The sequence below is a fragment of the Candidatus Chloroploca mongolica genome (assembly GCF_004762035.2).
GTDB lineage: Bacteria > Chloroflexota > Chloroflexia > Chloroflexales > Chloroflexaceae > Chloroploca > Chloroploca mongolica.
Genome location: NZ_SIJK02000034.1, coordinates 1 through 57,671, shown reverse-complemented (window position 1 = coordinate 57,671; position 57,671 = coordinate 1). Strand labels below are relative to the sequence as shown.

Here is a 57,671-nt window from a genome sequence, read left to right as displayed (position 1 = left end):
TACCCGCGCTGACGCAGGGCGACGAACGCAACTCATCTTCACAGGTAAATTTCCAGACTAGCTCGGTCTGGGCCGCCGCCTTGATCACGGCTGGCATCGTGGGCACCACAACCCGTTCACCCGCCACAACCCCCGGGATCGCCATCAGCGCCTGCTTCATCTCTTCCGCGCTCTGCCAACGTGCCTCCATCTCATACTCAAGCGCCTTCACGACAATCCGTTCCATCTCGGGGGAGAGCTTTGGATTGAACTGGCGCATGGGCCGATCCTGGAACGTAAATGGCGTCTCAAGGCGCGGATCCGAAGCCGTCAACAGGTGGTGGAGCGTTGCCCCAAGCGCATACAGATCGCCAACTGGCTCGGCAAGACCACGATACTGCTCGGGTGGCGAATAGCCTTCGGTGCCAATCATCGTCCCTTTGCGATCGCTGCGATTCAAATTACGGGCAATCCCAAAGTCGATCAGCACAATGCGCTCATTGCTATCCACCATCACATTCGATGGCTTCATATCCCGAAAGACGATTGTTTCGGGCTGATGATGGTGAATATAGTGCAGCACATCGCAGATCTGGATCGCCCAGCGTGCGACGCGAAGCTCATCAAGCGGGGCACGAGCTTCATCGAGCACGGCTTCAAGGTCTTTGCCATCAACCAGTTCCAGCACCAGATAGACACGATTATGCTCTTCAAAAAAGTCGTAGACTTTGGGAATCGCCGGATGCTGAAGCGTTGCCAGTAGGCCAGCCTCACGCTGAAAATTCTTTAAATTGAGCAAGCGCGTATGCGAGTCGGAGGCTGACTGCGACATCTCTTTGATCGCACAGTAGCGCGCCACATCTTTGAAACGCAGATCGCGACCACGATAGACCACACTCATGCCGCCAACGCCCAGCGGTGCAATGATCTGATAGCGCTCTTGCAGCGTGCTGCCAGGTGACAGCATATGCATCGGTGCTTCAGCTGCATCCCGGCTAGACTGATCGACTGGTGTAGGTTGCGGCTGGCCAAGATTGATGCGCGTATCGCCACCCTGCGCCAGATCCGTCGGCAAGCTATCGATAGCTTCCGCTGGTTGCGTTGTTTGCTCGTGCGATGACGAAGAGGCGAGTCCTCGGGTGCCGACTTTTTTTATCAGTCCCATTCTGTTCCTCGCTGACTGGCAAAAAGCATGTTCGAGCCATCCCTGGTGTGTACTTGTGTCTATTATAGTGACAGGAGGGCAAAGAGGCAATGCATATTGGGTAGTGACTGCATATTTTGGGGGGCTGAACCATGCAAATGGGGGCACCCAAGCGCTCAGCATGCCACGGTTGCGAGCCTGGGAGCGCGGGCGGGCCGCCCGCGCTCCCAGGCCACGCACAGCCATCCGTCGCATATGTGGCGTCTCGATACACTCTGAACACCCTTTGCGCCTTTGCGCCTTTGCGTCAAATCATCGGGAAGCTTCGTTGACAGACTCCTTAGATCGGGTGAAGCCCGGGGAAATCCAGGCCCTCGGTTTCGACAAACCCCGCCATCAGGTTCATGCACTGAACGGCACTGCCTGCCGCCCCTTTCATCAGGTTATCGAGGGCGCAGATGCTGACGATGCGCCCGGTTGTCTCATCAAGGGTAAAGCCGATATCGGCAAAATTGCTCCCCGCCAGGATCTTTGGTTCGGGATAACGATAGATGCCCTGGCGTTCTTTCACGATCCGCACAAACGGCTGCGTCGCCGCAAAGGCCCGGTACGCTTGCCAGAGATCTTTTTCGGTGACGGGACGGTTCGCAAAGACATGCGCCGTGGCGAGCGCACCGCGCACCAGTTCAACCGAGGTAACCGAGAGATGGACATTGGTCAGACCCGTGACCATTTCGACCTCGGCGGTGTGGCGATGGCCCACCGGGGCAAACGAGCGCACCGCTCCGGCGCGCTCAGGATGGTGACTACTCTCACTCGATGTGGCCCCTCCCTCAGACGAGCCAACTTTGATCTCGACGATCACGGGGCGCTGCTCATCAACCAACCCGGCCTGCACCAGTGGTAGCAGGGCCAGGTTGGTCGCGGTCGCATTGCAGCCGACCCCGCTGGCATAGTTCACGCCCCGCAGCGCCTCACGGCTCACTTCGGGCAGGCCATAGACAAAGCGGTCGAGCCAGGCCGGGGCCGGATGTTCTTCGCGATACCAGCGGGCATAGACCGCCGGGTCGCGCAGGCGAAAATCCGCCGAGCAGTCGATCAGCCTGGGGGCCAGCCCCGCGTACCGCTCGATCGCCTGCGCTGCCTCGCCATGAGGCAGCGCAAGAAAGAGGAGATCGCACGGTTCAAGTCGATCAGGATGCACAAACTGCACTTTGCTGCGTCCACGCAAGTTGGGATGCACTTGATGAAGGTAACGGCCCGCGTTACGCCCGCTCGTCGCCTGGATCACCGCCACTTCGGGGTGCCATAAGAGCAAGCGAAGCAGTTCGCCACCGACATAGCCGCTTGCCCCTACGACACTCACGCGCAAGGTCATACGCTTGCTCCTCGCCCGACAGCCACCACATAGTCAATGATGCGCGCCGGGATATCAACCCCGGTCGTCTCAATTGAATTGCGGAATTCCATCGTATAGTTGACTTCATTGACGAGCAGGCGCCCATCACCGGTCTCCAACAGATCGATCGCCACGACCCCACCGCCAACGGCATGCGCCGCACGAACACTCAAGTCGGCAATTTCGGGCGTGACCGGGCAATTGGTCGCAATGCCGCCGCGGGCGGTATTGGTAATCCAGTGCTCGCTGGCCCGATAAATCGCCCCGATGCACTCATCACCCACGACAAACGAGCGAATATCGCGCCCCGGTTTGTCAATATATTCCTGAATATAAAAGATCGAGTGCTGATAATTGCCCAGTACATCCCGATGTTCCAGAACGGCCTCGGCAGCATCACGATCATTAATCTTGCTGACCATGCGCCCCCACGAGCCAACGACTGGCTTGAGCACCACCGGATAGCCCATCGCTTCGATGGCCGCGATAGCGCTCTCGGGGGTAAAGGCGAGACGACAACCCGGCGTCGGCACTTCGGCATGCACCAGCGCCTGGGTGGTCAGCATTTTGTCACCACAGACCGTGGCAACATGAAAGGTATTGACGGTCGGCACACCGGCGTCGTTCAACAACTTGAGCATATAGACAGCCCGGCTATGCTGAATACAGCGCTCGAGCACAACATCATACGGATACTCGCGTTGATGCAGGTCAAAGATCTGCTCGCGATCGTCAATGCGGGTATACGCCAGCCCGCGCCGCTCCAATTCGCCAAAGAGCAACTTCTCTTCGGCCCGAATCCGTGAACATAACACCCCGATACGCATACGAGATTCTCCTTGCAAATGTGCCATACTGGCGGTTATTCGCCCCAGTCTTCTTCGACCTCGGGGGCCAGGGCCAGCGTCGGCGGATCGAGGCTGATCACCTCAAGCTCGGCGCCACACTCGGGACAAACCACAATCTCACTCGTCATCGTATCTGCGGGTAGTTCCACCGTTGCACCACACTCAGGACAGATTGCTTCCATGATCTCCTCATTCATCGCTAGAAAAACTGAGGCCAGACATCCGGCCCCTCAAGAACAATACGACCTACAATAAGCTCATCACCGCTTGCGTCACCAGCTCAGTCCGCGCTGTTCCGCCCAGATCAGGGGTATGCGGGCCATCGTGCTGCACCTGCCGGATGGCGTTGCGCAGCCGCGTTGCTTGCTCACGATAGCCTTGCCGGGTCAACAACAGGGCCACGCAGGTGATGGCCGCCAGAGGATTCGCGATGCCCTGACCAGCAATGTCAGGTGCCGCCCCGTGAACCGGCTCGAAGAGCGCCTGGCGATCACCAAGATTGGACGAGGCGGCCAGACCAAGCCCGCCGCCGTGGATGCAGGCCACATCCGAGAGGATGTCGCCAAAAAGATTGGTTGTAACCACCACATCAAAGCGTTCCGGGCTCTGCGCAAGGCGCATCGCCGCGACATCAACCAGTTGCTCTTCGATGACCAGGTCGGGAAAGGCTCGCGTTACCTCCAGCGCGGTTTCCCGAAAGAGCCCATCACTCACCCGCAAGACATTGGCTTTATGGACGATCGTCACCCGTCCTGGACGACCCCGCTCGCTGGCACGCTGCCGCGCCAGTTCACACGCGATCTGTACAATGCGCTGGCTGGCCCGACGGGTCACCACCCGCTCGGCAATCGCCGTAGCCCCCTCATCCTCCAGCCGCTCACGGCCAGCATAGAGGCCCTCGGTATTTTCGCGCACCACCACCAGATCGACGGGCGTGCGGCCTGGCAAGCCAACCACTGGGCGAATATTAGCATAGAGATCGAGCTCACGGCGCAACTGGACAATCGGGCTCCGATAGCCCGGCACGCTATGACTCGGTGAGGCCACCGCACCAAAAAGGATCGCATCAACCGCACGCGCCGCCGCGAGCGTTGCCGCCGGTAACGCCGCCCCCTGCTGCTCGAAAGTGCTCCAGCCTGCGTCAGCCTCGTGCAACACCACCTCAGGCACCAGGGCTTGCAGCACGCACACGGCAGCCCCAAGCACCTCGGGCCCAATGCCATCACCAGGGATCACACAAATCTGCATAGGATGCTTCCCCTCTCTCACCTGGCCTCACCAGGAAAGCGCCCATACTGACGATAGAACGGCACAATGCCCCCGGCAGCCCAGACGTCGCGCAAAAAGGCCGGTGGCGGGGGCAACTGAATGTGCTGACCCTCATCCGTGACGATCAAACCCTCTTCCAGCCGCAACTCGACCTCTTGCCCATCACGCAGGGTTGACGTCAGATCGGCGGTAAAACAGGGAATGCCAAGGTTGAGCGCATTGCGAAAAAAGATGCGCGCAAAGAGCGGGGCCACAATCGCGCCCACACCAACCAGGCGCAACGCGAGTGGCGCATACTCACGCGAACTGCCACACCCAAAATTATTGCCGGCCACGATCAGATCCCCCGGCTGCACCCCCGGCGCAAAATCGGGCCGGTGCTCAACAAACGGATAGTTGCGCAGATCGGCTTCGTTCTTGAGCATATAGGGCGCATAACGTCCCGGCACAATCTGATCGGTATTGATATCCTGACCAAAGATCCAGACACGAGCCATCACGATCTCCTTTTCTTCTCTGCCTTAGCTGCTGAAATGGCCTTAGGCCCAATACGTTTCAAATAAGCTCACGCGAAGACGCGAAGAGTTAAGCTCACCTACGCAAAAACCTTTGCGCCTTTGCGCCAAAAGAGCCGCCTTATTTGCAAGGTATTGGTCTTAGACCTGCGACGGAAGACTCGCCTCGACCTCCTGAGGATGGGTAAGATAGCCGGTCAAGGCCGTTGCGGCGGCCACTTCGGGCGAGGCCAGGTAAATATTGGCCTGCGGGCTCCCCATCCGTCCGCGGAAATTGCGGTTCCCGGTAAAGAGACACACCTCGCCGGGGGCGAGCACGCCCATGTGCCGACCAATGCATGCGCCGCAGCCAGGGGTGCCAATCGTTGCGCCGGCCTCAAGCAGCGTCATCAGGGTGCCATCGGCGGTAGCGCGCTGCAGCGCCTGCGCACTTGCGGGAACCACGAGCATGCGCATACCAGGGGCCAGCCGACGACCGCGCAGAATTCGTGCGGCGGCAGCCATATCTTCGTAATGCCCATTTGTACACGTGCCAAGGTAGACCACATCAATCGCAACGCGGCCAAGTTCGCTCAAATCGGCGACATTATCAACCGTATGCGGGGCGCTGATCTGCGGCTCGAGGCGATCCAGGTCAACCGTCAACACCTGGCTGTAGCGGGCACCCTCTTGTACCTGCAAAAAGTCAGGCTGCAAGGCGGGACGACGCACCTCGGCGCGGGCCGGGGGCATGATCGCGCCTGGATCAGCAAAGACCGGAGGCACAATGCCCGCCTTGGCCCCGACCTCAATCGAGAGCGTCGCAAGCGTCATTCGCTCCATAATGGACAAAAACTCCACCCCGTGCCACTCGACGGCCGCATAGGTTGCGCCATCGGCCCGCAACAGACGAGTGGCATACAACGCCAGGTCTTTGGCGCCCACACCGGGGCGAAAGCGACCCTCGGCGCGCACAAGGACCGTCTCGGGCACGCGGAACCAGGTGCGCCCAGTCGCCGCCGCAAGCGCAATATCGGTGGTGCCCATGCCCGTGCCAAAAGCGGCGACACAGCCATAGGCGGTACTGTGACTATCACTGCCGACAATCACCATCCCGGGGCGCGCCAGACCCTCTTCGACCAGCACCGGATGCGAAATGCCACGTCCCACATCAAAGAGATGGCGGATACCCTGACTCTTCACCCAGCGACGCACGTCGGCCTGCTTCTCGGCAGTCTGCACACTCGCCGCAGGGGCAACATGGTCAATCACCACCGCCACTCGTTCGGGATCCCACACCCGTTCTGCCCCCAACTCCTCGTGCAACACCCGAATAATGCTCGGCGAGAGGCTATCGTGCATCATCACGAGATCTACATCGACCGTCACCACCTCGCCTGCCATCACCGTGCGTCCCGCTGCCCGGCTCAAGATCTGCTCACTCAACGTCTGCATCAGGCTACTCCGCATATTCATAGAGAATTTCATCAACGGTAGTACTATTCAATTCGTGGTCATCGCCGATAGTCTTGATCCGAGTGGCAGCCTGACGAGCCGCCGACTCGCTGAGATAGATGCCCAACTCACGGGCGCGTTCGGCCACCGCGTGCCAACCAACCAGGCGATGGGCGACCGCAACCGTGCGCGCACGTCCAAAGCGCGCCGGGTCAAGCACCTCGTAGCTCCGCGGATCATTGATCACCGCCTTGGTATGCAGGCCGGCCTTGTGGTGGAACGCGAAGGGGCTCGAAATCGGGGCGTCAAAGGGCACCGTCACCCCAACCATCTCGGCAACCATGCGATCAAGTTCAGGCAACATTGCCACATCGTAATGGGCAACCATCTGCGGATCGAGCGAGGCCATACGGGCAACCATGCCGGCAAGCGACGCAATACCATTGCGTTCACCAATGCCAAGCACCGTCACATCGAGGTGCGTCGCACCGCCTTCGAACGCACAGAAGGCATTGGCAACGGCGCAGCCAGCATCATTGTGACCGTGAAACTCGATATCACAATTCACCGCAGCGCGCACCTCAGCGACCGTCGCATAGACCTGGCGCGGGGTAGCAATGCCGACCGTATCCGCGAGGCCAACCCGGTGTACCCCGAGTTCGGCGACCGCCTGATAGACCCGCAGCAGACTGGGGAGATCGGTGCGGAAGGTATCCTCGGCAGAGAAGCGAATTTCAACAGGAAACTGACGGAGGTACGCAATCACCACACGTGCCTCCTCGACAATCTGGTCGAGGCTCCGGCCATGGCTGGCCTGGCGCAGTGGTTCAGAGGTAGCATAGAGCAGGTGGACAGCCTGGGCGCCATGTTCAATGGCAAGGCGGGCATCATCAAGGTGGCAGCGAACGTGAGTTGCAATGCGAGCGCGCAAACCACGGCGGGCAATCACTTCGAGGTCGCGGGCACTCTGCGGCGAAGCAGCGGGCGAAGTCAGCTCGATATACTCAACCCCAAAGGCATCAAGAGCCTCGGCAATCGCGAGGCGCTGACTGCTACTAAAGTGGGCAGTCGCAAACTGCTCACCCTCGCGCAGCGTCGTATCAACCAGCAACGGCCGATCATGCGACTGCATAGAATGTGCTTCCTTGTCTCACTTGACAGGCTCCAAACAACTCCGGGCGGCGATAGCGTGGCGTATAGGCAACGACAGACGGCTTGAACTGTTTCACAGACTTCTCCTTCAAGAACACACAAAAAACCCGGCGCACCATCGGTCTGGTGCGCCGGGCCTACACTTCCACTCGCGTGCAGGCGGTGCTAACCAGACCGGAAGGCTGGCTTCTTCACCCGCTTGAGCTGCTTTGTGAAGTTGAGGGACATTGGCACAAACATACTTTCTTGAGCGCGACAATCAACCGAGTCAACACACCGCGAGAGCATAGCACAGATATGGAGGATTGTCAACGTACCCAAAACAGCTTCCGGGAAGCTCTGCGCAAAGATGTCATGGCGCACCGACGTGCCGAAACACCACGCTTCCCGGAAGCTTTGCTTGTGGTATAGTATGCTCACTGCGCACTCCTAGGCCAACGACTCGACTACCACTACGGGCATCCTAGCCCCAGCAACACCCTCAAGGAGCCACGTCTATGACCATCTTACGCTCGGCCATGGCCCTGGTGATCACGCTCACGCTCACCCTCGCGCTCGTGGCATGCGGCCAGCCGTCCAGTCCGTCCGCCCCAGCCACGCCAGTGGCATCTGCCGAGCCGACGACTGCCCCCGCCGCGCCAACCGACACCCCAGAGGCAGTGGGCGTGCTGCCGGCAGCCCTGCTGTTCATCAGCGACGAGAATGACATCGCTCGGCTCGAAGTGGACGGGACGACCAGCGTGACGGTGGCCGACGAGCAGGCGCTGATCATCGACTTTGTCGTCGCTCCCACCAGCGATGTGCTGGCCTACCTCACCATCGCCGACGGAATCGACACGACCCTCATCCGCACGAGCGCCGACGGCAGCGGCCGCACAGAACTCGCACGCGGCGTGATCCGCGGGGTGAGCATTGCGGCCGACGGTAGCGTGCAGGCCGGGATGTTGTTCGATACCACGGACGCCACTGGCGGTGCTCTTCGGCCCGGCGTGTGGAGCTTTCCCGCCGCTGGCAGCGACCCGATGCTGCTGGTCGCCGCCAGCGACCCGCTGAGCGACACCACACCGGGCACCCATTACCAGCCGCTGGCCTGGTCACCGGATGCGAGCCAGTTGCTGCTGCGCAGTACGATGAACATGGGAGCCGACGGCCCCAGCGGTGACATTGGCGCGACCGGCCTGGCGCTGTACGATACGGGCAGCGGGCAGACCCGCGACCTGCTGCCCCTGGGCGTAGAGCCGCTCTGCGTCGTGCCAGTCTGGGGACGGGACGGCACCAGCGTCCTGTGCGCCAATGGTGCTGCAATCGGTCCGCCTACCCCGCCGCTCTGGCGGTTGGAGCTAGCACGTGGTGAGCAGCAGCCACTCATCCCGACCGGCGAATCGGTCGATCAGGCCCTGAGCCCACGCGAACTGGCCGACGGTATCTACGTCCTCGTCGCCGAAAGTACTGCTGAGATCGTGCCACAGTTCATGCCGCAGCGGTTGGCCCCGGACAGCACAGTGAGCGCCCTACTGCCACGACCAATCGAGAGTAGCTACGATGGGGCGCTGTGGGCGCCCGACGGCAGCGGGATGATCATTGGGCAGCCAGCGGCCGGGGCCAACCGAACGATCATCTGGCAGCCGCTCGGCATCAATGGGGCGGGCGAGTCAGTTGAGCTCCTAAGCGGCAGTATCGGGAAGTTTGCGTGGGCCAACCCGTAGCTGAGGCGACCTCAGATCCCTGCGCAAGGCCTTGCGCCCGAAGGCAGCCACCCCAGCACCGGCAAGGGCAACCCAACCAAAGAGCAGCAGAGCAGACCCGCTGCTCGCCTCGGGCAGTTGCCCAACAAGCACCAGGTTCAGCGTAACCCCCATCGTTGGGGCACCACGGGTAATCACCGGCACGATCTGATTGGTGGTATAGCGTACCTGACCACCGACCGTAATATTTGACTGAACCGTATACTGTGCATTGGGGTCAATACGTGCCGGATCATAGCCAATCGTGTAGCGGAAAGGCGGCTGGGCATTATTGCTCGTAAAGCGCTGTTCCGCAATAACCTGGGGCATGACGCCAGGGCGCACTTCGGCAATCTGCACCGTCACGACCGCATTGGGCGGCAACGCGCTGCGATCACGATAGGTAAGCGTGCCCGACACGACACCCTGCCCCTGCGCCTGCGCAAGGCCAGGCAGCAGCAGCAAGGTGAGGGCAAAGAAAATTCCAAGTAGAGCAACTCTAAGCTTCATACGACTCTCCCAACTATGAACGCAGCGTTCCCATCAGGCGCGCCAGTTCATCCTCGACCACCTGCTCATCAAGTTTCTTGAAGAGCGGGGCTGGCTCACGAAGTTGCTGCCCCACCGGCAACAGCGACGGCTCCCAGCGCCCAATCCAGGACTCATAGTCACCGGTGAGCACCCGATGGGACGTGCCATGCTCTTCGGTGTACTCGCGGAACTCAAGCGGCCCCGCGATAAAGCCATCATAGCCCAGGTACTCGTGGAGGCGCTGACTGCTAAAGGGCAGAAAAGGCGTAAAGAGCAACTTGAGTTGATCAACACAATGCAGCGCAACATACCAGATCGTGGCGGCTCGCGCCCGATCTTGCTTGATCACTTTCCACGGTTCCTGTTCACTCAAATAGGTGTTAACAAGGGCCGCCAAGCGCATCGCCTCACTAATCGCGCTCTTAAAACGAGCCTGCTCAATCGCCTCACCACAGGTAACAAACCCACCTTCAATGGTCGTGATCAGCGCGTGATCGCCTTCCGTCAACGTCTCGGGGTCAGGGACAACCCCAAAATTCTTATAAACATTGGTCAACGTCCGGTTGACCAGATTGCCCCAGGTTGCGACGAGTTCATCGTTATTCCGGCGCACAAACTCGGACCAGGTAAAATCAGTATCTTGATTTTCGGGGCCAGCGATGGCCAGAAAATAGCGCAGCGCATCGGAATCATAGCGGCTCAAGACATCATTGACATAGATCACGACACCGCGACTACTGCTAAACTTCTTGCCCTCCATCGTCAGAAACTCACTACTGACAATATTGTGGGGCAACTGCAACGGCACCTCGGCAAAGGCCCCGGCCGCACTACCGGCATAAAACCCATCGCTAAAATAGCCCATCAATTGCGAAGGCCAGATCACCGAGTGAAAGACGATATTATCTTTGCCCATGAAATAGTAGTGACGGGCGCGGCGATTCTGCCACCAATCACGCCATGCATCAGGCGTACCACGGTTCTTCGCCCATTCGATACTAGCCGAGAGATAGCCAATCACCGCATCAAACCAGACATAGATCTTTTTGTCGTCGCGGCCAGCATACTCGGGCAACGGGATCGGCACCCCCCAATCGAGATCACGCGTAATTGGCCGGGGCTTCAGCTCTTTGATAAAATTGAGCGAAAAACTCCGTACATTGGGACGCCAGTGGGTCTGGCGGGTGATCCATTTTTGCAAACGATCGGCAAAGACCGGCAGATCGAGGAAAAACTGCTCGGTCTCTTTAAAAACAGGGGGTTGACCATCGATCTTCGAGCGAGGGTTGATCAAATCAATGGGATCAAGCTGATGACCACAGTTATCGCACTGATCGCCACGAGCATCGTGATAGCCACAGATCGGGCAGGTTCCCTCGATGTAGCGATCGGGCAAGGTACGGCCGGTAGAGGCCGAAAAGGCCCCGAGCGTCTCTTGACGGAGAATATAGCCCTTTTCATAGAGGGTCTTGAAGATATCCTGGGTAACCCGATAATGGTTGAGCGTCGTCGTCCGCGTAAAAGTGTCGTAACTCAAACCCAGATGATAGAGGTCATCGCCGATGATCTGGCTATAGCGATCGGCGATGACCTGGGGCGTCACACCTTCTTTATCAGCAGCAAGCGTAATCGGGGTACCGTGTTCATCGGTACCAGAGACCATCAATACATAATTGCCCTTGAGCCGATGATAGCGGGCAAAAATATCGGACGGAACCCCAAACCCTGCAACGTGCCCAATATGGCGGGGGCCGTTGGCATAGGGCCAGGCAACAGCAACCAGAATATGCTCACCCATTCACTACCTCCAAACAACACATTGTGCACTTTTTTGAGCGAGAACTGCGCACAAATGCTCGTTCAATTATACCATGCTTGCAGAAGAGCGCCCGTTGTCATATCATGGTACACAAAAGCCTGAGGTAGGCAGTTTGACGAAGGGACATTAGAACACTCATGCAAAATCTGCTCAGTGGATTGCAGACACCAGTGGTCATTGGCGTGATCGTGGTGGTTGTGCTTGTACTTGTTGCGGTGCTGATACTGATGCGACGCAGGCGTATAGCCGCAGCACCTGATGAGCAAGTAGCCCCTCCCGAGCTCGGGCCGCCGGTTGATTATACGGCTGTGCCGCTTGATGAAGAACCAAAGGGTTGGCGTGATCGGTTTGCGCGTCTCTCACCAGCCGGTAAAATACTCTTGCTACTCGTGCCTCTTCTCGTCATCCTTGGTCTGCTGGCGCTGATTTTGCTGCTCTTACCTGGCGGCTCCCAGACCGCACTGCCGCCCACGCCGGTGCCGGTCACCCTAGTGGTGCGGAGTGCCTCGGTAGTACGCGCCGAGCCGCTGACGGTCGTGGTTGTTGGCGAAACGACGGGGATTGATGATGGCATCCTCATTCAGGCTGAGATGCGTGAAGATGGTGAAGCTTTTGGCTGGTTCAATCCTGAGCAAGCGAGCGGTGCCATCCGGCGCAATCGGGTCGAATTGACGATCCAACGCGCCCCCGAGGCCCCGCAACCGGTCGAGGGACGCAGCTATACCGTCGTTCTGCTCACCGCTGAAGGCCTCGTCAGCGAACCAGGCGAGTTGCTGACCCCTGAGATTAGCGGGATTGCCGACAGTTTCTTTGGGCGCACGGTGGCGACCCCACCGACACCAGTGCCCACCGCGACACCGGCACCAACGGCCACCCCCGAAACTGAGGCAACGCCAGAACCTGAACCTGAACCCGAGGCAACGCCAGAGCCTGAACTACCAACAGGGCTTCCGGTAGGGGTTACGAATGGTGGCAATGTGCGGCGCTTGCCCGCGCTTGCCGATAATGTCATTGGGGGCGTCAACGGAGGTGAGCAGGTGCAACTGCTCGAACGAACGCCCAATGGTGCGTGGTATCGCGTGCGTACCGAACGCGATGAGGTTGGCTGGGTTTCGGCAACCCTGCTCAATGTGCCATCTGGCACCGACGTGCCGGTCGCCAATGTTGTCTCGGTCTTTGTTGATGGTGCGGTCTATGCCGAGGCCATTACGTCGAGCGCCGTGGTGGATCAGGTCACCCGCAACGAAGTGGTAGCACTGACACGGAAAACAGCCGCAGGCGACTGGTACGAGGTGACAACCCTACGTGACGTCTCAGGCTGGGTGGCGGCAAATCTGCTGGGCATTCCCGATGAGGTAGCAGCGGCGGTGCCAGTTGTTGAATAGGATGTATGACCTGAACAGACCACTGCAAGAGGTGCCGCTGCTCTTCCTCGATCTCGAAACGACAGGCCTCAGCCTTGGGGCCGGTCATCGGGTCTGCGAAGTGGCCCTATTGCGCGAAGAGAACGGCCAGGAACAAGAGCGCTTCGCATGCCTGATCGATCCTGGCCGCCCGCTCGATCCTGGATCCGCAGCGGTGAATGGGCTCAATGATGCCGAATTAGCCGAGGCAGCCTCGTTCGCGAGCGTGGCCCCGCAGATCGAAGCTTTTGCCCAAGGGGCGATCCTCGTGGCGCATAACCTCGCCTTTGATCGCGCCTTCCTGAGCTTCGAGATGGCCCAGATCGGGCGGCCAGTCCTCAATGGGCCAGGGATCGACACGCTGCCTCTGGCCCGTCGCCTCTTGCGGCGCCCTTCGTATGGGCTCAAGGCGCTGACAATCGCCTTGCAGCTACCAATGCCGACCCATCGGGCAATGGACGATGTCATTGCCCTGCGTGCGCTCTTTCACCACCTCCGTGGCTTGATGGAGGCCGAGGGTATCACCACCTTGAGTGATACGTTCAGGCTCGAACGCGGCTTGCGGCCCGAAACCCCCGAGCCTGAAGTGCCACCAGTGATCGCGCAAGCCCTCGCCGAACAGCGCCCCCTGCGCATTGTCTATCGCTCGATGAGCACCCCCGAGCCGACGGCACGCACGGTGCGTCCGATCTACCTGAGCCAGGAGCCGAATGGGCTCTATTTGCGCGCCTTCTGTGAATTGCGGCAAAATGTGCGCACGTTTGCTATCACCAAAATTGAAGCGGCTGAACTGCTTGATTGACAGCGCCCAAGGGGTAAGGTATACTTTCACCCGAGTGACCCTGTAGCTTAATTGGATAGAGCGTCAGCCTCCGGAGCTGAAGGTTGTTGGTTCGAGCCCAATCAGGGTCGCCAGTTTTACATCGTTTTCCCCCAACACAACGCAGACCAGACGCACAGATGCACAAAGCGAGGTCATTGATGGCAACGGAAACACCATCGCTCGCTCCATCACCTCCCAGCAATGCCTATACCATCATTGAGCCACCTCATCGTCACACCTGGACAAGCGGTGACCTCCTGGGGGTCTCTCATGACGACCGCTATCAGTACGAACTGATACGAGGGGAGCTGCGACGCATGAGCCCGGCAAGTCATCGTCATGGACGGCTGGAAGTACGGCTCATTGTAGCAATTGGCAAATATCTGGAAGCTCATCCTCTCGGCGAAGTCTTTTCGGGTGACACAGGTTTTGTGCTTGAGGATGCACCATTAACGATTCGCGCCCCCGATGTGGCCTTTGTCGCAGCGGAACGGATTCCCGCAGATGCACCGGCCTTTCTCCCCCTTGCACCGGATCTCGTGATTGAGATCATCTCGCCTTCAGAGACCGCCAGGAGCATTGCCGAAAAAGTGAGTGATTATCTGCGTACTGGCACCCGTCTGCTTTGGCTTGTCTACCCCGAGCAACAGGAAGTCCAAGCGTATGCGCCAGACCAACCCTTCCATATTTATCGCTCAACTGATGCGCTCGATGGGCGTGGCATCTTGCCAGGCTTTCACTATCTGCTACGCGATCTGTTTGCGTGATGAATCCTAACTGGACACAAAAACACGCCAGCGATGCTTGCGTGTTTTTGCGTCCACCTAAAGCTATGGTTTAGCCGAAACGGCCCGAGATATACTGCTCGGTACGTTCGTCTTTGGGGCTCTGGAAGATCTGCTCGGTGGGACCATATTCGACAATCTGGCCGGCCCGGTCTTCTTTATCCATCAGGAAAAAGACCGTATTATCTGAAGCGCGCGCGGCCTGCTGCATGTTATGCGTGACAATGACAATCGAGTAGCGCTGGCGCAACTCGAACATCAACTCCTCGATCTTCAGGGTCGAGATCGGGTCAAGCGCCGAGCAGGGCTCATCCATCAGGATCACCTCGGGCTCGACGGCGAGCGCGCGCGCAATGCAAAGGCGCTGCTGCTGCCCACCCGAAATCGCCAGGCCACTCTTCTTCAGATCATCCTTGACTTCATCCCAAAGGACAGCCCCACGCAGCGCCCGCTCGACCAGTTCGTCCATTTCGGCTTTCGAACCCTTCCAGCCATTGACGCGCGGACCATAGGCGATATTATCGTAGATCGACTTGGGGAACGGATTAGCCTTCTGGAAGACCATGCCAATGCTGCGGCGCACCTGGACAGCGTCAATGTCGGGGTCATAGAGATTCTGCCCACGATAGAGCACCTCACCCTCGGTGCGTGCCCCAGCGATTAGATCGTTCATCCGGTTGAGCGAGCGCAACACGGTGCTCTTGCCGCATCCTGACGGGCCAATGAGCGCCGTAATCTTGTTGCGCTCCATGCCAAAGCTGCAATTTTTCACCGCACGAAAGGCGCTGTAATAGATATCGACATTACGAACCTCAAGCGCGTATTTGGTATCGGCAGTGTACTGTGGGTCAATTGCCTTCATCGCCATAGTTAGGACACCCTCCTAGAGCGCAGATAATTTCTGAGCAGAATTGCCGTGGCATTCAGCGAAAGCAGCAAAATCAACAACGTAATAATCGCTGCCGCCGCAATCGCCCGAAACTCATCCTGAGGTCGCGAGGTCCAGTTATAGATCTGGATTGGCAACACGGTAAACTTCGAAAAGATACTAGTCGGATCGGTAACAATGAAGGTTGAGGCTCCCACGACAATCAGAGGGGCCGTTTCACCAATCGCCCGTGAAATTGCGAGGATCGTGCCGGTCAGAATACCGGGGAGCGCATTGGGCAACACAATCTTCCAGATCGTCTGCCACTTGGTCGCCCCGAGGCCGAGGCTCGCCTGGCGCAGCGTGCTTGGCACGGCCTTGATCGCCTCTTGCGAACTGATGATCACGACCGGAAGCACCAGCAGCGACATCGTCAGGGCTGCCGAAATGATCGTGCGCCCGTTGGCCGTTGTCCCTTCATTGGCCCCAAAAAAACTACCGCTCGTAAAGGCCTCGAGCGCACGGACAAAGATCGCTAACCCGAGCATGCCATAGATAATCGATGGCACCCCAGAAAGATTATAGATATTGGTACTGATAATACTGGTACTACGCTCGATGACGCGGTTGAAGAAGCGACCAACAGGTTTGCGCTCATCAAAGATCTTATCGCTTTGATACTCCTCAAGGTAGATCGCCGCACCGAGACCAAGGGGAAACGAGATCAGAATAGTCAGCACCAGCAACCAGAGTGTCCCGAGCAGGGCTGTGCGCACCCCGGCAAAGATCGGGTTGCTCGACATCGGATTCACGATGAAATCCCAACGCAACCAACTCTTGAACTCCAACTCGGCGCGGGGGAAATCCTGGGCCAGTTGTGCTTCAATCTCAGCCCGGTTGAAGAGGTAGTCATACAGACTAAACGTCGCTACAACCTCGGGCTTGATAATTTCGAACAGGATAACCTCGATCAGGTTTTCGGCATCGCGTTCAGCAAGCGGCTGTTCGCGATTGAGATTGCGTAAGACACGGGAACGCAGATTTTCCTCAAGAATAGCGACCAGTTCAGGTTGCGCCAACTCTTCCAATTCCCGTCCACCGGTCAATGCCTCAACCTCAACAGCCTCTTGCACCGCAATGCCGCCAAAGGCATCATTGACAATATTCCAGGCCAGCAGCAGCAGAACGAGCAGGCCCACAAAGACACTAAAGAGCAGGCTAGCCTGCCAGAGTTTGCCACGTTGCTGACGCGAGGCAACATTTTGCTTGACCTCTTCACCTTGCGGCAGGCGTCCAGTTGACGCAGACAGCGGAGTCAATGGTTCAGCACTCATTATTCGTAAACCTCCCGGAAGCGCCGCACGATCATACGGCTGACAATGTTCAAGGTCAGCGTCATAAAGAAGAGCACCAGGCCAATGGCAAAGATGCTATTGTAGTCAATCGTCTGATAGCTCAGGTCGCCACCTGAAATACGAGCAATATGGCCGGTCATTGTCTCAGCCGGGAGAAAGGGATTGAAGGTAAACTGGGGGCTTGCGCCAGCCGCAAGGGCGACGACCATCGTCTCGCCAATCGCCCGCGACATTGCCACAATGCTCGCCGCGACAATGCCTGAGAAAGCGGCGGGCACAACCACCCGAATGGCCGTCTCCCACTTGGTTGCCCCAAGACCAAGACTCGCCTGACGCAAGCCACTCGGCACGGCACTGAGCGCATCTTCACTCAGCGTCGCGATAATCGGCGTAATGAGAATGCCAACAACTAGACCGGCCGACATGACATTGTAAATCTGGACAACATCACGCCCAAAGATTTCGCGGAGCCAGGGGGTAACAAAAGTGAGCGCAAAGAAGCCATAGACCACGGTAGGAATACCAGCCAGCAACTCGATGACCGGCTTGAGGAAGGCCCGCACACGCTCAGAGGCATATTCGGCCATATAGATCGCCATCGCCAGGCCCAGCGGAATCGCGACCATCAACGCAATAATCGTCACCATCATGGTCGAATTGACGAGGGGTAAAATGCCAAATTCACCAATGACCGGCTGCCAGACCGTGTTGGTAAAAAATTCAACCAGACTCACTTCGTCGCTGGCAAAGAAGCGCAGCGACTCCTGCCCAAGTACGTACACAATGCCGATAGTTGTAAAAATAGATATAAATCCACATGCGTAGAGTATTGTTTGAATAATTGTTTCGCCAATACGCGGACGTTTACGCAGGTCGACCTGTTTGACCGCATCCCCGGCAAGTGCCGCTCGCGGATCTGAGTTGACGCGGAGCTGATCCGCCATGCAATCCTCCTTGGTAAGCCGATTACCGCTGCTGCGAAGCTGTCTGAAAAGCCTTCGTACGAGCTGTATTATAAACCGGGTTGCCTATCTTTTGTTTTATATCAATTCAAACTGATGTATTCTTAAGCCCTGAAATTACATGGAGGGGCGAGTAGCCCCTCCATACCCGTTACGTTTGGTATCCTCGACGAAGGTCACATCTGGACAAACTACTAGTTCGCCTCAAGCCAGTTCGTCTTGGCAGCGTTGATTGCACGGACACTGGCGGGGAAGTAGCCGACATCAACGACCTCATCACCAACGAAGGTAAGGTAGTAGTTGATAAAGGCGGCCACCTGAGGCTTCTCGGCCATGATGTTGGCCGCCGAGAAGATGAAGAGCGGACGGGCCAGCGGATAGCTGCCATCCTCGGTGCTCTCGGCAGTCGGCTCGACCCCATCGATATCGAGAATATTCAGCCGACTCGCATTCTCTTCGTAGTAGGCGTAGCCAAAGAAGCCAATCGCATACGGGCTACCCAGGATGCCCTGCACCAGCACGTTGTCATCCTCGCTCAACTGCGTATTGCTGGCACTCAACATCACGGCCGGGTCTTCCTCAAAGACTTCTTCCACAAAGTAGTCAAAGGTGCCACTATCGGTACCCGGAATGAAGCGCTGGATGGGCTCGTTCGGCCAACTCGGGTTCACGTCTGACCAGTTGGTTGCGGTACCAAAGATCGCGGCCAGTTCCTCGACCGTGGCATTGGTGATGAAATCGTTCTCGGTCGAGACGACCACGGCCAGTGCATCGGTGCCAACGCGGAACTCGAGGGCCGGGCGGCCACTCGTCTCACAGGCAGCCAGTTCAGTGTCACGGATCGGCCGCGAGGCATTGGCAATATCGCTTTCAGCTGCGGTGCAGAAGCGCTCGTAGCCCGCCCCCGAGCCAATGCTGTCAATCGTGATCTGGCCGGTGAAGCCATCTTCGATGAACAACTCGGCCATCCGCTCGGTCAGCGGGAAGACCGTCGACGAACCGGCGATGATAATGTCGCCACTGTAATCGGCCGGATTCACTTCGGGCAGCGCGATTGGCTCAACCTCGCCACCAGTTGCCTGAAGCCAGCGGTTCTTGGCGGCATTAATGGCGTTCACGCTCGCGGGGAAGTAGCCGACATCAATAACCTCATCACCAACGAAGGTGAGGTAGTAGTTGATAAAGGCGGCCACCTGAGGCTTCTCGGCCATGATGTTGGCCGCCGAGAAGATGAAGAGCGGACGGGCCAGCGGATAGCTGCCATCCTCGGTGCTCTCGGCAGTCGGCTCGACCCCATCGATATCGAGAATATTCAGCCGACTCGCATTCTCTTCGTAGTAGGCGTAGCCAAAGAAGCCAATCGCATACGGGCTACCCAGGATGCCCTGCACCAGCACGTTGTCATCCTCGCTCAACTGCGTATTGCTGGCACTCAACATCACGGCCGGGTCTTCCTCAAAGACTTCTTCCACAAAGTAGTCAAAGGTGCCACTATCGGTACCCGGAATGAAGCGCTGGATGGGCTCGTTCGGCCAACTCGGGTTCACGTCTGACCAGTTGGTTGCGGTACCAAAGATCGCGGCCAGTTCCTCGACCGTGGCATTGGTGATGAAATCGTTCTCGGTCGAGACGACCACGGCCAGTGCATCGGTGCCAACGCGGAACTCGAGGGCCGGGCGGCCACTCGTCTCACAGGCAGCCAGTTCAGTGTCACGGATCGGCCGCGAGGCATTGGCAATATCGCTTTCAGCTGCGGTGCAGAAGCGCTCGTAGCCCGCCCCCGAGCCAATGCTGTCAATCGTGATCTGGCCGGTGAAGCCATCTTCGATGAACAACTCGGCCATCCGCTCGGTCAGCGGGAAGACCGTCGACGAACCGGCGATGATAATGTCGCCACTGTAATCGGCCGGATTCACTTCGGGCAACTCAATAACATCGCCCGCTGGTGGGGTCGTCGGCTCGGGGGCAACCGTTGGCTCAGCTGTTGGCTCAGCCGTTGGCGCGGGAACGGCCGTTGGTTCGGGCACCGCTGTCGCGGCGGGGGCATCTGTCGCCTGCGCAACTGGGGCGTCGGTAGGGGTTGCCGCAGGGGCACCACCACAGGCAACCAGAATCGGCAGTAGCAGGGCCAACATCATAAAAAGCGGCATAAGGCGTCTGAAATTCGGGGCCATACTTGTCAATCCTCCTGATTGAACGAGACACACAGGTGGGTCACAAGTTACAAGTCACACCAAAAACCAGGATGAGCGAGATTCATCCTAGTCAACACGTCTTGGTGGGTTCATATAGCTTGATCCTGCAAACTGTGACACCGCAGCCATTCTACGCTGCCTCTGTTAAGGCGCCAGAGAGATTTTATTAAGAGGGTGTTAAGAATCTGGTAAGTGAAGCGCGAGATTCAGTGGATGTCCTTTAACTCTTCATAAACAACAATTGTTGCAGGAACGGTTATAATGCAACCGCGTGCGCGATCGCCACGCATCGATTCCGGCTTTTGAGGAAAGCGTATGCACTCTTCTTCTGCGCGTTCGGCGAGGATGGAGCCAATCGCGATTATCGGTTTGGCTTCGTTCTTCCCCCAGGCGCATGATGTGACCACCTATTGGGATAATATCCTGCGCGAACGTGATAGCATCACGGATGTGCCTCCCTCGCGTTGGAAGTTGGAGGATTATTACGATCCTGACCCGACAGTTCCCGACAAGACCTATTCGCGCCGGGGCGGTTTTTTACCTGACCTTGATTTTAACCCCCTCGAATTTGGCCTGCCACCCAATATTCTCGAAGTGACGGATGTCTCGCAGTTGCTGGCCCTGGTTGCCGCGCGTCAGGCGTTTGACGATGCTGGCTATGGTGAGGGGCGCGGCTACGATTTCGGGCGTACCGGGGTGGTGCTCGGCATTGGCGGTGGGCAAAAATTAATGACGCCACTGATCGCGCGCCTGCAATACCCTGTCTGGGAACGGGCCTTGCGCAGTTGCGGGCTGGGCGATGAGATCATCAACGCGGCGGTTGAGAAGATCAAACTGGCCTATATTCGGTGGGAAGAGAATTCGTTCCCAGGGATGCTCGGCAATGTGATTGCCGGGCGGATCGCTAATCGTTTTGACCTGGGTGGCATCAATTGTGTCACCGATGCGGCCTGTGCGTCGTCACTCAGTGCGTTGCAGATGGCGATCAGTGAACTGAGTGCACATCGTTGCGATATGATGCTGACCGGTGGGGTGGATACCGATAATTCACCTTTTATGTACCTCTGTTTTAGCAAAACCCCGGCTTTTTCACGCAGCAACATGGTACGGCCATTTGATGCTGCGTCCGACGGGATGATGGTTGGCGAGGGCATCGGGATGCTGGTGCTCAAACGGCTCTCAGATGCCGAGCGCGACGGCGACCGCATCTATGCGCTGATCCGTGGCATCGGGTCGTCAAGCGATGGTCGGTACCGGAGCATTTATGCACCCAGGGCTGAAGGTCAGGTACGGGCGTTGCGCCGTGCGTACGAACTGGCCGAGGTTGATCCTGCGACCGTCGGATTGATCGAAGCCCACGGGACTGGCACGGTCGCCGGCGATCTCTGCGAGGTGACGGCCTTGCGTGAAGTCTTTGGGAGCGCCAACGCTGGCCAGGAGCAGATCGCACTCGGCAGCGTCAAGTCGCAGATCGGCCATACGAAAGCGGCCGCTGGGGCGGCGGGGATGATCAAGGCCACGCTCGCGTTGCACCACAAGGTTCTGCCCCCAACAATCAATGTGATCCAACCCAATCCAAAGTTCGGCCTTGATGGCTCGCCGCTTTATGTCAATACACGCCCGCGCCCGTGGCTGCGCAGGCCCGATGGCGCGCCGCGCCGCGCCGGGGTGAGTGCCTTTGGCTTTGGGGGCACCAATTTTCATGTGGTGCTGGAAGAGTACGAAGCCGAGCAGCAGCAACCCTATCGTATCCACCAGACCGCCCGCGAGATCCTGATCAGTGCGGCCACCCCGGTGGAACTGCTGGCCACCTGCACGAACCTCGCCGAAGCCCTCGCTGGATCAGAAGCCACCCAGGTTTTTGCCGAACTCGCCGAGACAAGTCAGACGATCGTTTTGCCCCCGGCGTATGCCCGCCTCGGCTTTGTTGCCGAACATCCTGGCGAAGCGTGCGAGCAACTCCAGCGGATCATGCCACTCCTGCGCGAGCAACCCGACGCCGAGCGCCTGCAGCATCCACGCGGGGTCTGGTATCAACGCGTTGGGATGGCGACCGAGGGGCGGGTTGTGGCGCTCTTTCCGGGGCAAGGTTCGCAGTACCGCGAGATGGGGCGCGAGGTCATGCTCAACTTTCCGCTGTTGCGCACGCTCCTTGGCGAAGCGAATGCAGCGGGAGGCGCGGTACGCCCGTCGCTAGCCGAGGTTCTTTTTCCTTCCCCGGTCTTTACCCCCCAGGAAGAGGCGCGTCAAGATGCCCAGTTGCAGCAGACGGCCTACGCCCAACCAGCCATTGGTGCGGTGAGTGCCGGCTTGTTTCGGCTGCTACGCGAGGCTGGCTTGCGGCCCGCGTTTGCGGCGGGGCATAGCTTTGGCGAACTGACCGCCCTCTGGGCAGCGGGGGCGCTTGACGATGCGGCGTTCTTCAGGCTGATGCATGCCCGTGGACGCGCCATGGCGCCGCCTGATGATCCATCGTTTGATGCCGGCACGATGCTGGCCGTTGCCGCCGATATCGCAGTCGTGCAAGGCTTGATAGCACAGGTGCCCGGGGTGATGATCGCCAATCTCAACGCACGCGACCAGGTTGTGCTCGCTGGCCCTCATGCGGCGATCGCCCAGGTGCATCAACTTGCCCAGGCCGCAGGACACACCGCCACGCTCTTGCCCGTCGCAGCAGCGTTTCACACGCCCCTGGTGAGCCATGCGCATGGGCCATTTAGCCAGGCCATTCGCAAAACCGCGTTCAACCCACCCCAGATCCCGGTCTACGCGAATGCGACAGCGCAACCCTACCCCCATCAACCCGAGGCAATGCAGGCGATGCTCGCCGACCAGTTGCTGCAACCGGTCTACTTCTTACAGCAGATCGAACAGATCTACGCGGCTGGAGGCACCATCTTTGTAGAATGTGGCCCGCGCAACATCCTTACCAATCTGGTCAAGACGATCCTGCATGATCGGCCCCATGTCGCAATTGCGCTGAACCCACAGCGGAAACAGGACAGCGACCGTCAACTCCGCGAGGCCGCCGTGCAACTGCGCGTCCTCGGGGTGCCAATGCGCGGGATTGACGGGTACCAACGGCCACCAGCGCCAACGCCTGTGGGCAAACGCAAAGGGCTACGGGTGCGCCTGAGTGGCGCGAGCTATGTCAGTGAGGCGACGCGCACCGCGTTTGAGAACGCCGTTGCCCACGTGACGCCTGTCGCAGCGGAAAAGGCAACCGCAACGAAGCCCCTGCTCCAGACAGAACAACCGGTATCAGCTTATCCTAACGGTATAGGAATGCAAACAGATATACAGATGAACCCTCAGTCGCTTTCACAGAACGGTTCGCACGAACAAAACACGCTTGCCCCTGGCGATCTTGTGGCACGTTTGTTGAACCATCAACGCGATCTGCTTCAGGTTCACCAGCAATTTCTCAACTATCAATTGGATTACACCCGGCTCTTGCTCCAGGCACCTGAGCAGAAGACCCCACAGACCCAGGAAGATCTCGCGGCGATCCACGCCATGCAACGTGAAACCTTGCGCATCCACGAGCAATTCCTCGCCCAACAGTCGGCCTATGCGAACGGATTGCTCGGGCTGATTGAGCACGTAAGCGGCAATGCGCCGCCCCCCGCACCGCCCCCCACCCCGGCCCTCCCCCACCAGGGGGGAGGGAGTGGGGTGCCCCCCACCCCGGCCCTCCCCCACGCGGGGACGCCGCCCCCCACCCCGGCCCTCCCCCACGCGGGGGGAGGGAGTGTGGTGCTCCCCGCCCCGGCCCTCGGAGGGAGTGCCCTGCCTGCGCCGGCCTTTGCGCCGCCGGTGCCGCCACCGGCTGCGGTTGCCCCTGCGCCGGCCTTTGCGCCGCCAGTGCCACCACCGACGGCTGTTGCTCCTGCGCCGGCCTTTGCGCCGCCAGTGCCACCACCGACGGCTGTTGCTCCTGCGCCGGCCTTTGCGCCGCCAGTGCCGCCACCGACGGCTGTTGCTCCTGCGCCGGCCTTTACGCCGCCGGTGTCGCCACCAACGGCTGTTGCAGCACCCGAGGCCAAGAAGGCGGCAAGCCCGGCACCGACGCTTAGTCCGGAACTCATTGAGGGGTTGCTGACTGTCGTGAGTGAGAAGACCGGGTATCCTTACGAGACGCTCGAACTCGCGATGGATATGGAGTCCGACCTCGGCATTGATTCGATCAAGCGGGTTGATATTCTTGGCACGATGCAGAGCCGGTTTGCGCTGCCGCGTCTGGCACCTGAGGAACTTGCTGAGTTGCGCACCCTTGGGCAGGTTGTCGAGCACCTGCATCAGACGGCGCGTGGGAGTGTCCCCCCCACCCCGGCCCTCCCCCACGCGGGGGGAGGGAGTGTGGTCCCCCCCACCCCGGCCCTCCCCCACCAGGGGGGAGGGAGTGTGGTGCCCCCCACCCCGGCCCTCCCCCACGCGGGGGGAGGGAGTGCGCTGCCTGCACCGGCCTTTGCGCCGCCGGTGCCACCCCCGGCTGCTGTTGCCCCTGCGCCGGCCTTTGCACCGCCGGTGTCGCCACCAACGGCTGTTGCCCCTGCGCCGGCCTTTGCGCCGCCGGTGTCGCCACCAACGGCTGTTGCACCACCCGAGGCGAAGAAGGGAGCTAGCAACCCGGTACCGACGCTCAGTCCGGAACTCATTGAGGGGTTGCTGACTGTCGTGAGTGAGAAGACCGGGTATCCCTACGAGACGCTCGAACTCGCGATGGATATGGAGTCCGACCTCGGGATCGACTCGATTAAGCGGGTTGATATTCTTGGCACGATGCAGAACCGGTTTGCGCTGCCGCGCCTGGCGCCTGAGGAGCTTGCCGAGTTGCGCACCCTTGGGCAGGTGGTTGAGCACCTGCATCAGACGGTGCGTGGGAGTGTCCCCCCCACCCCGGCCCTCCCCCACGCGGGAGGGAGTGCGCTGCCTGCGCCTGCCTTTGCGCCGCCGGTGCCGCCCCCGGCTGCTGTTGCCCCTGCGCCGGCCTTTGCGCCGCCGGTGTCGCCACCGACGGCTGTTGCCCAGCCCCCCGCCCCGGCCCTCCCTCCACTGGGGGGAGGGAGTGGGACAAGCGGCACCGTTGCGCCGCTTAGTCCGGAACTGATTGAGGGGCTGCTGACTGTCGTGAGTGAGAAGACCGGGTATCCCTACGAGACGCTCGAACTCGCGATGGATATGGAGTCCGACCTCGGGATCGACTCGATTAAGCGGGTTGATATTCTTGGCACGATGCAGAGCCGGTTTGCGCTGCCGCGCCTCGCACCTGAGGAGCTTGCTGAGTTGCGCACCCTTGGGCAGGTGGTTGAGCACCTGCATCAGACGGTGAATGGGAGTACGCCCCCCACCCCGGCCCTCCCCCACGCGGGGGGAGGGAGTGCGCTGCCCGCCCCGGCCCTCAGCGCGGTGCCTGCGCCTGTGCCGACGGTACCCTCTGCGCCGCCACGGTTGGTACAGCTGCCGATGCCTGATATGCTCGAGCTAGCCCCGGTGGATGGCTGGAGTTGTGTGATTACGGATGATGGCAGCAGTGTGCCGGGGATGCTGGCGCAAGCCCTGGCCGAGCGTGGATGGCAACCGGTGGTGCTACGGCTCCCGACGGCAGTTGCAGGTACGCATGCGCCACTGCCGCGTGGCATTGCGCGGGTCGTGCTGCCCGATATGAGTGAAGCGCACCTGAACCAGACCCTGCATGCGCTGGCCGAGAGTTATGGACCGATCTGCGGTCTGATCCACCTGCATCCGCAGGCCGAGCAACCACTGGCCACTGGGCAACTCTTCAGTGCAATTGAGCATCAGCTTGTGCGCCACGTCTTCCTGGCCGCCGGGCAACTCAAAGCCTCGTTGGTCGCAGCAAGTCAGGCAAGCCGGGCCTTCTTTGTGACACTGACGAGACTTGATGGTGAACTGGGCACCAGTATGCGCCAGCCGATCAGTCCGGTCGGTGGTGGTCTCTTTGGGCTGGTCAAGAGCCTGCGGCAAGAGTGGCCGACGGTCTTTTGTCGAGCATTGGACGTGCATCCGGCCTACGAAGCCGAACAGATCGTTGGCCTCGTGCTCGGCGAGATGCATGATCCCGATCAGCGTCTTGTTGAGGTTGGGTATGGGTATCAGGGCCGGGTCACCCTTGGGGCCGATCTTCCCATAGGTGATGTGTGATGATTGACACAGTAACAAGTGTGCCAATTGACTCAACAACAACCTTTCTGGTCAGCGGTGGGGCGCGGGGCATTACGGCGGCATGTGTCATCGGGATGGCACACCGCTTTCGGTGCCAGTTTGTGTTGCTTGGGCGTACGACGCTCACGCCGGTGCCCGCCTGGGTTGAGCCGGGGATGGACGACGCGACGCTCAAGCAACGCATTGCGCATCTGCTGACCAAGCAGGGTGAACGCGCGTTGCCAGCGACGATCCAGCGGATCTGGCGGGAGATCAGGGCGTGCGAAGAGATCGAAGCGACGTTGCAGGCTATCCGTGCGACAGGTGGCACGGCAGTCTATGTGAGCGCCGATGTCACTGATCACGAGGGCCTACGAGCGGCACTGCGTCAGGCGGGCGTCGATCCTGCGAGCATCACCGGGCTCATCCACGGGGCCGGCGCACTCGCCGATAAACGCATCGAGCAAAAGACCGGGGCCGACTTTGACGCCGTCTATGGCCCCAAAATCATGGGGTTGCAGAGTCTGCTCACCGTTCTTCCGCCAGCCCAACTGCGCTACCTTGTGCTCTTCTCTTCGGGGGCTGGCTTCTTTGGCAACCTTGGCCAGACCGATTATGCGCTCGCCAACGAGATCCTCAATAAGGCGGCCTACCAGTTGCAACGCGATCATCCAGCGTGCCGGGTGCTGTCGCTCAACTGGGGGCCGTGGGACGGGGGCATGGTAACACCGGCGATCAAAGCGCTCTTTGCGCAACGGCAGATCGCGGTGATTCCCGTTGATGGCGGCGTCGCGGTACTTGTTGAGCAACTGGCCCGACCCGAGGCGACGGTGCAACTGCTGGTGGGCAGCCCGATGTTGCCGGCACCGGCTCCGCTTGATCAAACGCTGCGGACCTATCGCCTGCACAGGCAGTTGACCGAAACAGCGAATCCCTTCCTGCGCGACCATATGATCGGCCTGCACGCTGTGCTGCCAGCCACTGCTGCAGCAAGTTGGATGAGCGATGGCTGTGCGCAACTCTACCCCGGCTACCATCTGCGCCGGTGCGACGCCTTCCAGGTCTTGAAAGGCATTATCTTTGATGAGCACCTCGCCCCCGCGTATCAACTTGAGTTGCGTGAAACATTCAAGGATGAAACCGAGGGTGTGTTGCGGCTAGATGCCGTGATCGCGAGCAAGACAAGCGCAGGCAAACCACGGTTTCACTATCGTGCGACCATCGAACTTGGGCGAAAACAGCTTGCCCCCCCGGAACCGGGAGTGGTTGGGCCTGGGGAAGATACGTGCATTGACGGCGCACGGCTCTATCGCGATGGCACGCTCTTTCACGGGCCATTGCTGCAGAGCATCCAATGCGTCGTGCCGCAAAACGATGACCGGCTCGTGCTGCGGTGCCAGTTGCCTGCGGTGAGTCTGGCGGCGCAGGGCCAGTTTCGCGCCGAAACCTTCAACGCCTACGTCGCGGACGCGCTCTTGCAGGCCGGGTTGGTCTGGATTCGCCAGCGCCACAATGCGGCCAGCCTGCCGCTCGGCTGGGCCAGGCTTGCACACTACCGGCCGCTTGCGTTTGAGCAGCCGTTCTATCTAACCCTGACACCCTCTGCGAGCAACGAATTGCGCCTGAGTGCCGACATCACCGCCTTTGATGCCGCTGGGCAGGTGCTGCTTGCGATGCACGGGGCCGAATTTGCCGTGAGTCATCAACTCGACCGCCTCTTTGCCTTGCGCAAAGAGTAGGAGTCTTGTTTTGCCAAGGTGCAGTGAGGATCTAACGTGGAACCAGTTGCGATCATTGGTCTGGGCTGCCTCTTTCCAGGGGCACCCGCGCCCGAAGCATTCTGGCGCAAGTTGGCGGCGGGAGTGGATGGAACATCGCTGCTGACCGCAACAGAACTCGGGGTTGACCCGTCCTTTTTCTTTGACCCTACCCGCCACCATGCCGATGGGTTTGCGTATGCGCGGGGGGGCTTCGTGCGTGATTTCAGTTTTGACCCGCACGGCTTTGCGCTGCCCGCAGCGATGCTGGAGGGACTTGATCCGCTCTACACCTGGTCACTCGAGGTGGCTCGGCAAGCGTTACGCGATAGTGGCTACCTGGGTGACGAGGCGGAGCTCGCCCGGTGTGGCGTGATCCTGGGCAACCTGTCGTTCCCGACGCACTCGTCGCACCGGCTGATCGCGCCGCTCTACACCAGTGCGGTTGCCGACGTGCTGCGTGATGCGCTCGGGGGGAGACCGGTGAAACTGGACGAACTGCCGCCGTTGTCCGAGGGCAGCACGTCCAACCCGCTGAACGGGCGCATCTCGGGGCAACCGGCCAGTCTGATCGCCCGGGCCTGTGGGCTTGGCAGCGTTCACTACGCGCTTGATGCCGCGTGCGCATCGTCGCTCTATGCGCTCAAATTTGCCTGCGACTGTCTGGCGTCGGGTCAGGCCGACCTGATGCTGGCCGGGGCAGTGAGTTGCGCCGATCCGCTCTTTGTGCATACGGGCTTCTCGATCTTCCAGGCCTATCCGCCCGAAGGAGGCGCGAGTCGCCCGCTTGACCGCGCCTCGAAGGGCCTGACCTCGGGCGAGGGCGCGGGCATGGTGGTGCTCAAACGGCACGCCGATGCCGTGCGCGACGGCGACCGGATCTACGGCATCATCCAGGGCATCGGGCTTTCGAACGACGGGGCCGGCAAACACCTGCTCGTGCCCAATCCCAAAGGGCAGCACCTCGCCTTTGAGCGAGCCTACGCTTCGGCGGGTGTCTCGCCAGCAACCATTCGTTATGTCGAGTGCCACGCGACGGGAACACCGGTCGGCGACATTGTTGAACTCAACAGCATGGAGCGTTTTTTCGGGGCCTATGGGGCCGCGCCCTGGCTTGGCTCGGTCAAATCAAATTTTGGGCACCTGTTGACCGCCGCAGGCATGGCGGGCTTGCTCAAGGTTGTGTTGAGCATGGCGCACAATCAACTACCGCCGACCATCGGCATCAACGAGCCGCTTGTTTCGCAGGGAGGCACGGTTGGCGGTGCAGGCATTGTGCGCGGCCTGACGCCATGGCCGGAGCAACCCGGGCCGCGGAGGGCGGGCATCAGTGCGTTTGGGTTTGGCGGTACGAATGCCCATCTCATTCTGGAAGGCAACGGCGAGCACGTTACCAACACCGCCTACCTTACCCCCGCCGCTGGGCAAGGGTTGAGGGAAGCGACCGACAAAAGCCAGGCAACGCAGATGCCTCTGGCAATCATTGGCATGGATGTCTGCCTCGGGCCATACGAAGATCTTAGCGCCTTTGATCAGGGCACATATGCGGGCGAAGCAGCGAAATATCCGCTGCCACCAGAGCGCTGGCACGCGCACGAGACGAATCCGGCCCTGGCGAGTCACTTTGGCTTGCCTGGAGGCAGCGCACCAGACGGCGCGTACCTCCAGGGCTTTGCGTTTGACTTTTTGCGGGCCAAGATTCCGCCCGATGCGACGGATCAACCGCTGGCGCAGCAACTCTTGCTGCTGCGCGTCGCCGATGGTGCGTTACGCGATGCCCAGATCGAGCGTGGCGCGCACGTCGCGGTGATCGTCGCAATGGAAGCCGAAGCTGCGATCCATCAATTGCGCGGGCGTCAGGATCTGACCTGGCAATTGCCGCGTCTCTGCGAACGCATGGGCCTGCACCTCTCGCCAGAAGAAGCGCAACACCTCGCGACGAGCCTGAAAGACGCGCTGCATCCACGCGCCCAGGTCAATCAGTATATCAGCTTCATCGGCAACATCATGGCCTGTCGGGTCGCGGCGCTCTGGGATCTCAGCGGGCCGGCCTTCACCCTCTCGGCTGACGAGAGTTCGGCGACACGAGCGCTGGAAACGGCGCAAACCCTGCTTGCCGACGGTGACCTTGCAGCAGTCGTGGTTGCGGCAGTGGATCTGGCGGGAGGAATTGAACGGATCTTGCTTGATCCGCTACGCGCTACCGAGACACTGCATCCGGGCGAAGGCGCAGGTGCCGTGGTGCTCAAACGTGCCGAGGCCGCCGGACACGCGCCTGCCTATGCCACCATCGAGGCGATTGCGCTCAGTTCGTCCGCCGGGCGCACCCGCTCGGTCTTGCCGCACGAGCCAGATCGCCAGGCGCTGGAGACGGCCGCTCGTCTGGCGCTGGAGACCGCCCATGTCACCCCGGCAAGCATTGGGTACCTGGATGGGCATCAGCTTGCGGCGAGTGAACTCGACGGGTTAAACACGGTCTACCAAGGATCAAGGCCGGGCCACGACGCTTTATGTGCGCTTGGCTCGGCCCAGGCGCAGGTAGGGCAGACAGGCGCGGTGAGTGGCATGGTCGCCTTGATCCGCACGGCACTTGTGCTGCACGGACGCTATGTGCCGGCGGTGACGACGGGGGCCAGTCTGCCTTCAGCCGCGCATCTGGCGGCCACAGCCTTCTATCTGCCCGAAGCAACGCGCCCCTGGCTCACCGGGCCTGGAGAACGACGGCGCGCTGCGATCAGCCATCGCGGGAGCGACGGGTGCGCTAGCCATCTGGTGCTCGTCGAGGCGACCGACGGAACGCGTGAGCGCGAGCTTTCAACTATTGCCCGGCGCACCCGCATTTGGCTTGTGCCCCTGGTTGGCGATCATCAGACTGAACTGCACGAAGCCCTGGCGGCGCTGAAACAGACCCTTGAAGCAGGCACGGCGCTGGAGGCGATCGCGGAGCAGGCTTTGCGCACCAGTCAGGCGCGTCCCGAGGCCCGTTACAGTGTGAGCCTGCTGGCGCGCACAACCAACGAGTTGCTGCGCGAAGTGGGCTTTGCCGAACGTGGCCTTGCCGAAGCGTTTGCGACCGGGCAAACCTGGGAAACGCCGCTCGGCAGCTATTTCACCCCGCAGCCGCTCGGCCCGCACGCCGAGGTTGCCTTTGTCTACCCAGGGGCCTTCAGCGCCTACCCAGGGCTCGGGCGCGATCTGTTGCAACTCTTCCCGGGGTTGCACGAACGCCTCGGCGCACTGGTGCGTGATGTGCCCGAGCTGATTGGTGCGACACGCCTCTACCCGCGCTACCGGGGCCTCCCTGGACAAAACGAGCTCGATCAGGCCAAGGCAGTGTTGCGCAGCGATCCCCCCGGAATGGTGCAGACAAGCCTGGCCTTTACGCTGCTCTTTACGACGGTGTTGCGTGAGTATTTCAAGCTCCGCCCTGCCGCAGCCTTTGGTTACAGCATGGGCGAAGCGAGCATGCTCTGGGCGATGGGGGCGTGGCAAGCGAGTGAGGCGGCGCTGGCGAAACTCCGCCAATTGCCACTCTTTACGCGACGACTGGCGGGATGCCACGAGGCCGTACGCGCCTATTTTGGCCTCGATCCGGCGGGTGATGAGCCATGCTGGAGCATCTACACCGCCCGCGTCAACGCAACCCAGGCGGAAGTGCGGCTCCGTGGCGAGCAGCGCGCCTTCTTGACCCACATCAACACACCCGACGAAGTGGTCATTGCTGGCGAGCCAGCAACGGTTCGGGCGATCATTGCCGACCTGGGCTGTGAAGCGTTTCAGGCGCCCTTCAACACGGCGATCCACTGCCCGGCGATACGCTCGGAGTACGACCTGCTGGTCGAACTGAATCACGTCACCACGGTTCATGTGCCGGGGATTCGTTTTTATAGTGCGGCGACGATGCGCCCGACGGTGCTTGAGGCGAATGTGATTGCCCACAACATCGCCCGGGCGACCTGCGAGCCCGTCGATTTCCCACGGCTGGTGCGTCAGGTGTACGCTGATGGGGCCAGGATCTTCATCGAGGCCGGGCCGGCCAATGCATGTAGCCGCTGGATTGGCACGATCCTCGCGGGGCAACCGCACCTCGCCGTCGCGGTGAATCGTCAGGGCAGCGATGATGCAACGAATCTGTTGACCCTGCTTGCGCGTCTGCAGAGCCAGCGGGTTGCGCTTGATCTGACGCCGCTGCTGCCGGTGAGGCGCGATGAAGTGGCTGGGCGTAGTCTGGTGAAGTGGATTGCGCTCGGGGGGAAGGGCGTACGGGGAGTCGTGCCGGAGTTTTTTAACGCAGAGGCGCAGGGGCGCAGGGGCGCGGAGGATGATCCGGAAGTTTTTAACGCAGAGGCGCAGGGGCGCGGAGGCGCGGAGGATGAGCACGTGAATGTAATTGAGCGACATCAGGCGTGGTTGGCCGAGCGGCATGCGTTGCTGCGTGCGTATGGTGAGCGGTTGTCCCGGCAGCCGGATGCGACGCCGCCGCTCAGCGTCACGCCCTCGGAGAATGGGGTTGTTGCCGCAGAGGAAGCAAAACCAGCGGTGCCAGTGATCTGGGACGAGGCGGCCTTGCTGGAATTTGCCGGTGGCTCGATTGCCAAGGTTTTTGGGCCAGCCTATGCCAGTATTGACCAGTATCATCGGAGGGTACGGTTGCCGTTGCCGCCGTATCTGCTCGTCAGTCGCGTAACCCAACTCGAGGCCACGTGCGGATCTTTCCAGCCTTCAAAAATTACCACTGAATATGATATTCCACCCGATGCCTGGTACAGCGTCGATGGGCAAGCGCCGACGGCGGTGGCGGTCGAGTCGGGCCAATGCGACCTGTTGTTGATCAGCTACCTGGGCATTGATTTTGAGTGTCGCGGCGAGCGCGTCTACCGGTTGCTTGACTGCACACTGACCTTCCTTGATGACCTGCCGAAAGAAGGCGAGACGCTGCGCTACGATATTTCGATCAACTCGTTTGCGCGCAGTGGCGATACGCTGCTCTTCTTTTTCAGCTACGAATGTTTCGTCGGCACACGGATGGTGCTCAAGATGGACGGCGGCTGCGCCGGGTTCTTCACTGATAGCGAACTTGACCATGGGCGCGGGGTCGTCGACTCGAAAGAAGATCTCGAACAGCGCCGTCAGGCAGTCAAACAGATCTTTGTGCCACCGTTGCAAAGCAGTCGCCGCTCGTTGAGCGAGGGCGATCTCGATCAGTTGATTGCAGGGAACCTGGAAGCCTGTTTTGGCCCAAGCTATGCCCAGGGTGGGCGCAATGCTTCGTTGCGGCTACCGATACGCCAGATGTTGATGCTGAGTCGCATTGCCTCCATTGACCCGCACGGCGGCGACTGGGGTCTTGGTCTCGTCATTGGCGAACAGGATCTCACCCCCGAAAGCTGGTTCTTCCCGTGCCATTTCTCGGATGATCAGGTGATGGCGGGTTCGCTGATGGCCGAAGGCTGTAGCCAGTTGCTCCAGATCTACATGCTCTTCCTGGGCCTGCAAACCTACACCTTTGACGCACGCTTCCAGCCGGTGCCCGAAGTGGCGCAGGTGGTGCGCTGCCGGGGCCAGGTGACACCAATCACCAGCACGCTGATCTATCGGATGGAGGTCACGGCGCTCGGGGTTGAACCAGAGCCATATGCATATGCGAATATTGATGTGATTTTGGAAGGGCGCATTGTCGTCCGCTTCAAGGATCTAGCGCTGAAGCTTGCCGAAAAGAACCCCCGGCTCACGCCGCCGCGCATCGCGGAACATCCGGCGCACAACGAACCAGTGGCGTACAACGAAACGCACCTGCAGAACTTCACCACCGGCTCGATGGTCGCCTGTTTTGGCCCCGACTACGCCATCTTCGAGGGACGACGCACCCCGCGCAACCCCAATGGCGACTTGCAACTACTCAGCCGTATCGTGCAGCTCGAGGGGCAGCGCGGCGAACTGCGCGACGGCGCGTCCCTGATCGGCGAGTACGACGTGCCGATCAATCCATGGTTCTACCATCGCAACAGCTACCCAACCACCCCCTATTCCGTCTTGATGGAGATCGGACTGCAACCGTGTGGCTTCCTCACGACAGCGCTCGGCTCAACCCTGTCCGACCCCGAGCAAGACTTCTACTTCCGGAACCTGGATGGCAGCGGGCATCTGTTACGCGAGGTGGATCTGCGGGGCAAACGGATCACAAGCCGGGCGACCTTGCGCAAATCGAATGCGATCGCCGGCATTATCATCCAGACCTTCGAGTTTGGCTTGAGTGTGGACGGCAGCGATTTTTATGTTGGTGACGCGGCCTTCGGCTTCTTCAGCAAAAGCGTGCTCGCCAACCAGACCGGACTTGACGGGGGCAAGACAACCCACCCTTGGTATGTCACCAGTGGCAACGAAGCGAGATGCACCGAACTGGATCTGCGCGGCGACCGCCACCCACTCTTTACGGCACCGCCAGGGCGACCGCACGAACGACTGGCAGGCGGTCAACTGAACCTGCTCGACCGGGTGCTCGTGATGCCAGAAGGGGGCACGCACGGGGCGGGCTACATCTATGGTGAAAAACGGGTCGATCCAACGAGTTGGTTCTTCCCGTGTCACTTCTACAGCGACCCGGTGATGCCCGGCTCGCTTGGCGTCGAGGCGATCATCGAAGCCGTGCAAGCATACGCGCTCTTTTATGGCCTGGGGCGCGAATTACCAGCGCCACATTTTGCCCCAGCCATTGATCAGCGCACCGTCTGGAAATACCGCGGCCAGATCATCCCCGCAACCGGCCTGATGAGCCTAGAGGCGCACATCACCCGAATCGAACGGCGAGGCCCAGCGATCGTCATCGTCGCCAACGCGAGTCTCTGGCGGGATGGCCTGCGGATTTACGAGGTGAAGGATCTGGGGATTGCGATCAATGCAGCGACAGGAAGTGAGCAATGACACCAGGAGTCGAAGCCCACGCGCTCAGGATCGAGCGCGATCAACCGTATGCGCGACCGCGTTGGAGTGGCCCGCCTCAGGCAGTGTATGTTGATGTTGCCGGGTGTCGTGCCGTTCTGTCTGAGCTTGCCCAGCCATGTTTTGTGGTGCGCATTGATGGTCAGATCGGACTGACGAACGCAGGTCAGGCTGGACAAGGCGGCGGGCCGGTTGAGGGTGAGTTGCTTGGCTGGCTGCCCCCGTCGCTGCCTGAGCACCTCGGGGCAGCGGCGTTTCGGGCAACCCACGGGTTGCGTTATGCCTATATGGCCGGAGCCATGGCGAACGGGATTGCGTCAGCCGAACTGGTGATTGCGCTCGGCAAGGCCGGCATGCTTGGCTCGTTTGGGGCGGCCGGGCTTGTGCCAAGTGTCATTGAGGCGACCATTGCCCGGATCCAGGCCGAACTGCCGCATGGCCCGTATGCCTTCAACCTTATCCATAGCCCGAGCGAAGAGGCGCTGGAACGGCATGCAGTCGAACTCTACCTGCGGCACGGCGTGCGAACGGTCGAAGCCTCGGCTTTTTTGAGTCTGACCCCACATATTGTCGCCTATCGAGTGGCCGGACTGCGACGCCAACCCGACGGGAGAATACAGGCCGACAATCGCGTGATTGCCAAGATCTCGCGGCGCGAGGTCGCCGAACCCTTTATGCGCCCGGCTCCACCGGCTCTGCTGCAACCGCTCGTCGAAGCCGGAGTGATCACGCCGCTCCAGGCTGAACTGGCCGCATATGTGCCAATGGCCGACGACATCACGGTTGAAGCCGACTCGGGCGGGCACACCGACAATCGCCCGCTGGTCTGTTTGCTGCCGTCGATCCTGGCCCTACGCGACACGATCCAGGCTGAACAGGGCTACCCGGACATAGTACGGGTAGGTGCGGGCGGCGGCATTGGCACCCCCGAGGCAGCCCTGGGCGCATTGATGATGGGCGCAGCCTATCTCGTCACCGGCTCAATCAACCAGGCCTGCGTTGAGGCCGGGGCCTCGGCCCACACCCGCAAGTTGCTGGCCGAGGCAGGCATGGCAGATGTCACGATGGCCCCGGCTGCCGATATGTTTGAACTCGGCGTGAAGCTACAGGTGCTGAAACGCGGCACCTTCTTCCCGATGCGCGCCCAGAAACTCTACGAACTCTACCAGAAATACGACTCGCTCGACGCGATCAGCGCCCCCGAGCGCGAACAACTCGAACGGCAGATCTTTCGCAAGCCACTCGCGGCCATCTGGCAAGAGACCGAACATTTTTTTGCCGCCCGCGACCCGGCGCAACTGCAGCGCGCTGCCGACAACCCACGCCGCAAAATGGCCCTGGTCTTCCGCTGGTACCTGGGCCTCTCGTCGCGCTGGTCAAATAGTGGCGAATCAGGGCGTGAACTCGATTACCAGATCTGGTGTGGGCCGGCGATGGGGGCCTTCAACGACTGGGTGCGCGGCACCTATCTTGAACCTTATACCGCACGGCGCGTCGCCGATGTTGGCGTCCAGATGATGACCGGGGCCGCTTACCTGGCCCGCTTGCAACAACTCCAAGCCTATGGCATCGCGCTCCCCGGAGCATTGACTGGCTATCGTCCTGACCAAAGGGGCTCCTTATGAACACACGTGAATGGTTACGCACCGAGGCGACCCTTTCGCTAGAACGGCTCTTGCCGCGGATATCGGCTGAACTGGAAGCGGCACGCCGCCACGACCCGACCGGATATACCCGGTTCGAGGCCCGACTGAAACGGGAATGGCCTCGTCTCTTCGAACTCCTGCTTGATCTCTATGGGCAGCAGTACGACTTTTTCTATCACCTCGAAGCGATTCTCTTGAGTACAGCCCGCGCCTGGGCGTCACGGCGACCGGCCTTGCGCGTACTTGATGAAGCGCGTGAAGCTGAGCCAACCTGGTTTCAGCAGCAGACCATGGTTGGCGCAGTGCTCTATGTTGATCTCTTTGCCGGGACGCTCACCGGTCTGCGCGAGCGCCTGCCCTATCTGAAACAGCTTGGCATCACCTATCTTCACCTCATGCCCCTCTTTCTGGCCCCGGAAGGCAAGAATGATGGCGGCTATGCCGTGAGCAGCTATCGCACCGTGCAGCCTGAACTGGGCACAATGGAGGAACTGGCCGAACTCGCCGACACGTTACGCGAGCAAGGCATCAGCCTCGTCGTTGATTTTGTCTTTAACCATACCTCTGACGAGCACAAATGGGCCCAACGAGCGCGGGCCGGTGAAGCGCGCTACGAACAGTTTTACTTCATCTTCCCTGATCGCACAATCCCCGACCAGTATGACCTGACGCTCCGCGAGATCTTTCCGACGGTGCGGCGGGGCAATTTCACCTGGGACGAGGCGATGGGCCGCTGGATCTGGACGACCTTTAACAGCTTCCAATGGGATCTCAACTATGCCAATCCCGAAGTCTTTCGGGTTATGGGTGAAGAATTGCTCTTTTTGGCGAATGTCGGGGTCGAAGTGCTGCGTCTTGATGCAGTCGCCTTTGTGTGGAAACGTCTCGGCACCAACTGCGAAAATCAGCCCGAGGCCCACAAGATCATTCAGGCCTACAATGCGTTGACCCGCATCGCTTGTCCAGCGCTGCTCTTCAAATCAGAGGCGATTGTCCACCCCGACGAAGTGGTCAAATACATTGACCAGGGTGAAGCGCAACTCTCGTACAACCCATTGCTGATGGCACTCTGCTGGGAGGCGCTGGCGACGCGGGAGGTGCGGCTGCTGGCGCATTCACTGAGCACCCGCTGGCGCATTGCCGAGGGATGCAGTTGGGTTAATTATCTGCGTGGTCACGATGATATTGGGTGGACATTTGATGATGACGATGCACGTTCATTGCAGATCGATCCGTGGGGGCATCGTCAGTTTCTCAACGCCTTCTACACCGGCAACCACCCGGCATCTTTTGCCCGCGGCGTTCCTTTTCAGGCCAACCCCACCACGGGTGACGCCCGCATCAGTGGAACGCTGGCGTCACTGGCGGGCCTCGAAGCAGCGATGCAGCAACGCGATCTGCGCCTGATCGATCTGGCCGTGCGACGCATCCTGTTGTTGCACAGCATCATCTTGAGTGCAGGCGGCATGCCGCTGATCTACCTGGGTGACGAAGTGGCGACCCTCAACAACTATGACTACCTGTACGATCCAGCCCAGGCCGACGATAGCCGCTGGATCCACCGCGTACAGTTCAACTGGGATGCACACGCCCGCTGGCGCGACCCGGAATTGCCAGAGGGCAAGATCTTCCACGAGTTGCAACGGCTCATAGCCATGCGCAAAACGCAACCCGCCCTGGCCGGCATGCACCTGGAGATCTTTGCCACTGGCAACGCCCATCTGCTCGGCTACGTACGGCGGCACAAAGGGTCACGTCTCGTCATCATTGCCAATATGAGTGAACTTCCGCAGCAACTAGAGGCCAATCTCTTGCGCCTACATGGTTCAGGCTACCGCTTCCGCGACCTCGTGAGTGGCAACGACATCGAGGCGAGCGGGACGCTTAGCGTGGAAGCCTATCAATTTTTCTGGCTCGAACGCGTGTAAGCCACAACCGAGGAGGGTGCGCAAGCCACAGAAAACCAACTTCGCGGCTGTTCGGTCACTTGCGCACCCTCTTCGGGACAAAAAGCCCCCAAAACAGAGGCAAATGTGGTATCCTTCCTGGCTATGCCAGAGCTGATTACCTCCCCGAGCGGCCTCCGTATCCTCATTGAACCGTTGCCGCACACCTATTCTGTATCGATTGGATGCTTTGTGGCCGCCGGTGCGCGCCACGAGCCTCCAGTACATAGTGGTGCGGCCCACTTTATTGAGCATATGCTCTTTAAGGGGACGCGCCGCTATCCGAACGCACGCATGATTTCCCAGGCCGTCGAGGGGGTAGGCGGGATGCTCAATGCTTCAACCGCATACGAGTCAACCGTCTATTATGCCAAAGTCGCGACCCTGCATATGCATCGAGCGCTTGACGTTCTGGGCGAAATGCTTCTTCGCCCACTCTTTGATCTCCAGGAACTGGAAAAAGAACGCCGCGTCATCATCGAAGAGTTACGCGGTCTGCAGGATGCCCCGGGCGACTGGGTTCACGAGTTGCTCCAGCAGACCATGTGGACAGGAAGCGCCCTGGGGCGCGATATTGCCGGCAGCGTCGAGACGGTGAGCATGCTCACCCGGGCTGATCTGACCACCTTCTGGCAACGGCACTACAACCGGGCCAACATGGTCATCTCGGTGGCAGGCAATCTTCAGCGTGATAAGGTCGTAGACGCGATCAATGCAGCCTTTGATAGCTTGCCGCCGGGTTCGCACATCCCTCCTCAGCCACGCCCGATCCCGCTATCCGGCCCCCGTCTGACGCTGCTCAGTCGTGACTGCGAGCAAGGCAACTTCTGTCTCGGCCTCCCCGGTCTCGCCTATAACGATCCCGACCGCCGCGCACTCCAGGTACTCGACTCGATTCTTGGCGGGGGCATGTCTTCCCGTCTCTTTCAGATCCTCCGCGAAGAACACGCCCTCGCCTACCATGTCGGCTCATACCACAACGATCTCTCGGATAGTGGGACATGGGTGATGTATGGCAGCGTTGAGCCGGACGCCTTGCGCGATGCCGTCGTGCTGGTGCTTGACACCCTGCGCGACCTGGTACGCGGAGGCGTCACCCAGCCTGAGTTGGAAATGATCAAAGAGCAGGTGAAAGGCGGTTTACTGCTTTCGCTCGAAGACACCTGGTCGGTAGCCTCGCGCAACGGGGCACATCTACTGCGCTACGGACATGTGATGCCAGTCGAGCAAGTCATTGCCGAGGTTGAACAGGTCACCCTCAATGATGTGCAACGCGTAGCACAGCGGCTCCTCCGCAGCGACGGACTCCACCTGGCCGTCATTGGCCCGTATGCCGATGACGATGCCCTTGATCTCGAAGCAATGATCACCGAAGGAATTTAGCGGGCAAATCTATGGCTGATATCGCAATTGTTGGTGCAGGGGTAGCAGGCTTAGCCGCAGGGCAGGCCTTGCAGCAGGCCGGGCAGAGTGTCACTGTCTTTGAGAAGAGTCGCGGGCCCGGTGGACGTGTCGCTTCATGCACCGTCGGGCTCTTTCGGCTTGACCACGGAGCGCAGGTAGTCAAGGCACCAACGGCTGAACTGTTGAGTCTGGTACAAGCAGTTGGGGGTGCCGAAGATCTGACGGCCCCGGTCTGGACATTCGACGCCCAGGGGCGGGTCACTCCCGGCGATCCCGCAATGAACGCCGAGCCCAAATGGGTCTGGCCGGGCGGCAACAGCACGCTCGCCAAATATCTTGCTCGCGGGCTCCCCTTGCGCACCGAGGTAACCATCGCCTCGTTGCGACGGGTGGGCGCTGGGTACGATCTGGTAGACAGCTCAGGCGGGGCCTTTGGTCCATACCAGACCGTGCTCTTGACGCCGCCAGCACCACAGACAGCCCATATGCTGGCGACAAGCGCCATCGAGCCTGCGGTCAAGCGCGAACTCCTTGATAGCCTGGCCCCCGCCAGTTATCGGATGTGCCTTTCGATCGCGCTGGCCTACCCGCAACGCCCACAAAAACCCTGGTACGCGCTGATCAATACCGATCGACAGCATGCCATAGCCTGGCTTGCCTGCGAGCACTGCAAACCCGGACGCGCCCCGGCACCATACGGGCTGATTCTCGCGCAGATGGGGCCAACCTGGAGTGCAGCCTACTGGGACGCCCTGATGAAAGGGCAGTACGGCGAAGAAGAAGAACTCCCAACCCCACTGGCCCAGGTTCACGCGATGGTCTGCGGCTTAATCGGCACGAACCTGGGTTCTCCCCTGTGGGTCGATGTCCACCGTTGGCGCTACGCGCTTGCCAGCACACCATACCTGGCGGCAGCCAGCGCAGGACGGGCAGGCATCTATGTGGCGGGAGATGGCGAACAAGGGCTGGGGCGGGTTCACCTCGCAATTGAAAGTGGCTGGCGGGCTGCACAACGGATCATGAGCAGGATGTAGGTTGACTGAAAAAACCAGCTACGCTGGTTTTTTCAGTGCAAGAAACCTTCATGAGGGCCGCAGGCCCCACAAAACCTCCCTTCCCCCGTATCCATAAGCTAACCAATGCGGTACATAAACAAGGCGCAAAGCCGTGCGCTCACTGCATCGGAAAGAGACTATGGATCAGTATCGGCTACGCATGAAAGAATTGCCCCAAACGGATCAGCCCCGCGAGCGGCTGGCGCAACTGGGGCCGACGGCGCTGAGTGACGCCGAACTCTTGGCGATATTGTTGCGCGTCGGCATCCCCGGCTTCAACGTCCTGCAACTTGCGCAGCAAACCCTGGTGGAATGCGAAGGCTGGCCGGGTCTGTTGCGCATAGAATATAACGATCTCTGTCAACGGCGCGGGTTTGGTGCCGCGAAAGCCGCCACCGTCAAAGCCTCGCTCGAAATCGGACGACGCCTCTTGCTCACCGGGCCAGACACCCGCTTCCAAATCAAATCACCCGCCGACGCCGCCTCGCTCTTGATGCTCGAAATGAGCCACCTCGACCAGGAGCACCTACGCGCCGTCTTGCTCGACACCAAAAATCGGGTGCAACAGATCACCACGATCTACATTGGCTCGGTGAACAGTGCCATGATCCGCGTCGGCGAAGTCTTCAAAGAAGCCATCCGGCGCAACAGCGCCGCACTCATTCTTGCGCACAATCATCCGTCCGGCGACCCTTCGCCCTCCCCCGAAGACATCCTCGTTACGCGGCAAATCGTCGAAGCCGGCAAACTCCTTGACTGCGAAGTCCTGGACCATCTGGTCATCGGACGCGGGCGTTATGTCAGCATGCGCGAGCGAGGGTTAGGGTTTCCCACGTGAGTGTCGGGACGCGCGTAACGTGAGAAGAGAATCGGATCTCACGTAACGTGAGAAAGCTGAACGCTTACCCACCCACACCCGTGCCAGCTACGCATCCTCGCTTTTGACGCAAAGGCGCAAAGGCGCAAAGGGTAGTGACCCAGAGAGATCGCGACGGCCACGCGCACATCTGGCTGAGAATCGCCACAGCCACGATCGTCGATATCGAGATCGTGATCGATCCATAGCGTGTGGGCCAAAATGTGAGGGGCAGACAAAGTGCTCCTGCGATCAGCGATATGAAGTACGGTCTCACGTCGTATAACCTCCGGGCTTCAGCGGCACCGCTGGCAGCAATTCTTGAACGAGACGCGGATCAAACTGATACGAACGTTCCAAGATCGCGCCCAGGTTGATCCACGCGCCAGCGGCGTCAGGCTGCACAGCGGTGCTCGGGGGCGTTTATGGAAAGAGCGTTTCCACAAGAATTGTATCAATTATCTGATTGTTGAGAATGACAGGAATAGTGTCAGTGGGGGAATATTCTTGTTTTTCTTGGTAATCTGGTTCTTCCGCGTTACTGAGCGGTTTTGTGTACACCTCGATTTTTCGCTCTGGAAGATTAATAATCCAGTAGATTGGAATTCCGGCCCGTGCATATAAGCGTTTCTTACTGGTGCGATCGCGTTGAAGGGTTGTATCAGCAACTTCAACGACAAGCGCTACTTCGTCAGCATAGGGGTGCCTAGCGAGGTAATCTCGACGATCACCTTGAATAATGACAATATCTGGTTCCGGTTCGCTGTCTTTCGTTGTAATTGGTTCCTGATCATCCACATACCAGCCAGAGGGAATGAGATGCGCAAGGGTCTCGCGAGTTATTTGGGTGGTGACACGGTGAGGTGGATTTTTCGGCATTTTTGTCACCAACCATCCTTCTAATAACTCCACAGGATCATCGTCGGTCAAGATACCGCTTCGAATCATCTCTTGATATTGATGCACTTGAAGACGCCAGATCGGTTCTTTGGGTACCGAGATCCTGGTAGTTCCCCGTTGGATCCTCTGTTTTCTTGTTGCCATATATACCCTCGTTAATAAGAAGATGCATCTTGTGGGAAATGAACGACGACGCGATATTTTTCGTTCTATTGCCTCCTTCTATCGTCTCCTTCGCGTTGCTCTCATAGTTTAGGTCTTCTCTAACAAGGTGTCAAGTCTTTCATGATACATATGTTCTGATAGAAACCATCGCTCAACACGCCGCCGAACTACGAAATGGATCGCATCCCCGCAGTCTAGGTGCGCCCGTCGCTGAGCCGCTCGAACCGCTCGTCGCTCAAGGGCAGCCCAAAGAGGGCCAGACTCTCGTCGAAGCTCAGGCCTGGCTGGCCGGGGAGGCTCAAGCCGTGGCTGGTGTAGTAGTCCAGCAGGGCTCGGCAGACGCGGAAGCCGGTTTCGGGGAAGGTGCGGCAGTCGGGGCGGGGGATGGCAGTGCCTGAACCGATGCGCGGGAAGCTCTTCCAGTCGCGCCCCTGCTGGTCGAGGCGTTGCGCACCCAGGCGACCGAGAAGCACGTCGTAAGGATCCGCGTTCTCCGGGTGCAGCTCGAGGCGGTTGCGCTCGAAATCACTGGGCCTCGATGAGCTGACCCTCAATGATCATTGTCTGCTGGGATCCGGTGGGGAATCCGAAGACGGGAAGGCCTCCGTGATAAACCTGGGCGTCTAGATATCCAGCACGTTGCCGAATTTACGATGCCGTCGAAGGACATCGTTTACCTGCGCGACTCGTTCTTCGAGCGTGCCACGGACTCGAAAGAAGGGTACCTGCCGCTCGGCTAGGTCGCCGACGATCTGGTCTTGAAACCACTTTCTCTTCTGATCTCCACTACGATCCCATGTGTCGGCATAGGGAATATCCGTGTCGCAAAGGAAGAATACGTCATACCGTTTCTCCGCTTCCTTTGCCAGGCGGGTCAGAACCGGACCGGCGGTGCCATGGTAGTCCTTCGCGAAGACATATGTTGTCATGGGGTTTGTGTCGCAAAAGAGGTACGTTCGGGACTGTCGCGTCAGCGTATCCTCTCTGCTGTTATGTTCTGGTGCGATCGCTTCAAACTGCTCCAGCGTGATGCGCCGATCAACCTGGTGCTCCCGCCAATAGTCTGCCCCGTACTCCGGCATCCACACGGTCTTGTGCTGTTCAGCCATCGTGCTGGCGAGGGTTGTCTTGCCTGTCGAGGGTGCGCCCAGAAAGCAGACTTTCGTGATCAGGTCAGCATACACGAGAGGGTCGAGGTATTGCCGGCCCGCAAAGTAGTCCTCGCGGAGCGCCGTCCCGCTGATGGGCACGGTCAAGCGTGCCTCGTCGATCCTGCGGTCGATTGCACCAAGAGCCTGGCTGACGTGGTCTCCGTAGAACTCGCTGGAGTAGAAATGGGTAATGCGCAGTCCGTTGAGCTTCTTGAGAATGTAGTTTTCCTGTTCACGAACGATCTCCGGAGTGGTACCGTAGCCGCTTGGACCGTCCCATGCCTCGATGATCCGGAGCGTCGGGTACAACGCGTGGATCCATCCGGCGCGAACCTGGAGCGGCACGTTGATCACGTCGGTGGCGTAAACCATGACGACCAGTTCGTCCACCTCGGACAAAGCGGTCTCGATAAGCATCTGGTGCCCCCGGTGGAAGGGGGCAAACTTGCCGAGCGTTAGACCACGTCGCATGTTCCTACCTCGGTATTCACACCAGCTTTCGCTGGCATTGCGCTCTTTGCCCCCATGTGCCATCGCCAAGACCCAAACAACGCATTCAACAAAAAGAGTGACCACATCATGATCATCAAGTCTCCTGCTGCGCCCCCGGCCATAAAGCGCAGCAACCACATGACGATGGTGACAAGGTTGAGCAGGATGTAGAGCAACCACTGTTCCTTGTAGCGCCACATCATCAGGAATGTCGCCACAATGGACAGCACATTCGTGGAGGCATCAATGAAGGGTGTGTTTTGGCGCGGGTTCAGCCCTAGGAGCAACCCAAGTCCCACGGTACACGCAATGCAGATAGCTCCGATGGTAAACCGCTGCGGCCAGCCAAGTTGCCTCATCTCCACAGTCCTGTCCTGGCTCGTGTGGCGCGACCAGAGCACATAACCAATGACGCCCGTTGGGACGAAGAAAAGCAGATTGAGATAGACTTCGCCAAAGAGGCCGTTGTTGTAGGCCAAAATGGAGTAGGAGAGGCTGTTGTAGAGACCGACGAGGTATCCCTCACGGCGACCAATCGCGATCAGCCCAACGCACAGAATGCCAGAAAGGGAGACGGTCGCGTCGAAGACGCTCGTTGCAAGAAACGCGCTCAAGGCACCCCCTGCAATCATCAGAAACGCCAGCCATACGCGGTCGAGTCGCTTGCTTTGTGATGCTTCGAGCGTCATAGATACTCTCGTGTCATGCGTCATGCCCAGCGCCGGGCTTCAGATGCGCCGCAGGCGGCATCAAACCTGCGCTGCCCATGCAAGCACCGTCGGGTCATCTCCTCCCGACAAACCAGCTATAAGGGTTTCTTTCTCAAGGTGTGTGATGGGGATCCCATAACCGGATAACACCATAGGCATCAAAGACGGCATCTCCACTCACAATCGGAATGTTTTCCGTCAATGATTGTGCAATCAGCATGCGATCAAACGGATCACGATGATGAAAAGGAAGGGATGCCGTGAACCAGAGGAACGTATGTGTATCCAACAGGAGTTTCATGGCTGATACGCACGAAAGTCGTCGAGTGGCGCATCAAAATCTTCAGCGATGGTCATCAACCCGCGTGCACTCCCAAAGGTTGGTCGGTGTTTGAACGGAGGTGCCGCAACAATATGCACCACCGGATGTGCATTTTTTGTGATAATGACCGCTTCTCCCTGCTCAGCAGCGTGGATAATTTCGAGAAAGCGCTTTTGTGCCTCTGTAATATCAACGAGGATGGTCATCACCCGATTCCTTTCATGGGTTTGATCATGTTCATGAGAGAGGCAGTATACCATAACTGACCGCTTCATGTCATGTTCGCGATTTGACTTTTTGGCTTTCTAATGCCAAAAAGTGACGCTTATAGATGGCACAACTCTTTATGTAATGTTTTTGATTCTTCTTGATTTTGAGGGAGCTTTGCCGCCCAACGGCAAGCATAAGCCGTCGGCGAACACCACGTGCTGAATTGGAACCACGCCCGGGCTGAATCTGGTTTTCAAAAAAGCCCCGATTCGCCGGTCGGGCTGCATGCGCTTGTTCGGCGGCAGCCGAGTTATGGTTTATAACGAAAACTATTGCTGAATCTTCTGGATAGGCGATTACCGATCCATGGCGTGTTCCAGTGGAAGATCGATAACCCGATCCACAACGTTTGCTTCGCGCCCGACTGCCGCAATCACTTCCAAATCCTGAACACATTGCGGTCTTTGGAGGCCGTGAGGACATCCACCTGTCGCAGGCGTAAGCCCAGCGTGCACATGATGATCTATGGATAGTTTGAGCGGCATGGGGGTGAGCGCGGTGCTGTGCGGCGTGCGATCACGGGCGCGGGCGGAGTCATGCGGCGCAGTTCCTCAACGCGTTCCCGCCGACGGGCGATAGCCTGATCGCGTTCCTCCTGATGATCCCACTCGTCGGCCAAGGCGGCGTGAATGTGGCCCAACGACCGATAGGGGTGCTGCAAAGTGAGATTGTCGCCTCCTGTTCGCAGCCCGCTCATCAGGTGGCACCATCACAAGGAGAGCACGTGGGTGGAAAGCACGGAACCATGGGACCATGCATGAGCACCATCGATGGACTGAACGTGACAGGAAGGGCAAGGTCGTATACGGCACCATCATTGAGAGTCAGGCATTGATGGGCTGCCGCCGAACGGCTTGCGCTCACCGGCGGGCCGAGCAACGCGAGGCCCGTCCGAGTACAGCGCGTTGTTAGGCGACATGCCCCATCTCCGAGTCAGCGCGCGCGCCGGTAGTGCATGGCGACCGCGCCGCTGCGGAGTGGCTTCGCCGAGATCAACTCGAGCCGTCGCGTGCTGGGCAGCCCACGCTCGTACAGGGTCGGGCCGTGGCCGGCGATCCTGGGGTGGACGAGTACCTGGTACTCGTCGATGAGATCCAGCCGGTCCAGTTCGGTCGCGAGCTTGCTGCTACCGAGGAGCACGCCGTTCGGGGTCGCGTCCTTGAGCGTCTGTACGCCCGTGCGCAGGTTGCCGGCGATGTGGTGGCTGTTAGTCCAGGGGAAGTCCTTTCGCGTCGAGGACACCACGTACTTCGGCTTGGCCTCCAGCTTGACCGCCCACTCGCGCAGCGCCGGCGGTGCCTCCGCGTCGCCGCGGGCGACCGCTGGCCAGTAGCTCTCCATCAGTTCGTAGGTGACACGGCCCCACAGCATCGCCCCGCCCTCGTCCATGAGGCGGGTGAAGAAGGCATGTGTCTCGTCGTCGGCGATTCCTTCCTGGTGGTCGACGCAGCCGTCCAGGGTGACGTTGATACTGAAGGTCAAGAGTCCCATGGTGTCCTCCGTTCGCGATACGCGATGAGCCGCTCGCCGTCTGGCGCCAAGAGCACGAGTCCAATTCGCGAGGTGCTCACACTGTGCCGCCGAACGACCAGCGTTCAGCCGTCGGCTGGGAGTACAACATTCATAGATCAGTATAGCGTTTTCTCCGCTTCTGGCTGCGAAAATCGCCCCGATCCAGCCGGTCGGCTGGAACGCGATGTTAGCCTGCCACGCCCCAGGTTTTACGGGATGAATAATCGCGTTACTCCGGCGTATGCATCCAAATCCAACGCGATTTCCACCAGGCGCGTGGCACAATGTTCGCGATACGCTTGTTCGTCAAGGCGATCCAGACTCCCAATCGTACTCACCGGGAGTGTGGTGGACGTACGCTCCTCATTATGGTCAACCAACACCGTGATCATTGCTGGTTGAGTTTCGCTTTGGCTGCCGCCAACTTGGCCCGTATGGCAGCCTGTTCCGGTTTGGGGGGCAGTGCAGCGATAGCAGCCAGGCGCTCGCGATTCTGTTCCTCCCAATAGTGCCGAACCTCTTCCGCGTCGCGGAGCACCTGCTGGTACTCGGCTTCAACCTCAGATTGATTGGTGGCGATATAGTCCAATGCGTCGGTTATTTGCTGATCAGTGAGGTTCAGCCGGTCACGGATCAATTTGGCTGGCCATCCCGCATGGACATAATCCAGAATACTATATAAGGTAATCCGTGTGCCGGCAATTGAGAGACCACGGCTTGTCCGCACCACGGTTGTGTGATCACGCATCGCTGTATTCGTCATAGCTTTCCTCCGCGACGACGATATCACTACGGCTATTGTACCATAGAGCAATAGTCGTGGCAGCGAACGTCTGTGCGATCGGGACGCTTCTCCAGGTGGCGGCGTTTGATAGGTCACCCAACGATCCCGCTGAGCCACGCCGCTGGTGGGTCGAAGATCACGACGAGCATGGGGACGCTGGCGGCGGCGTGAGTTGCGCCCAGGTTGGAGGCCGCGCCAACGGCGTCAAGTGCATGCGGTGTTGGGCGGCTGGTTGGGGAAAGAGCATCGGCTTTTGGGCGTACTAATGGACGACGGGCCTGCATCTGCGTGCGCCGGCGCGGACGGGCGCGCACGCGAAGACGCTGCGCTTCCCAACGCGGCTGGCGCTTGGGTTGCAGCCTGGGCGTTACCAGTGGAGAGCGTCCGGCTCGTCCTTTATGACAGATTGAGCTGTATCTTGATGACCCGCTCGACCGCGTGCAGATCGGCTTTGGAGAGCTTCCCAAGCTGATTGGTCAGCCGCTGTTTACTCACCGTCGTCAGTTGATCCGCCATCGCTTTCTGCTGCACCCCATTGATGGTCACATACGCTTCGCTGGGATATAAGCGGTCGACTTTCGTCGAGAGCGGCACGACTTGCAGGCGATTGAGAAGCCGATTGGCAATATCGTTGCTCACGATAACCGCAGGTCGCTCTTTTTGGATCTCGCCGCCGACCGAGGGGTCAAAATTGACCCACCATACCTCACCGCGTTTCATGCGCGTGGTCTCCGATCAGCGCCTCACTCCATTCCAGGGCTTCGGTCTCGCGTTCCTCGTCAGCCGCCATCGCGGCATAGCCCGCCTCAAGCTCAGTGATGGTTACATGCGGTCGGACGAGCGCTTCGATAAACTGGCTAATCTTGCGTCGTCCGATGACCTTATGGAGCCCTTCGTACACATCTTCATCAAGGGTAATGGTCAATTTTCTTTGCATGATGCCCTCCGCGCAATGAGTATACGTGTAGTACACGTAGTATACGACGTGCGCATGGTACGCGCAAGTCTGCTGCAGGCATTATTGCTAACCGACCACCGCGAAAATCGCTATCCTCAGCGGCTTTACGCATAGAGAGCCGATTGCCATCCTTGTAGCCAACAGCAAGCATGGAAACAACCGTAGCTTCAAGCATGACATCATAAAAAATGCGATCCTGACCAGCACGTAACTCCCAACGCGCCAGTTGGTTGGGGCGCATGTATGTTCGTTGCTGTGGATGACGGCCGCCAGAAGGTCTCGCATTGCGCCGCCGAACGGCCTGAGCGTCAGATGTCGGTGGGGAGCACAGCTTCCGTAGATTTGTCCTGCCGTTTTGCTGCTTCTTCGCCCCGATCCCGCCGGTCGTGCTGCATGCGCTTGTTAGCCCGCTAGGGGGAGTATGGTTCGAATGCTTGGATATTGCGTTCCCACATGGCAAATCCACTATACTGGATTCTGATTTGATTGGAGAATGATAACCTTTTTAGTTCTTCGATTGGTAATAATTTGCTGTAAGGGTTGTAATCAACAAGGATGATCAGGAAGTAAAAATCATCGATATTTGGTGAAACGGTGAGCGTTCTCATCATTTTCAATCGTTCATCACCTTGTTCATATAAGCCCAAATCAAGCTTTTGGTGAAATAACGTTTCGATTTCTTTGGAAATATGCATGCTTTTATGTTTAATATAGTGGTAATATTGCTGTATTTGCAGGTGTATTTCCTTAATATCCGTGTTGAGTGCAAACTTAACTTCCATCAGGCATGGGTTCACTTGTTGGCCGATCTTTCGGTGCGTTCTACTCCAAAATATTCCGGTCAGATCAAATCGAGCGTCATTGATCGCATACTGCCGATCGACAATAAAGTACTCTACCGTATTTCTTGGCTCACGGTTGTTAGCACGAATGATCAGTTGCTCATATTCAATCTCAAGAGATGATTTACCATGTTGAGAGATGGCCGCTTTGAGACGTGGTATTTGGGTAAGAAAGTGCTGAGTCGTGTCCTCATCAATGAGGTCGGGTATTGGGGACTTCTCAAGAAACTTCGCATGGATTTCTACCTGATACCGTGTTTTTTGCTTTTCAGTCAGTTTGAGGAGTGCATTGCCTTTATAGTAAACATTGATATAGTTGTCACGAATATGGAGATCGAGATCTTTATCCTGCTGCACTGTTGTAGTAAGACCACGGAGAAACCCGTGCTGTAAGGTATTTTTGAACGTGTCAGAGAGTTGACGCATGGTAGTAGTTCCTCCTGGTGCTCATGGATACGAGAATAATTGTCGCACGGCGTTTGAGCGAGCGGGCTAACGCCCGCGCATCAGCCGTCGGCGAAAGTGCCACACTGAAGATTGGGACGCCACTGATCGTGATTCTGACTTTCAAAAAAGCCCCGATTCGCCACAGGAAAGAACCACGTTTTTGCTGGCAAATGTGGAAACACGGGCCGTGTTTGCCACCACTTGGTCAGAATGAAGTGCACCATAGTACAATTCGCCAAGCACAATACTGGCGGTAAAGACATTGCGTGCAACCGCGAGTTGGGCGATGACCGCCGGATTATTGGCGAACAACGCAATGACCACATTGGTATCAGGCAGGTAGCTACCACTCATTAACATTGACCTGTTCGCAATCGGTATCAATCGGGTGCTGCATTTGCGTCAGGTCATGAGCCTGAATGGTGCCTGCAAAGGTGAGCAGACTTTGGCCGGTGACTCCCGCTGGCGTCAGGGGCAGGAAACGTACGAAGTCAAGCACCTGGCGTTGTTGCGCTGGGGCGAGCTTGGCCAGTGTCGTCAAGATTTCGTGCTCAAGCGATATGGGTACCATCATGCCCTCCCTTCGCATCGTCCATGTCGCTCACTATTATATGCGATCCACCGTCCTCCGGCTTGCGGTTGAGAAGCCGATGTCCTTGCGCTGTTGGTATGCCACGATCTCGAAACGCAGCAACCACGGTGTCGAGCGTAACGCGCGTGCCACCGACACGTATCACTCCGTGCTGGTCGGCGGCACGTGGAACCGCGACGTGTTCGATGGTAAGTGTCATCTGTTCATCCTCTGTCTCGCAGCAAGCGCAAGCGCTTCACAGGTAGGCTATCAACCGTTTGGTGATCGTGGGGATGGTGCGAGGAAAATCGTCGCAGGGGTTATGGGTTGCCGCCCAACGCCCGCCTTTACCGGCGCCGCTGGCAGGTTCGAGCAATCGCCACCGGCAGTTGAACGACACCCACGGGCCAAACTCGCGCCCAGGTCATGGCCGCGCCAGCGGCGTCCGTGGACAAGGCGTTGTTGGGCCCTGGATGCCGGAGCGGACGATGCAATATCGATACCGGCCAATTCTGCTTCTGCAAGCAGTTGTCCATTTTTCAGACTCGCCCATCCTTGCTCGTACGCCGTCGTGATCGTATGATCGGGAAGATACCGGCGGAGCGGAACCGGGGTGCCTTGATCAAAAAGAACCTTCATGCGGCTGCCGGTACACTCAAAATCGCAACTTCATAATCGAGCACGGCTTCGACATCTTGTCGGTGGACACCCGGAAACCACTCCAAGAATTGATCAATCGTCGCACCATCGCGCAGATTTTCAAACAACGCGGCCACCGGAACGCGCGTCCCGCGAAAAACCCATGCGCCACTCACAATATCTGGGTGGGACTCCACCGCCGTGAGGTGCTTCCAATTTTTGTCCATGAAGATCCTCCCGTCTACCACATCGTTCACGCGATCCCGCATCCTTCTCCGCCTATTGTAGCATATCAGTTTCGCTCGCTTCCGAAGAACCGAACGTATCTGCGCCCAAAAGGACACCCTGATTGGGCCCAACGTCGGGCTTCAGCGGCGCCGCTGGCGGGCATGTGGATCGCGATGAGACTCGGCACGCGACGACGTGATAGAAACCGCTAGGTTCAAGGACGCGCCAGCGGCGTCTGCTGCGAGCCATGTTGGGCGGCGGGTATGAATAGCGCAGTGATTTTATATGTTCATCAAGATTAATAATATTTGTATTTTTATGCTTTCCGTACATATTCTTTGTTATGATAGTCTATACTCGTATTCTTTTGTAGGAGATAAACTATTCTGGTAATAAACGCTTAAGGATAGTATCCCATCTCTTGAGAATCTCAAAAGCACTTTCGCGAGTTGCGCTTGTGTGTGTAAGTGCAGAAGCCGCATTATATGCATTGACTGCCAACTCAGAAAGCAGCACTTCAAACAAATTCGTATCGTTCTCAATCTCTGCTGCAGTGATTTTGTTGTAGCGTTCCCTTGCCAGATATCTGACTTTCTGCCGTCGTGTAGGACGGGTTTGTCCTGGCTCCGGTTTGAAATCTGTAGCCCCCTTCACCTGCTCATCCGGTGCAAGTGCTTGTAGAACAAGAGTAAAGGTATCTCGTATCTCGCTAACCGCACCTGAATAGTTTGGGAGGCTTGCCTGACAAGTTTTCCAAGCTGTAAGGTATTTCTCTGCAAGATCGTGCTCTGATTGTACTCTTGCAAGCCGTAAGTATACCGCATGATCATGTTCTATTGTGTCTTCAACTGAACCGTATTTCCGGAACCAATTTCGAAACATCTCTCCGGAATATCGGAAGAGCATGCCGTCGTCTTCACTAACAACAATACCGACATGTTGAAGGATTTCAGTTGCTGCATTTGCTTCTGACACGCCAAACTCTCGTACAATATCTCTCAAAGGTATTGCAGTTCCATCTTCGGGCATCATTGAGTATATTCTCCGCGCAGTTGGAGTGCAATACCTATTGAACCATTCTTCAAAGTGCCAGGATCGATTAATACTGAACTTCTGAATAGCCTGATTGAGTACAGAAACAGCTTTATCTGGATCTTTTGTCTGAGAGATTACTTTTTGCATCGCATATTGTAGAAGCATAGGATGTCCACCAGTCTGCTGGTAGGCAAATTGGAGGAATTCATCTGACCAAGTGATTCCCATAGGATCCTGCATCATTAAGCATGAATCCTCGAAATCGAAGGTACGTAGTACCCGCCATTCAAGGATGTCTTTAAGTGGTGAACCTACATCTCGCTGAAGTTCAGTCATTTCACGTGCTCCAGCGAAAACTGCGGTAAAAAACTCGCTCATTCCGGGGGAGTTGCTTAACATGGCTCGCCATTGAGCAAAAAAGCCTCCTGACCAATCATGTATCATTATTGGTTCTACTTCATCAAATAATACAATCACGCGAGGGCGTTCTGATAGTTCTGATAATACTGGCTGCAAATATTGCTTAAAACCAGCAAAGTCAAGTTCACAGGATGCACAAGTGTTATTTGATCTTAATTTTAATGTAATTTCACTTAAGATAAAGTACCATAAATACCCTGGGCTTAATGGTCTGGGCAACACTAACCCATCAATGTATATCGGGATGGTGATCACTCCACCTGATTTCCATTGCTCGTGTCCACTTGACAGATCTTGTTCCAGCCGTCTGAGTAAAGTTGTCTTGCCGATTCTACGGCTTCCAGTAACACCAAAAGAAGATCTTGGACTTCCTGTAAGTCCGTCTATCATGTCTATAAGCAGATCTATACGATCCTGACCGTAGAAAAGTGTTGGGTTCACTGAATTCCACGAATATGGATTGCTCATTCGTCCTTTACTCCTGCGCGTCGCCTTAGCCACCTTCTCAACAGGTTTAAGGTGACTTTGTACGTATTACCTTCTGGCTGGATAAGGTGATAACCCAAAAGGTGCCGGAGCGACTCGTCTTCTAGATTATTAGGTGCTTCATCCAATGCTATCTGAAGCAGAGATTGCTCTTCCTCTGGAAAGTTCCTATGCAGAATTTCTGTAATCTGCTCAAGCTTATCACTGTCAGAACGAATAAATGAGCGTACATGTTCCTGCACCATATCAACGGTCACTAAGAGTGGCCGAGATCGATGGTTCTGGATGATTCGGCTGCAAAAGAGACGAGTCAAGAAAGGATGTCCTCCAGTTTCAAAAAAAACTGCTGCAATAGCACCATCATCCCATCGGACACTCATGCCTCTACCGAGAGTCTTGACCATCTCACTACACTCTTCCATGGTGAATGGGGGCAGAAATACTGTTTTATATAGTGCAAATACAGGGTTCTCACGATCACCCCAGTAACCACGCTCGCTTATGCTTGCATTAGCTGCAACAACAACACTGGACAACAAACCTCGGTATCGTTCAGTTTGCATTAAACCACGAATTAAGCCGAAGAAGTCAATATATCCTTGAATAACTGTCTGACCTGAAACCGGTAAAATTCGCTCAAGCTCATCTAATACAATTACTACTCGCCGAAAACTTGTAATCTTATTCTGGGCTAATCTATCCAATATTAGGCGAATATCCTCTGCAAAGACTAATGACACACTTGTGATATCTTTAGGAATGTCGGTAAATCTTTCATATTGTCCCAGTTTCAAAATACTCGCGGTGCTAAAGTCTTTTGTTAACAATTTACTATACAAATCCCTCTCGATTTCATAGTAAACAGGATCAAGATTACCTGTAAATTGTGAACTGCTCGCCTGAAGATCAACATATGCGACAACTTCACTGCTCAATTTTTCGTCACGAAGTTGATATACTAGAGACGTTTTTCCCATTTTTCGGAGACCATATATACCAATGAATTGCCCTCTGTTTACGTCATCTGCAAGTTGAACCAATAACCTTTCCCTTCCGAAAAAGCGTCGACCCGGGACGCCATATACAGGACCAGTGCTGTTATATAGATCCCTCTGACCAAGATACTGACCCAAAAGGTCTCGAAGCGTACTGAGCGCACTTTCGGGACTCCTGGTACTCAGAACGGCGTCATCTATGGGAACAATCGCCTCGCTACTTTCGCTGAGAATACTCATAATCTGATCTCTGACATTGCTCGTTTCAGGTACAGCAACAAAGGCTAGTGAGCGGTTCAATACCACCTCTCGGCCCTCTCTTAATCCAACTAGTTCATTATTCCTGAGTCTTGAAATGTAGTCTTTAAGGTTCACAATCTCTGCCTGTCGAGCTGGCCTTTGGAAACAGCGTACAAGAATTCCGCCCGATAAACCAAAAGATTCTTCTAATTCTTGATTGTCAGTTTCAACAACGATATCAGTTATGTGATAGGGAAGGTCTTTCTGACCTGCAATACCAACTCTCATACCAGCTACTGTCTGAAAAAAATCGTAAACCTGATTTGCTCTTGGGTTACGTTTGAGGAATTGAAATCTCTGATAAAGTCCGTCACTTTTGTTCATCTTTCTTTCTCGTTCTAATTGAGCAAACAATACTCCAGCCTCATCCAGAGATTTTTCCGATCCTATTTGTACAAGGGTTTGTGCTAATCCCATGCGCAATCCGACATCATGTGGGACATGATGTAAGCCATTTCGAAAGATTTCCTCAGCTCGTTGATTATTTCGGCTGTTACGTTCTATCTGGCCATACATGACATACAAACTGGCTTGATTTGGAAACAAATCAATAGCTTGCCTAAGAATACGAATTGCCTCTAGTCTATGACCTTTTTCACGCTCCAATTTTGCAAACGCCTGATATGCTTGCATTCCTGCACCAACTTCCAGGGCTTTCTTGAAAAGTCTGCGAGCCTCATCATACCTTCCTTCAGTATTGGCCAACGCTGCTTTTTGGTAAAGGGACTGTGCTTCTCTCGTACCGTTAATGTTTCTGAACGAAGGGCGAGGTGTTACTGATAAGATACGAGGGACTCGAGTTTCAATAGGCAGCGAGGTCTCGGAAGTATCAGTGTCAGTTGTTTCAGTATGCTCTATAGAACTATCTTCCACGACTTTCTGTGTGGTCATCGCTTTATCATCAACTTCTTCTTTGGTCAATACTCTGATTGCTCTTGGTTGGGGATGTCCCTTTCTTGAAAGTTGCCACTCAAATTCGACGATTTCCCCTGGAAAAGGAGTGGGGTACTTCGATAATAGATATTTTGCATCAATGAAGATAGTTTTATTATCAATTGTTTTTGCGTATCCAAAACCTTGGTCAATGTTATAGCTGAATACTCTTGCAATGAGCCTGTTAGGGTCAGATGCACTTGGCAATAATTGTTGAACTGAGTTGTCTTGCCTGGGTGAGTATGCTGATTCTGATTCTGATAAACTAATTGTTGAAGTGAGTCTACTTGCAAGGTTTTCGGTACTTGTACTATTTTCTTCACCATCTTCGACGCTAGGAGTACTGGTGTCAAGTGTAGTAGTAGAATCTTGGACAGCCTGTGCGGGCGTGTCTGACGCGTCAACTTCTTGTTTATTTCGTAATTGACTTGACGACTCAAATTGAGACAGGAAATCATCTAGAGTCTCCCGTCTGATACGCCACTGACCTGCAATTTTACGACCCGGAAGGTTTCCTGACTCTAGTTCATGATATAAATCTGCTGAAGGAATTTGAAGATATTCTGCAGCCTGCTCAAGTGTAAGAATTGATATATTATTCATGAATTCACCATAAAATCTTGCATGAGTAAATTACTCTAAAGCAATTTGCAAATCACATAGAGATCACGTTTAATTATATCAAAACAAAAGCCTTTAATCAATACCCTCGCCAAAATCCCCCGATACCGGATAGGCAGATAGCGCAGTACGATCACCCAAACGGCTTGTCCGTGTGCCTACCAAGGTCAAATAATACCCGATCCGGGTTTTCCAGATATATTTTTTATACTTCAATACCCTCGCCAAAATGACCACCTCGCTGGCCCTTTAACAACCAAACATCCGTGCGGTACTATCGTCGCCGGGTGAGCCGTGCCGCCTGAAGAGTCGCGCACAACGGGCTTTTGTCGTATCGTTGGGGTGATAAACCAAAACCAACGACGAAACAACAAAAGCCCATGCGCAATCCTATCACACTCTTGGTCTGTCTGGCACCGTTCGTGCGGCTGACGACCATTCGGCAGTTGAGCCGGATCAGCCAGGCCATCCTCGCGATGACGGGTCGGGTGACGATGCAGGGCATGGCGCGCTGGTCGAGCACCGGCGGCAGCTACCGCACCATCCAACGCTTTTTTGCCACCGTGCTGCCCTGGGAGCTGCTGTTTTGGGTCTTTTTTCGCACGCACCTGCATGACCCGGACGACGTGTACCTCGTCGGCGGCGATGAGACGGTCGTGAGCAAAGCGGGGAAACAGACCCACGGCCTCGACCGTTTCTTTTCCAGTCTGGCGGGCAAACCGGTGCCGGGCCTGGCCTTCTTCACGCTGTCGCTGATCAGTGTGAAGCAGCGGCGTTCGTTTCCCATCCAGGTGGCCCAACTGTTTCGTGCTCGTGGTGAACCGGCCAGCGTGCCGGACGCCACCCCGCCGCCGGTCGAACCAGCCCCCAAGCGGAAACCCGGACGCCCGCGCAAAGACGCCACCCCGCCGCCGGTTGAC

The 57,671-nt window shown here is 57.9% G+C and carries 43 protein-coding genes and 1 tRNA gene (1 of these 44 running past the window's edge); 14 read left to right on the top strand and 30 right to left on the bottom strand.

What is annotated here, in order from left to right; genetic code table 11:
• The 8 genes from EYB53_RS17385 to lysS all read right to left on the bottom strand — a co-directional run.
• Window positions 1-1,144, bottom strand: the 5' portion of a protein-coding gene (locus EYB53_RS17385) for a serine/threonine-protein kinase (RefSeq protein WP_135479681.1). 890 nt of this gene lie to the left of the window's left edge; only the first 1,144 of its 2,034 coding nucleotides appear in the window; the start codon lies at window positions 1,142-1,144; its stop codon lies off the left edge, out of view.
• Window positions 1,145-1,463: 319 nt separating this feature from the next.
• Window positions 1,464-2,501 carry an N-acetyl-gamma-glutamyl-phosphate reductase gene (argC, locus tag EYB53_RS17380; protein WP_135479680.1) on the bottom strand — a complete coding sequence of 346 codons (1,038 nt, stop codon included), beginning with the start codon at window positions 2,499-2,501 and terminating at the stop codon, window positions 1,464-1,466.
• Entirely contained in the window at window positions 2,498-3,349 is an 852-nt protein-coding gene (lysX, locus tag EYB53_RS17375; protein WP_097655046.1) for a lysine biosynthesis protein LysX, read from the bottom strand. Before lysX ends, argC begins: the two co-directional genes overlap by 4 nt.
• 35 nt (window positions 3,350-3,384) lie before the next feature.
• Entirely contained in the window at window positions 3,385-3,552 is a 168-nt protein-coding gene (lysW, locus tag EYB53_RS17370; RefSeq protein WP_097655047.1) for a lysine biosynthesis protein LysW, read from the bottom strand.
• A gap of 64 nt (window positions 3,553-3,616) precedes the next feature.
• Complete coding sequence (locus EYB53_RS17365; protein ID WP_135479679.1) at window positions 3,617-4,618, bottom strand: isocitrate/isopropylmalate dehydrogenase family protein; 1,002 nt, start codon at window positions 4,616-4,618, stop codon at window positions 3,617-3,619.
• Window positions 4,619-4,635: 17 nt separating this feature from the next.
• Window positions 4,636-5,136 (bottom strand): LeuD/DmdB family oxidoreductase small subunit, encoded by a 501-nt coding sequence (locus tag EYB53_RS17360; RefSeq protein ID WP_135479678.1) that lies wholly within the window; start codon window positions 5,134-5,136, stop codon window positions 4,636-4,638.
• A 159-nt stretch (window positions 5,137-5,295) separates the two neighbouring features.
• Window positions 5,296-6,588, bottom strand: coding sequence for a 3-isopropylmalate dehydratase large subunit (locus EYB53_RS17355; protein WP_135479689.1), 1,293 nt, complete (start codon window positions 6,586-6,588; stop codon window positions 5,296-5,298).
• A gap of 4 nt (window positions 6,589-6,592) precedes the next feature.
• Window positions 6,593-7,720, bottom strand: coding sequence for a homocitrate synthase (gene lysS, locus EYB53_RS17350; protein ID WP_135479677.1), 1,128 nt, complete (start codon window positions 7,718-7,720; stop codon window positions 6,593-6,595).
• Window positions 7,721-8,237: 517 nt separating this feature from the next.
• Here lysS and EYB53_RS17345 point away from each other — a divergent pair.
• Window positions 8,238-9,446, top strand: coding sequence for a TolB-like translocation protein (locus EYB53_RS17345; protein ID WP_135479676.1), 1,209 nt, complete (start codon window positions 8,238-8,240; stop codon window positions 9,444-9,446).
• On the opposite strand, the gene EYB53_RS17340 is transcribed toward EYB53_RS17345, so the two are convergent.
• Together EYB53_RS17340 and metG are read right to left on the bottom strand one after the other, a co-directional pair.
• Complete coding sequence (locus EYB53_RS17340; protein ID WP_135479675.1) at window positions 9,405-9,974, bottom strand: YbaY family lipoprotein; 570 nt, start codon at window positions 9,972-9,974, stop codon at window positions 9,405-9,407. The genes EYB53_RS17345 and EYB53_RS17340 overlap by 42 nt on opposite strands.
• A 13-nt stretch (window positions 9,975-9,987) precedes the next feature.
• Window positions 9,988-11,793 carry a methionine--tRNA ligase gene (metG, locus tag EYB53_RS17335; RefSeq protein ID WP_135479674.1) on the bottom strand — a complete coding sequence of 602 codons (1,806 nt, stop codon included), beginning with the start codon at window positions 11,791-11,793 and terminating at the stop codon, window positions 9,988-9,990.
• A gap of 158 nt (window positions 11,794-11,951) precedes the next feature.
• On the opposite strand from metG, the gene EYB53_RS17330 reads away from it, so the two are divergent.
• From EYB53_RS17330 to EYB53_RS17315, 4 genes are all read left to right on the top strand, one after another.
• Window positions 11,952-13,199, top strand: coding sequence for an SH3 domain-containing protein (locus EYB53_RS17330; protein WP_135479673.1), 1,248 nt, complete (start codon window positions 11,952-11,954; stop codon window positions 13,197-13,199).
• A 1-nt stretch (window position 13,200) separates the two neighbouring features.
• Window positions 13,201-14,019 carry an exonuclease domain-containing protein gene (locus EYB53_RS17325; RefSeq protein WP_135479672.1) on the top strand — a complete coding sequence of 273 codons (819 nt, stop codon included), beginning with the start codon at window positions 13,201-13,203 and terminating at the stop codon, window positions 14,017-14,019.
• A gap of 36 nt (window positions 14,020-14,055) precedes the next feature.
• Window positions 14,056-14,132 (top strand) — tRNA-Arg (locus EYB53_RS17320).
• Window positions 14,133-14,198: 66 nt separating this feature from the next.
• The gene (locus EYB53_RS17315) at window positions 14,199-14,807 is read left to right on the top strand and encodes a Uma2 family endonuclease (protein ID WP_167857456.1); all 609 of its coding nucleotides are present in this window, start codon (window positions 14,199-14,201) and stop codon (window positions 14,805-14,807) included.
• A gap of 70 nt (window positions 14,808-14,877) precedes the next feature.
• On the opposite strand, the gene pstB is transcribed toward EYB53_RS17315, so the two are convergent.
• The 4 genes from pstB to EYB53_RS17295 all read right to left on the bottom strand — a co-directional run bounded on the left by pstB (window position 14,878) and on the right by EYB53_RS17295 (window position 20,184).
• Window positions 14,878-15,693, bottom strand: a complete 816-nt coding sequence (gene pstB / locus EYB53_RS17310) for a phosphate ABC transporter ATP-binding protein PstB (RefSeq protein WP_371879129.1) — start codon at window positions 15,691-15,693, stop codon at window positions 14,878-14,880.
• A gap of 2 nt (window positions 15,694-15,695) precedes the next feature.
• Window positions 15,696-17,027 (bottom strand): phosphate ABC transporter permease PstA, encoded by a 1,332-nt coding sequence (gene pstA / locus EYB53_RS17305; protein ID WP_135479670.1) that lies wholly within the window; start codon window positions 17,025-17,027, stop codon window positions 15,696-15,698.
• On the bottom strand, window positions 17,027-17,992 hold the full coding sequence (gene pstC, locus EYB53_RS17300; protein WP_135479669.1) for a phosphate ABC transporter permease subunit PstC: 966 nt from the start codon (window positions 17,990-17,992) through the stop codon (window positions 17,027-17,029). Before pstC ends, pstA begins: the two co-directional genes overlap by 1 nt.
• A 212-nt stretch (window positions 17,993-18,204) precedes the next feature.
• Window positions 18,205-20,184, bottom strand: coding sequence for a PstS family phosphate ABC transporter substrate-binding protein (locus EYB53_RS17295; protein WP_135479668.1), 1,980 nt, complete (start codon window positions 20,182-20,184; stop codon window positions 18,205-18,207).
• A 336-nt stretch (window positions 20,185-20,520) separates the two neighbouring features.
• Between EYB53_RS17295 and EYB53_RS17290 the strand changes: the two genes are divergently transcribed.
• The 8 genes from EYB53_RS17290 to radC all read left to right on the top strand — a co-directional run bounded on the left by EYB53_RS17290 (window position 20,521) and on the right by radC (window position 41,952).
• Window positions 20,521-26,367: a type I polyketide synthase gene (locus EYB53_RS17290; protein ID WP_135479667.1), complete on the top strand. Its 5,847-nt coding sequence runs from the start codon at window positions 20,521-20,523 to the stop codon at window positions 26,365-26,367.
• Entirely contained in the window at window positions 26,367-28,106 is a 1,740-nt protein-coding gene (locus EYB53_RS17285) for an SDR family NAD(P)-dependent oxidoreductase (RefSeq protein WP_135479666.1), read from the top strand. Before EYB53_RS17290 ends, EYB53_RS17285 begins: the two co-directional genes overlap by 1 nt.
• Before the next feature lie 36 nt (window positions 28,107-28,142).
• A complete protein-coding gene (locus EYB53_RS17280; RefSeq protein WP_135479665.1) occupies window positions 28,143-35,045 on the top strand; it encodes a PfaB family protein in 6,903 nt (2,300 codons plus the stop codon).
• Entirely contained in the window at window positions 35,042-36,688 is a 1,647-nt protein-coding gene (locus EYB53_RS17275; protein WP_135479664.1) for a PfaD family polyunsaturated fatty acid/polyketide biosynthesis protein, read from the top strand. Before EYB53_RS17280 ends, EYB53_RS17275 begins: the two co-directional genes overlap by 4 nt.
• The gene (locus tag EYB53_RS17270; protein ID WP_135479663.1) at window positions 36,685-38,637 is read left to right on the top strand and encodes an amylosucrase; all 1,953 of its coding nucleotides are present in this window, start codon (window positions 36,685-36,687) and stop codon (window positions 38,635-38,637) included. Before EYB53_RS17275 ends, EYB53_RS17270 begins: the two co-directional genes overlap by 4 nt.
• 123 nt (window positions 38,638-38,760) lie before the next feature.
• Window positions 38,761-40,038 (top strand): M16 family metallopeptidase, encoded by a 1,278-nt coding sequence (locus EYB53_RS17265; protein ID WP_135479662.1) that lies wholly within the window; start codon window positions 38,761-38,763, stop codon window positions 40,036-40,038.
• Window positions 40,039-40,049: 11 nt separating this feature from the next.
• Window positions 40,050-41,093 (top strand): NAD(P)/FAD-dependent oxidoreductase, encoded by a 1,044-nt coding sequence (locus tag EYB53_RS17260; protein WP_135479661.1) that lies wholly within the window; start codon window positions 40,050-40,052, stop codon window positions 41,091-41,093.
• 160 nt (window positions 41,094-41,253) lie between these two features.
• Window positions 41,254-41,952 carry a RadC family protein gene (radC, locus tag EYB53_RS17255; protein ID WP_097653355.1) on the top strand — a complete coding sequence of 233 codons (699 nt, stop codon included), beginning with the start codon at window positions 41,254-41,256 and terminating at the stop codon, window positions 41,950-41,952.
• A gap of 441 nt (window positions 41,953-42,393) precedes the next feature.
• Here radC and EYB53_RS17250 read toward each other — a convergent pair whose 3' ends face one another.
• From EYB53_RS17250 to EYB53_RS17175, 16 genes are all read right to left on the bottom strand, one after another.
• Window positions 42,394-43,014, bottom strand: coding sequence for a Uma2 family endonuclease (locus tag EYB53_RS17250; protein ID WP_135479660.1), 621 nt, complete (start codon window positions 43,012-43,014; stop codon window positions 42,394-42,396).
• Window positions 43,015-43,229: 215 nt separating this feature from the next.
• Entirely contained in the window at window positions 43,230-43,508 is a 279-nt protein-coding gene (locus tag EYB53_RS17245; protein ID WP_135479659.1) for a hypothetical protein, read from the bottom strand.
• Window positions 43,509-43,658: 150 nt separating this feature from the next.
• Complete coding sequence (locus tag EYB53_RS17240; RefSeq protein WP_135479658.1) at window positions 43,659-44,657, bottom strand: AAA family ATPase; 999 nt, start codon at window positions 44,655-44,657, stop codon at window positions 43,659-43,661.
• On the bottom strand, window positions 44,642-45,367 hold the full coding sequence (pnuC, locus tag EYB53_RS17235) for a nicotinamide riboside transporter PnuC (RefSeq protein ID WP_135479657.1): 726 nt from the start codon (window positions 45,365-45,367) through the stop codon (window positions 44,642-44,644). The genes EYB53_RS17240 and pnuC overlap by 16 nt, the downstream gene beginning before the upstream one ends.
• 318 nt (window positions 45,368-45,685) lie before the next feature.
• The gene (locus EYB53_RS17230) at window positions 45,686-45,916 is read right to left on the bottom strand and encodes a type II toxin-antitoxin system Phd/YefM family antitoxin (protein WP_135479655.1); all 231 of its coding nucleotides are present in this window, start codon (window positions 45,914-45,916) and stop codon (window positions 45,686-45,688) included.
• Between the two features lie 997 nt (window positions 45,917-46,913).
• Window positions 46,914-47,471: a dihydrofolate reductase family protein gene (locus tag EYB53_RS17225; protein WP_135479653.1), complete on the bottom strand. Its 558-nt coding sequence runs from the start codon at window positions 47,469-47,471 to the stop codon at window positions 46,914-46,916.
• Between the two features lie 409 nt (window positions 47,472-47,880).
• Complete coding sequence (locus EYB53_RS17220) at window positions 47,881-48,255, bottom strand: DUF433 domain-containing protein (protein ID WP_097653360.1); 375 nt, start codon at window positions 48,253-48,255, stop codon at window positions 47,881-47,883.
• 417 nt (window positions 48,256-48,672) lie between these two features.
• Window positions 48,673-48,996 carry a type II toxin-antitoxin system PemK/MazF family toxin gene (locus EYB53_RS17215; RefSeq protein ID WP_135479651.1) on the bottom strand — a complete coding sequence of 108 codons (324 nt, stop codon included), beginning with the start codon at window positions 48,994-48,996 and terminating at the stop codon, window positions 48,673-48,675.
• Window positions 48,983-49,213: a DUF8778 family protein gene (locus EYB53_RS17210; protein ID WP_097653362.1), complete on the bottom strand. Its 231-nt coding sequence runs from the start codon at window positions 49,211-49,213 to the stop codon at window positions 48,983-48,985. Before EYB53_RS17210 ends, EYB53_RS17215 begins: the two co-directional genes overlap by 14 nt.
• 431 nt (window positions 49,214-49,644) lie before the next feature.
• Complete coding sequence (locus EYB53_RS17205; RefSeq protein WP_135479650.1) at window positions 49,645-50,502, bottom strand: hypothetical protein; 858 nt, start codon at window positions 50,500-50,502, stop codon at window positions 49,645-49,647.
• A gap of 141 nt (window positions 50,503-50,643) precedes the next feature.
• Window positions 50,644-50,877: a PIN domain-containing protein gene (locus EYB53_RS17200; RefSeq protein WP_135479649.1), complete on the bottom strand. Its 234-nt coding sequence runs from the start codon at window positions 50,875-50,877 to the stop codon at window positions 50,644-50,646.
• Complete coding sequence (locus EYB53_RS17195) at window positions 50,867-51,097, bottom strand: hypothetical protein (protein WP_254151115.1); 231 nt, start codon at window positions 51,095-51,097, stop codon at window positions 50,867-50,869. Before EYB53_RS17195 ends, EYB53_RS17200 begins: the two co-directional genes overlap by 11 nt.
• 267 nt (window positions 51,098-51,364) lie before the next feature.
• Entirely contained in the window at window positions 51,365-51,733 is a 369-nt protein-coding gene (locus EYB53_RS17190) for a hypothetical protein (protein ID WP_135479648.1), read from the bottom strand.
• Window positions 51,730-51,960 carry a DUF433 domain-containing protein gene (locus tag EYB53_RS17185; protein ID WP_135479647.1) on the bottom strand — a complete coding sequence of 77 codons (231 nt, stop codon included), beginning with the start codon at window positions 51,958-51,960 and terminating at the stop codon, window positions 51,730-51,732. Before EYB53_RS17185 ends, EYB53_RS17190 begins: the two co-directional genes overlap by 4 nt.
• Before the next feature lie 382 nt (window positions 51,961-52,342).
• A complete protein-coding gene (locus EYB53_RS17180; protein WP_135479646.1) occupies window positions 52,343-53,884 on the bottom strand; it encodes a pPIWI-associating nuclease domain-containing protein in 1,542 nt (513 codons plus the stop codon).
• The gene (locus EYB53_RS17175) at window positions 53,881-56,733 is read right to left on the bottom strand and encodes a helix-turn-helix domain-containing protein (protein ID WP_135479645.1); all 2,853 of its coding nucleotides are present in this window, start codon (window positions 56,731-56,733) and stop codon (window positions 53,881-53,883) included. Before EYB53_RS17175 ends, EYB53_RS17180 begins: the two co-directional genes overlap by 4 nt.
• Window positions 56,734-57,131: 398 nt before the next feature.
• Between EYB53_RS17175 and EYB53_RS17170 the strand changes: the two genes are divergently transcribed.
• A partial coding sequence (locus EYB53_RS17170; RefSeq protein ID WP_167857455.1) for a transposase occupies window positions 57,132-57,671 on the top strand: 540 nt, incomplete at its 3' end.

Coding starts and splice junctions, on each gene's coding strand:
- argC (WP_135479680.1), bottom strand. CDS start 2,501: ATGACCTTGCGCGTGAGTGTCGTAGGGGCAAGCGGCTATGTCGGTGGC.
- lysX (WP_097655046.1), bottom strand. CDS start 3,349: ATGCGTATCGGGGTGTTATGTTCACGGATTCGGGCCGAAGAGAAGTTG.
- lysW (WP_097655047.1), bottom strand. CDS start 3,552: ATGGAAGCAATCTGTCCTGAGTGTGGTGCAACGGTGGAACTACCCGCA.
- EYB53_RS17365 (WP_135479679.1), bottom strand. CDS start 4,618: ATGCAGATTTGTGTGATCCCTGGTGATGGCATTGGGCCCGAGGTGCTT.
- EYB53_RS17360 (WP_135479678.1), bottom strand. CDS start 5,136: ATGGCTCGTGTCTGGATCTTTGGTCAGGATATCAATACCGATCAGATT.
- EYB53_RS17355 (WP_135479689.1), bottom strand. CDS start 6,588: ATGCAGACGTTGAGTGAGCAGATCTTGAGCCGGGCAGCGGGACGCACG.
- lysS (WP_135479677.1), bottom strand. CDS start 7,720: ATGCAGTCGCATGATCGGCCGTTGCTGGTTGATACGACGCTGCGCGAG.
- EYB53_RS17345 (WP_135479676.1), top strand. CDS start 8,238: ATGACCATCTTACGCTCGGCCATGGCCCTGGTGATCACGCTCACGCTC.
- EYB53_RS17340 (WP_135479675.1), bottom strand. CDS start 9,974: ATGAAGCTTAGAGTTGCTCTACTTGGAATTTTCTTTGCCCTCACCTTG.
- metG (WP_135479674.1), bottom strand. CDS start 11,793: ATGGGTGAGCATATTCTGGTTGCTGTTGCCTGGCCCTATGCCAACGGC.
- EYB53_RS17330 (WP_135479673.1), top strand. CDS start 11,952: ATGCAAAATCTGCTCAGTGGATTGCAGACACCAGTGGTCATTGGCGTG.
- EYB53_RS17325 (WP_135479672.1), top strand. CDS start 13,201: ATGTATGACCTGAACAGACCACTGCAAGAGGTGCCGCTGCTCTTCCTC.
- EYB53_RS17315 (WP_167857456.1), top strand. CDS start 14,199: ATGGCAACGGAAACACCATCGCTCGCTCCATCACCTCCCAGCAATGCC.
- pstB (WP_371879129.1), bottom strand. CDS start 15,693: ATGGCGATGAAGGCAATTGACCCACAGTACACTGCCGATACCAAATAC.
- pstA (WP_135479670.1), bottom strand. CDS start 17,027: ATGAGTGCTGAACCATTGACTCCGCTGTCTGCGTCAACTGGACGCCTG.
- pstC (WP_135479669.1), bottom strand. CDS start 17,992: ATGGCGGATCAGCTCCGCGTCAACTCAGATCCGCGAGCGGCACTTGCC.
- EYB53_RS17295 (WP_135479668.1), bottom strand. CDS start 20,184: ATGGCCCCGAATTTCAGACGCCTTATGCCGCTTTTTATGATGTTGGCC.
- EYB53_RS17290 (WP_135479667.1), top strand. CDS start 20,521: ATGCACTCTTCTTCTGCGCGTTCGGCGAGGATGGAGCCAATCGCGATT.
- EYB53_RS17285 (WP_135479666.1), top strand. CDS start 26,367: ATGATTGACACAGTAACAAGTGTGCCAATTGACTCAACAACAACCTTT.
- EYB53_RS17275 (WP_135479664.1), top strand. CDS start 35,042: ATGACACCAGGAGTCGAAGCCCACGCGCTCAGGATCGAGCGCGATCAA.
- EYB53_RS17270 (WP_135479663.1), top strand. CDS start 36,685: ATGAACACACGTGAATGGTTACGCACCGAGGCGACCCTTTCGCTAGAA.
- EYB53_RS17265 (WP_135479662.1), top strand. CDS start 38,761: ATGCCAGAGCTGATTACCTCCCCGAGCGGCCTCCGTATCCTCATTGAA.
- EYB53_RS17260 (WP_135479661.1), top strand. CDS start 40,050: ATGGCTGATATCGCAATTGTTGGTGCAGGGGTAGCAGGCTTAGCCGCA.
- radC (WP_097653355.1), top strand. CDS start 41,254: ATGGATCAGTATCGGCTACGCATGAAAGAATTGCCCCAAACGGATCAG.
- EYB53_RS17250 (WP_135479660.1), bottom strand. CDS start 43,014: ATGGCAACAAGAAAACAGAGGATCCAACGGGGAACTACCAGGATCTCG.
- EYB53_RS17240 (WP_135479658.1), bottom strand. CDS start 44,657: ATGCGACGTGGTCTAACGCTCGGCAAGTTTGCCCCCTTCCACCGGGGG.
- pnuC (WP_135479657.1), bottom strand. CDS start 45,367: ATGACGCTCGAAGCATCACAAAGCAAGCGACTCGACCGCGTATGGCTG.
- EYB53_RS17230 (WP_135479655.1), bottom strand. CDS start 45,916: ATGACCATCCTCGTTGATATTACAGAGGCACAAAAGCGCTTTCTCGAA.
- EYB53_RS17225 (WP_135479653.1), bottom strand. CDS start 47,471: ATGGGACTCTTGACCTTCAGTATCAACGTCACCCTGGACGGCTGCGTC.
- EYB53_RS17220 (WP_097653360.1), bottom strand. CDS start 48,255: ATGACGAATACAGCGATGCGTGATCACACAACCGTGGTGCGGACAAGC.
- EYB53_RS17215 (WP_135479651.1), bottom strand. CDS start 48,996: ATGAAACGCGGTGAGGTATGGTGGGTCAATTTTGACCCCTCGGTCGGC.
- EYB53_RS17210 (WP_097653362.1), bottom strand. CDS start 49,213: ATGCAAAGAAAATTGACCATTACCCTTGATGAAGATGTGTACGAAGGG.
- EYB53_RS17205 (WP_135479650.1), bottom strand. CDS start 50,502: ATGCGTCAACTCTCTGACACGTTCAAAAATACCTTACAGCACGGGTTT.
- EYB53_RS17200 (WP_135479649.1), bottom strand. CDS start 50,877: ATGAGTGGTAGCTACCTGCCTGATACCAATGTGGTCATTGCGTTGTTC.
- EYB53_RS17195 (WP_254151115.1), bottom strand. CDS start 51,097: ATGATGGTACCCATATCGCTTGAGCACGAAATCTTGACGACACTGGCC.
- EYB53_RS17190 (WP_135479648.1), bottom strand. CDS start 51,733: ATGAAGGTTCTTTTTGATCAAGGCACCCCGGTTCCGCTCCGCCGGTAT.
- EYB53_RS17185 (WP_135479647.1), bottom strand. CDS start 51,960: ATGGACAAAAATTGGAAGCACCTCACGGCGGTGGAGTCCCACCCAGAT.
- EYB53_RS17180 (WP_135479646.1), bottom strand. CDS start 53,884: ATGAGCAATCCATATTCGTGGAATTCAGTGAACCCAACACTTTTCTAC.
- EYB53_RS17175 (WP_135479645.1), bottom strand. CDS start 56,733: ATGAATAATATATCAATTCTTACACTTGAGCAGGCTGCAGAATATCTT.